Genomic DNA, 47,284 nt, shown 5'->3' on the forward strand with positions numbered 1-47,284 from the left:
TCGTCTTCTTCAGGCTCACGCTGGCGAGGCAACTGGTCGATGGCAAGCTCTCGCTCGACTTCTCTCATGGCGTCTGGGCTCGGGCAGAGAGCTCTGTGAGCGGGCGTGATCACTTCGTCTGGGGCCGGCTCGATGGCTCCGACCTTGACGGCGATGACGTCAGTGATGACGGTTGAAGACCTGGGGTGGACGCTCAGCAGGCGCCATCGGTAACGGCGCGGAACGTCCTTTGCTCTGACGTCGACGGTACTGAGATCAACCCAACGATCGTAGTTCGTAGGAGTACGCCGGACTTGCAGTCCGCATGCGCGACAGGTCGGCGGTTCGATCCACCGAGTGTCGTCCTGGTCCGGCTCTTCGAGAGGTGGAGCTGTAGCCCCCTCCGCTTCGGCGATCTCGTTCGCGTAGCGGTTCCAGCACGGCTCGCAGAGCACAGCCATCAGGTCAATACGCCCCCGCCTTAGCGCCAGATGGCTCGTGTCTCCGCATTGCTCACAGACATGCCGCTCAACGCCTGTAGACCCCATATGTCGGATTGTGAGCGAACTTGCTCATCCCGCAGTAGAGCGAGAACCCGCCTTTATAGACCCCCATTGAGCGAGTCGCGTGAGGCTGACGTGCCCGAAGCTACGCGCCGAACTCGTATTCGAGGATGTAGGCGGCAGAGTCCAGGGTCATCTCGTTGACCTCGACCGGGCGACCCCCGTCGGCGAAAGCCGTGCGGCAGATCAGGATGACGGGCATGCCCATCGACAGCCCGAGTCGGGCTGCCTCGTCTTGCGATGGCATCCGGGAGCGGATCTCCTCGCGGAAGTGCACGGGCTTGGAGCCGAGTTCGGCAAGGCGGGCGTAGGTTCCCCCGGGGCCGGTGTCTTCTTGGGTGATGGCTGACCCAGCCACGAGGTTCGCCGGCAGGTATGAGGTCGACAGGAGGACAGGCTTCCCGTCGAGTACGAAGCGGCGGCTGCGGACGCACACCGCATCCCCGGCGGGTACGTCGAGCACGCCGGCGATGTGTTCAGGGGCGGGTGCCTCGGTCACGGAGACCTGATCCACCACCAAGTTGCGGTCCGCGATGTCGGCCGACCAGATCGAGCGGCCTGATCCCCACTGCTCTTGCGCCAGTCGCTGAATGCCGCGGCGTCGCAGTGGCCGAAAGTCGCGTACGAAGACGCCTGCTCCCTTCCGGGACTCGGCGATGCCTTCGTTCTGCAGGACGCTCAGGGCCTGCCGTGCCGTCATGCGGGCTACGCCGTGGACGGTCATGAGCTCGTTTTCGCCTGGCAGGCGGTCACCAGGGCCGTACTCACCTGCCCGGATGGCGTCCTTCAGCGTGTCGGCGATCCGCTGGTACTTGGGGCGGCGGTCGGTGCCCTCGGTGGTCATGAGCGATCCCTCCTTCCTCTCTAGACAGCTTAGCGGCTAGGCGGTCAGGCGCCCCCTGCGAGATGAATCCAGCCAACATGTATAGAGAGGTTGACGTGTATAGAGATGTTGGCTTCACTGGAGACATCTCTAGACAGGTTGCTCGTCCGGAGCAGCCTCACGAGCAGGGAGACGCTTCATGCCGTCCTTCAAGATCGACGTTTCGACCGCGGTGACGTTCGTTGCGACCGCGCCTACCCCGAAGCTGGTGAACAAGCAGACCGGTGAGGTGGCGATCGACCGGGAGACCGGCGCGCAGATGATGACCATCGGTCTGCTGATCTCGGACGAGGGTGAGGGCAACCTGTACCAGGTGGCCGTGCCGGCGACCGGGGTGGACGAGACGCTGACGCCGGGCACGTTGGTGTCGGTGATCGGGCTGCGGGCCCGTGACTGGGAGAACACGTTCAACGGCCAGACCCGGCACGGGATCTCGTTCCGCGCAGTGGCTGTCACGGCGGTGGCCTGAGCCATGGTGGATCTGGCGACGCTGATCGAGATCGGCACCCCCCTGGCGGGTGCTGCTGGTGGCCTGGGCTACGCGAAGGTGAAGGCGCCGGGCGTGTACTGGTCGCTGGTGGGTCTGCCGGTCACGATGGGCCGGTTCCACTTCACCTATGCCTCCACGATGGACGTGTGCGGCCTGACGGTGGCCCCGTCCCGGCTGCGGGCGTTCATGGTCCGCAACGTCGCGCGCCGTGAGGTCCAGCCGGTCCCGCCGAAGATCCGCCGGGTCGCGGGGTCCGCCACCGGCTTACGCGTCCGCCTCCGGCTCCCCGCCGGCCTGGAACCCGATGACGTCGCCGCGGCCTCCAACAGGCTCAGGCACGCCTGGGGTGTCCACGCCGTGCACGTGGCGGAGATCAAGCCCGGCGTGGTGGAGCTGCGCATGACCGGCTACGACGTCCTGCGCACCGTGCGGATGCCGCGCCGCCTGCCGTCCGGCCCGATGGTGGTGCCCGTGGCGCTGCGGGAGGACGGGACCGCGTTCGTCCGCGACTACAGGGAGATCCCGCACGCCCTCACCTTGGGGGCGAATCAGTCGGGCAAGTCGATGTATCAGCGCAACCTGATCAAGCAACTCGCCAAACTGCCGGTGGCGCTGGTGGGGATCGACTGCAAGCGCGGGGTGGAACAGACCCCGTATGCGCCGCGCCTGTCGGCCCTGGCCACCGACCCGGACCAAGCCGCCGGCCTGCTGGACGCCTTGGTGGGGGAGATGGAGGCCCGCTTCGACCTGCTCAAGGAGTACCAGGGCACCGCGTTGTCCACACCGGATGAGGAGATCACGTCCGACATCTGGGGACTGCCGAAGAAGGTGCGGCCGGTCCCGATCGTCGTCCTCGTGGACGAGGTCGCTGAGCTGTTCTTGACGGCGACGAAGAAGGACGAGGAACGCCGGGACCGGATGGTGACCCAGTTGATCCGGCTCGCGCAGATGGCCCGCGCGGTCGGCATCTACCTGGAGATCTGCGGCCAGCGCTTCGGGGCCGAACTCGGCAAGGGCGCCACCATGCTCCGGGCCCAGCTCACCGGCCGTGTGGTCCACCGGGTCAACGACAAGCAGACCGCCGAAATGGGCCTCGGGGACATCTCACCCGAAGCCATGCACGCCGCAACCGCCATCGCCGCCGACCGCCCCGGGGTCGCGGTCGCGGGTGATGCCTCCGGTGGCTGGACCCACATCCGCACCCCGCTCACCTCGATCACCGACACCGCCGCGGTCTGCCGCGCGCACGCCGACCTGGTTCCCGACCTTCCCGCCCTGGCCCCGTTCCGGCCGCTGGTGCCGGTCGCCGACGAACCGTCCAAGGACACGGCTCCGCTGACCCGGCCCCGACCGGTCACCGAGTAACCCCGCACCCCCGCCCCACGGTCGGCGCGACCGCTTCGCGTCAGGTCCCTACTCCGCCCATCCCTGAAGGAGGTGATCCCCGTGGCCCGCTCCAACAGGTTCGACCCGGTGCTCATCCAGGCTGTGATCGCCGGTGCGCTGTCCTTCGCCCACCTGCACGACATCGCCGAAGCCGCCGGCCAGCACGACTGGAAAGCCTGGGCCTACCCCATCTCCGTCGACCTGCTGCTGGTCGCCGCCTGGCGCCGCATGCGCACCCTACGAGCCGCCGACCTCCCGGCCCGCGCCGCTTGGACCTGGTTCGTGATCGCCCTGGCCGCGTCCCTGGGCGCCAACGTCGCCACCGCCGGACTCCTCGACATGAACGCCGTCCCAACCTGGCTGCGCATCCTCGTCGCCGGATGGCCCGCCCTGGCCTTCCTCGGCGGCACCCTCCTCGCCCACACCCCCACCGCGGCACCCGAACCGGATGTTGAGCCGATTCCGGTACCCCAAGCGGCCCCGGTTTCCGAGCCGTCCGAGCACGTCACGGTCGAACGCGCCCCCGAGCACGCGCCCGAACTTCCCCCGTCTGCTGCGCCCGCTCCTGTATCGGCTCCGGTGTCGTCGCCGTCCGTGCCGCCTGCGCTCTTGGCACACGCCCGGAAGGTCGCCGACACCCACCACGCCACCACCGGCACGCCGATCGACGCCGCGACCCTACGCACCCGCCTCGGCGTCCCGCCGGCCCTGGCCGACGTCCTCGCCACCCAACTCACCTGAGAAGGAGGACACCGCAATGCGACCGCACATCCGCGCCGCCCTGGAACGCTCCGCCGAACTCACCCGGAACAACCGCCTCGTCGACGGCATGCGCATGGGCGAAGCCGCGATCAACCAGGCCACCGACGACGAACACCCCGAGATCCGGCAATGGCTCACCGACCACGCCGACGACTTCACCCGGCGGGAGGACTGACCATGCCGCGCCCGAACCGCTTCTTCAACGTGATCCGCATCGGCCCCGTCAAAGTCGGCACCTACCACGACGGCCGCGGACACACCCGCCACACCGCCGCCTGCACCGCCCCGGCTGCGGCTTCTCCACCGACTACCGCGACCGCTCCGGCGCCGAACTCGCCGCCCGCACCCACCGCTGCCAGCCCTAACCGGCGAAAGGAGACGACTCATCGTGCGCCACCCCGACGCGCAACTGAGGGCCAACCACCGCCCCTCCGAGCTGATCCCGCCCGGCGTCCACCCCGGACAGGCCGTGGTCATACAGGCCGCGCCACCCTCCTACGCCGGGAAGATCCTGCTCACCCTCGCGGCCAGTGCCGGCACCGCCCTGGTGATCGTGGTCCTGGCCCTCGCCTTCCAGACGATCGCCGCCGCAGCAGCCGCGGCCATCCCCACCGTGGGCGGGGCAAGCGTCACGCTCCGCCTCGCACGCAAGCGCTAACGGGCCCCCGGGGCGGCACTCAGCCACCAAGCATCGACCGCCCCGGACGCCCTGCTCCCTTCCAGACCCAACGGACCCGAAAGGACTGCCACATCATGCCCCAGCACGCCTCGAACCGGCCGGTCTGCCGCGACTGTGACGGCTTCCCCATCGTCGCCATCACCACCGGCACCCGCCTCCCGGACGGCACCCGCGCCACCCTCCGCGTCGCCTGCCCCGCCTGCCACGGCACCGGCCACACCACCCCCGCAGGCCTCCTGGCCCGGACCGGGAGGTGAGCGACTTGATCCACACCGCCGCCGCGGCGGGCCTGGACCCGGCCACCCTGCGCGATCTGCTGCGGGTGGCCGGGTCGGACGGCTTCGACCGCTGGCAAGACCAGATCCGCCGCACCGGCGGCTGCGCCGACCCCATCCACCTGACCGGCTACACCAAGACCCTCGACCGGGCCACCGGCACCGTCCTCCACACCTACTCCACCGACACCGAACCCGGCGGACGGCTCCGCGTCGCCTGCGGCAACCGCCGAGCTTCACGGTGCCCAGCCTGCGCCTGGACCTACGCCGGCGACACCTACCACCTCATCCGCGCCGGCCTCGTCGGCGACCCGGCCAAGGGCACCCCCGAGTCGGTTCGGGTGCACCCGAAGGTGTTCGCCACCCTCACCGCCCCGTCCTTCGGCTCCGTCCACAACCGCCCCGGCACCGCGGCCTGCCGCTGCGGCGTCCGCCACCTCGAGGACGACCAGGCGTTGGGCACGCCGCTCGATCCCGAGTCGTACGACTACGCGGGTGCGGTGCTGTGGAACAACCACGCCTCCGACCTGTGGCGCTACTTCACCATCTACCTCCGCCGCGAGATCGCCGCCCGCGCCGGCCTCACCCAGAAAGCCGCCCGCGGACAGTGCCGCGTCTCCTTCGGCAAGGTCGCCGAATACCAACGCCGCGGCGCCGTCCACTTCCACGCCGTCGTCCGCTTCGACGGCCCGGACGGACCCGACTCCCCGCCCCCACCGTGGGCGACCCTCGACCTGCTCACCGACGCCATTGGTGCCGCCGCCCACCGTGTGGCCGTGGCTGTCCCGGATGCCGGCGACTACCCGGCCCGCACGCTGGGTTGGGGCACTCAGCTCGACGTCCAGCCCATCCGGTCCGCCGACGCCACTACGGACGGGGAACTGACCGAACAGGCCGTCGCCTCCTACGTGGCCAAGTACGCCACCAAAGCCGCCGAAACGACCGGCACCGTCGACCGCCGCGTCGGCAACCGCGAAGCCCTCGAACTCCTCAGCGTCCCCCCGCACCCGCGCCGGCTCATCGAAGCCTGCTTCGACCTCCACAAGCTTTACCCCGACCGCAAGCTCCTCGACTGGGCCCACATGCTCGGCTTCCGCGGCCACTTCTCCACCAAATCCCGCCGCTACAGCACCACCCTCGGCGCCCTACGCCGGGTCCGCGCCGACTACCGCGCCACCCAACAACGCCACGCCCTCGGCCTACCCGACCCCGACGACTCCCCAGAGGCCACCACCCTCGTCCTCGCCCACTGGGCCTACGCCGGCCACGGCCACACCCCCGGCGAATCCGTCCTCGCCGCCACCATCCATCGCGACATCCAGACCAACCGCGAAACCGCCCGCGAAGCCCTGCAAGACCTCCGCGCCACGGAAGGAGACCTGTTGTGAGCGACGTTCTGCTGACCGTTGAGCAAGCCGCCGAACGCCTCGGTACGACCGCCCGCTTCCCTCGTCGGCTGATCGCCGAACGCCGCATTGCCTTCGTGAAAGTGGGCCGCCACGTGCGCATTCCGGCGGGTGCCCTGGCGGCCTACATCGAGAGCAACACTGTGCAGCCCCTTCGCCGGGTTCGCGCTCGTCAGGGGAGGGCCGCCTGATGGCCAACAGGAAGGGAAGGCGCCGTAGCTTCGGCGCGGTTCGAAAGCTGCCGTCGGGTCGCTATCAGGCGCGCTATCCGGGCCCGGACGGCGTCATGCGGCCTGCCCCTGACACCTTCGAGACGACGCGGGAAGCGGACGACTGGCTCGCGGAGAAGCAGACTGAGATCCGCCGTGGCGACTGGCGAGACCCGGACACGGGGGCGGTCAACTTCGGGGAGTACGCGTTCCGCTGGGTGAAGGAGCGTCGCCTCTCTCCGACCACCGATGAGCTGTACCGGCGTCTGCTCCGCCTGCACATCCTGCCCACCCTCGGGGACCTGGACCTCGATGAGATCACCGCCCCGCGCGTCCGGAGCTGGCGGTCCGAACGGCTCGACGTCACGGGGGCGGAAACCACGATCGCCAAGAGCTACCGGCTGCTCAAGGCCGTGATGGAGACCGCTGTAGAGGACGAACTGATCCGGCGGAACCCCTGCCGTATTCGGGGCGCCGGCAAGGAGTCCGCGGCTGAACGGCCCGTCGCCACCGTCGACCAGGTCGACGCGCTCGCTCAGGCACTCGGCCCGCGCTGGCGGTTGACGGTCTACCTCGCCGCCTACGGACCGCTCCGCCCGGAGGAGCAGGCGGAGCTCCGCCGCCGGGACGTCGACCTCGACACCCTGACGGTCCGGGTCCGGCAGGCCGCTCCCGAGCTGACGACCGGCAAGCGTGCCGCGGGACCCACCAAGTCCGAAGCGGGCAGGCGGCTTGTGGTCCTGCCGGCCTTCGTGCGTATCGAGCTGCGGCGGCATCTCGACTGGTACGCCGAGAAGGGCGCCGACGGGCTGCTGTTCGTAGGGGAGAAGGGCAAGCCGTTCCGCCGGTCCACGTTCGGGCGAAAGTGGCGGAAGGCCCGTACGACTGTCGGGCTGCCGGAGAGCTTTCGTTTCTACGATCTTCGTCACACCGGGCACACCCTGACGACACGCTCCGGCGCGACGCTCAAGGACACGATGGTGCGTGCGGGCCAGTCGACGGAGCGGGCCGCGCTGATCTATCAGCATTCGGATCTGGAGCGGTAGAGGGAGGTCGCGGCCGGCCTGGATCGCCTGGTCCGCGAGCGGCGTGCGGCGGCAGATGACATGGCATCTGGCACGGATCTGGCACGAGACGCTTGATCCGGTCTAGACAACAAAGAAGCCCCGGGCGGCTCGCCTGGGGCTTTCTGCTGGAGCGGGTGACGGGAATCGAACCCGCGCTCTGAGCTTGGGAATCAACGGCGCTCCGGAGTGTCGCAGCTCTCTGACCAGGGATTACTTGGGTCCATGAGTTGTACAGGAGCCGGTCTGGATTGACCGCTTCTGCCCCTGGTGTACCGCCCTGAAGGGCTGGCATGGGGCTGGCCGTCAGAGGGCGATAGCGGGGACAGCGGGTGGCGCGAGCCGGTACGACGGGGGACTTCCGTCCACAACCAGAGCGCTTGACGGCGACCGTCCACGAACCCCGGGGGTTGACAACCCGAACTGCAACCCTCTGGTGCACCCTCCTACCGCATGGGGCACGTGGGCGAGGGGCACTTGCTACCCGCAGCGAGCAGTCGGATCGCCAGCACCGAGCCGTCCCGGCGGATCGACACGGGGCCGCCCCAGGAATTGTCCCAGTCGACGCGGGCCAGATCTGACCTCCGGTTGTGCACGTCGGCTCGGTACTGCTCGACGTCGCCCTTCACCAGGTGTGCGAAAAGATCTTCCGCTACTCCCGAGAACGCCTCGACACGGGTTCTGTTCAGCCGGAAGACATGGTCGGTGCCGACGAACGGTCCACCCATGAGCTCGTGGTGAGCGTCGTGCACGCTGCCGACCGCCGCATCCGCGAACCCGCTGAAGCGCTCATTCCCCTGTCGTTTGGTGAGGTACTCAGCGGTGGTGTTGCCGTCGCCGGCGAAGGCGCTGAGTCCGGCGGCGGCAGTGCGGGCGACCACTTGCTGGAACCACCGGTAGTGCCCCTGTTGGACGTGGTAGCCCAGTTCAAGCTCCGAGGTCTTGGCGCCTTCGGCCGGAGGCTGGATACCCGGGAAGATGTTCTGTTCCTGAACCTGTTGGTTGAGGCCGGTGCCGGGAGCGGCCGTCGTGTTCCGGAGCCAACCCCCGGTCCCGGGTGCCTCCAGAGTATGGACCGTGAGCGGTCCGTCGACGGGGATCTCGGTGCTGAAGATCAGAGCGGGGGTCTCGTTCCACGCGCCGATGTGCACGGCTTCCACGTGAGCGGATGCTGATGCCAACTGCTCATGTGAGGTACTGGCGTTGCTGTGGTTGCCTTTGCAGGCGATCGGTATCACCCGGGACGTTTCCCCGGGCTTCCATACTTCGGCGAAGAATTGCGGGCGGTAGCGATAGCCAGAACGGTGGCCCTTGTCTCTGCTGGTGAGTGCCCAGCCCGCGCGCAGAGCGGTGTCCGCGGGAATGATGGAGACGGAGTGCTCCGGGTAGCGACGTCGGAGAAACCGCTCGGCGAGTATGAGACCGAAGCCGATGCCGAGCTCGTTCGACTGGAGGGCTTTGTAGTACTCCGCCGTCTCCTTGCCCTCGGTGGATAGGGCCAGGAACGAACCGACCTTGCCGGTCAGGGCTTGGTTGTACTTCAGGCAACCCCAGTGCTCGGCGAGGCCGCGTCCGGCGCCCTTGCGGGAAAGGGCCATGGAGCTACCGAGGACATGCAGCAGCTCCCAGGGTGTCAAATGGACCTGGCGTGCCAGATCGCTCTCCGGGATCGACGCGAGGACGGGTTTGCGACGGAGCTTCTCCGTCTCGCCCTTCTTCTGATTCTTGCCTTCTTGTTCCTTCTTCTGCTCTCGCGTCTCGTCGTCGGCTTTGGCGGCGGCATCTACGCGGCCCACCAGTGGGACGCCCGAATCGATTGAGATGTTGGATGGTTGGACCAGATCGCTCAGAACCTGCTCGGCCGACTTCAACCGGTTCCCCCTGACTGACACGAAATGGCAGACAGGGCTGAAGGTATGTGACGAACAGGCCGGGTCCGTAGGGCGCATCCGGGGCGCAGACGAGCATTCCGGTACTGGGGTTGCTCCGGGTGTGCATGGGGATCGGAGGAGGCCGCTGAGGCAACGGGCGGGAGAGGTTCGACTGAACCCTGACGAGGCACGCCCGAGGTCTCGTCCAAGAGAGGCCACGCAACTTGCCGCCGCTTCTTCAGCGCTCCTCGTCGTCCCCGCGCCGCCGGAGCGCTCGCTCGGCGATCCCGCTGGAGAGTTTGTCCGTTGCCGATTTGGCCCGGCCGAGAGTTCCGCTGCCGAGGCGCCGGGCAGCATCAACCCTTTCGGCACCCTTTTCGAGTACTTTATCCTTCACTTCCTCGGCCGCGTCCACCCATCGTCTCGCCTCCCATGACTGTCGCCCGCGCTCGATACCGAGCCGCCCGTGGAAGTCGACGACGCTGCTCTCGACGTGGTTGCTCGATGCCACCACATCCCTGGACGCGGTCGGGTGCAGTAGCACCTTCGCGTTGGCCGTGCCAGCAGCCGCGCTCAAGCGGGCCAGCAGACGCTCGGTACTCCGTGAGATGAGTTCCAACCGCCTCTTTCGGGCAACCCGAAGTCCAAGGCGATGCCTGTCGAGCTCGTCCGGAGCGGCGTCCAGCACCCGTTCGAGTTCGAGTACGGCGATCGCGTCCTGCAGTTGGAAGCAGCGAGCCAGAACGGCGAGCCACTCCTGGGTCGTGGACTCGGCTTCCTTGGACGCCTTGGCGAGATCACCGACCTTGGCCTTGCGCTCTATCTTCTCCGCAATGGCGTCAAGGCGGCGTAACGCGTAAGCCTGGGTACGCGTGATCGTCATCGATGTGGTCTGCACCTTGGACCAGGTGATCTCGGAGACGCGGCCCACCTGCTCTCGGATGGACATGGCCTCCTCGATCACGAGATCCACTCCGATCATGTCCGCCACCACGGCATCCGTCTGAGCCCTGAGCACGTCGTCGACCTTCTCGTCGATCCTCGCGAGATAGTCGGCGATTTCGTCCATCGTCTGCTGCATCGCGAGCTGTGCCATGATTCCCGCGGCGCCGGCGAGTAGTGCCGGGTTGGTCAGGATGGATCCGGGGGTCCTCGCGAATTCGACGAATCCCTTGATCTGCCCTTTGTTGCCCTTCAACACACCTGTGCTGAGACCCGACTTGGAGCTCTCCCTCAGCCCGTACTGGCTGACGCGCTGCGCGGACTCCTTGGTCAGCTTCACCCAGCGAGCGGAGTTGGCGGCCATTCCGGAACCTGCCTGTGCGACTTCAGCCGCGTTGCCGAGCGCGGGTCCGAGCCGTCGCAGTCCGAGGTCCTTCGAGGGCAGTCGCTCCGTCGCGAGGAAGCGATCGACCGCCGACTGGTTTCCCATTACGGTGAGGCCATCGCCGTCACTGATCAGCTGAACCTCGTCGTCCATGATCGGCTCCTTTATGTGTCGCAATCAACGTGAGGTTGGTCGGGGCGGGACGCAGATGGTGGCGCCGGTGCTTGGGCAGTTCGATGTCTGAAGATCGACGCTCGATGGAGTGCGAGTCCTACTGGGTCGGCCCGCGACGGCGCTGCTCCGAGGCCGGGCAATGCCACGTGACAGCGCCGAGCGGGCCAGTACTCATTCCCCGGTGGTGCCGTCCTGGGACCACTCGTTGGCGAAGTGCTCCATCTGCTTCAGGACCAGGTTGATGGCCTCGACTTCCTGGTCTGGCGGGTAGCCCCGGCGGGCGAGGAGTCGTTTGATGGCGCTGCGGAGGCGGGCGCGGACCGGTTCCCGGGCGATCCAGTCGGGTTTGAGCTTGCTGCGGACCTCGGCGACCAGTTCGCGTGCGATGCCTGCCAGCACCTCGTCGCCCATCAGCGAGCGTGCCGTGCCGTGGTCGGCCACCGCGTCGTAGAAGGCGAGCTCGCGCCAGTCCAGAGGTGGCTCGAACTTCTCGCCGCGGCGGGCGTCTTCCACGACCTCCTTGGCCATCTCGACGAGCTTGGCGATGAGCTCGGCGCTCGTGTACTGCTGCCGCATGTACCGCACCATGAGGTCCTGCAGCCGCTCGGAGAACGTGGTACGCCGAACGACGTTATGCCGCGTCACCTCCCGCATCTTCTTCTCGATGAGCCGACGCAGTGCCTCCGCCGCCAGGTGCGGTGTCTCGCTGTTCTGCAACTGGGCGACGAGGGCGTCGTTGAGGTGCGTGAGCTCGGCTGTCTCCAGGCCGGCCTCGGCGAACAGGTCCGTCACGCCGTCGGTCTCGACGATGGACGACGTCAGCTGCGCCAGATACAGCTCGATCTCGCGGCTCTGGCCCACGGGCAGCCCACGGGCTTCGCGGTCCATTGCGTCGAGCTTCGCCATATAGGCGCGAGCCTCGATGAAGAACTGGATGTCCCGTCGCCAGGCAGGATGGTCGGGGAACCTTTCGTGGATGGTCTGGGAGCTCGCGGACAGCGCGTAGAAGCGCTCCAGGCGGTTGGCGTGGTCGCGGAAGCGGCGGCCGAGCGTCTGGCGCGGGTCGTCGAGCTTCTCCGGGTCGTTGCCCGCTGTCTGCGGGTCACGGAGGTAGCTGGCTGTCTTCCTCGCCGCGTCGATGAACGCCGTCTTGGTCGGCTGAGCAAGCCTCGACTGCCAGTCGACGGGGCGCAGCATGTCGGTGAGGATGTCGTACTCGTTGCGCAGGTGGTCCAGTGCCCGGTCGAGGTCCTGGCCGAGAGTGCGGTCCTGCTGGTCGGCGTCGGTGTACTCGGCGATCGCTCGCTGGAGGTTCTCGGTGAGGGGCGCGTAGCCGACGAGGAGGCCGTCCTCTTTTTCGCGGAAGCGGCGGTTGACGCGGGCCAGGGCTTGCATCAGGTTGGCGCCCTTGAGCGGCCGGTCCAGGTACATCGTGTGGATCGGCGGGGCGTCAAAGCCGGTGAGGAGCATGTTGTTGACGATGAGCAGTTCCAGCGCGTCGTCGGGGTCCTTGGCGCGGTTGATCACCGCCTTGCGCCTGCTGTCGCTCAGTACGTGGGCGAGCAGGTGCGGCTCGTCCTTGCGGGAGTTAGTCGAGAAGACGATCTTCATGGCGCCCTTGTCGACCTCTTCGCTGTGCCACTCGGGCCGCAGCTCTCGAAGCGCGTTGTAGACACTGACGCAGATCTCGCGGGTCGCGCAGACGATCATCGCCTTGCCGGCCGAGCCGCCCGACTCGGAGACGCCGACGAAGCGCTTCATCCGTTCGCGCCGTGCCTCCCAATGCTCCACCAGGTCTTGGGCGAGGTCCCGTATGCGGGCGGGCGCACCATACATCGCGTTCATGGTGGTGACGGCCTGCTCGACGCGGCGGCGCTCGGTGTCGTCGAGGCCGTCGGTGATGCGGTCGGCCTCTTCGTCGATCTTCGTCGGGTCGACATCGTCGTCCAGGACGAGTTGGATGGTCCGGCCTTCGTGGTAGACCTTCACGGTCGCGCCGTCGTCAGCCGCCCGCTTGAGGTCGTACACGTCGATGTAGTCGCCGAAGACCTCGCGGGTGTTGCGGTCCGCCTCGGAGATCGGGGTGCCGGTGAAGGCGAGGAGCGTGGCGTGCGGCAGTGCGTCGCGCAGGTGGCGGGCGTAGCCGTCGAGGGAGTCGTAGTGGCTGCGGTGCGCCTCGTCCACGACGACCACGATGTTGCGGCGGTCCGAGAGCAGCGGATGGTCGGCGCCGGACTCCTTCTCCTCCTTGGTCTTACCGAACTTCTGGAGGGTGGTGAAGAGGATGCCCCCGACGCGCTTGGCGGCAAGCTCTTCGCGTAGTTCGGCGCGGGTGAGGATCTGCTTCGGCGCCTCCGGGAGGATCTCGCTCTCCTGGAACGTCGAGTAGAGCTGATCGTCGAGGTCGGTGCGGTCCGTGATCACGACGACAGTCGGGTTCAGCAGCGCCGGGTTACGCATCACCATCGTGGTGGTGAGGACCATCTCCTCCGACTTGCCGGAGCCCTGCGTGTGCCAGACGACGCCGGCCTTCCCGTCGCTCGCGGCGGCCTCCCGCACGGCTTCGGAGGCTCGGGTCACCGCGTGGTACTGGTGCGGTTTCGCGATGCGCTTCATCCGCTTCGACGGGACGAAGTTGATGAACGACTGGAGCAGGGAGAGGAACCGGGGCTGCGTGAACAGGCCATGCAGCGCCAGGTTCTGACCCGAGTCCCATATCCCGTCGGCGTCGAGCGGGTCGACCCTGGCCCCGAACTCGTCCGTGTTCCACGGCGCGAAGTGCTCGTACGGGGTGAAGGGGGTGCCGTATTTCGCCGCGATGCCGTCGGACAGTAAGACGACGGCGTTGTAGCGGAAGGCGGTCGGAAACTCCTCGACGTAGCGCGCCACCTGGGAGTGCGCGTCCTGCAGGGTGGCGTCCTCGTCCCCGGCGCGCTTCAGCTCCAGGACTGCGAGAGGCAGGCCGTTGACGTAGAGGACGATGTCGAAGCGGCGGTTCTTCTCGCCGTCGATGACGGTGACCTGGTTGAGGGCGCGGTACGTGTTCGCGTCCGGGTTCGCCAGGTCGACGAGGCGGACTGTGGGGTTGTGCTCGGCTCCGAAAGCGTCGGTGTAGGTGACGGAGCGGATGCCGGCCGTCAGGTACGCGTGCGCGGTGCGGTTCTCTTCGTACGTGTCCTGAGAGGCTGGGGACGCCGCGACGGCGACGGCGTCGCGGACGGCGTCCGGGGGCAGCTCGGGGTTCAGCCGCTCGACGGCCTCGCGGAGGTCGGGGTAGAGGATCAGGTCGTCCCACGACTTGCGGTGCCCGGAGCCGGGCGCGAACTTGTTGCCGGGTCCGTGCTGCCAGGCGAGCTCGGCAAGCTCGTCGAGGGCGAGCTGCTCCCAGTCGGACTCGAAGGGGCGGTGGTGCTCGTTGCCGTCGTCGGGGTGCGTCATACGTGGTCCTCGACAATCTTCTCGGCGTCTTTGACGCGGAGTCGGCCGGACATGAGCTGGGGGAGGAGGGTGTCGCGGAGGGCAGTGAGGTTCCGGGACTCACCCTGGAGCGACTTCATGTGGGCGAACGCCACCGCAGCTTCCTTGCCGAAGGCCACTACGGCATCGCTGTCCGGTTGATTCACGAAGTAATTCGCTGCATCAGCAGCGCTCACGCGCTGACGTCCGGACGTTCCGACCATGTTGCGAATTGCGTGCTCACGGAACCGACTATCACGTGCCAGGAAATAACTCAGTTCCAAGGGCATTCCGGCAATGGATCGAATGACAATAAACTCAGTGGATCCGAGGCCAATCTCACCCTCTTGCATGAAATCGACGTACCCGGTTTTTCCGTTCTCTAGGCACGGCGTGATACGTGCCAAGAGTGTGTCACCGTTCGTGAATCGGGGGCCGGACTTGGGTGCTCGGTGGGTCCAAGAGGGAATGCTGGCACGGTTGGTCTGCAGCGCCGCCATGTCGACATAGACGGGTTCGTCGGCGGTGGGCTTGGTGAGCTTGCGATTGAAGGAGACGAGGTCGGTGACAGGGACCGCGATGGCGTCATCTGGTTCGTCAGACAGGCCAAGTTGTGTGTACTTGCACTGAAGCAGCTCCTCATAGGTAGCCGCGATGCGCTCGTTGACGGCGATCTTGTCATCCAGCGCCCCGAGTACAGTCGCGATTGCACGCTGCTCGCCTGGATGGGGCAGGTGGATCGGAATCTGCGTGATGTAATTCCGATTGAGCATTGGTTGGGCAGCGCCGGAGTTATATCCAGAGAAATCGATCTGGTCGAGTAGATAATATGCGAAGCGTGGATCATTGCCCATGAAGTCGGTGACGTACAGAGACGTATTCAGAGGCCAGAAATCCACATCGCAATATGTGGCGTGGCCCATCGAAGCGCCAGCGCGCCCGACCACGACTCCCGGCGCTTTAGCTATGGCTGTGTCATGCACACCGCTTGGCCCTGCCGCTCCAACTACGGGTACCTTTCCCAAGCGGCGTTGTCCCGTGGGGAGATCGTGCCCTCGCTGCAACCTGACCAACTGATCCAGAGTAGTTGCGCGCCATTCAGACATCGATCCTCCCCAGCTGCTCCCGCACCGCCTTCTTCAGCCCCGCTGACTGCCTACTCACCGCTCCCCCTCCAGTTCCTCCGCCGCCGTCGAAAGCTCGTTCAACGCGTCCCATTTGCCCTCCGCTTGTGCCAGCTCTCGCATCTCCCGCTCTGCCTCCTCATCCGCCCGCAGCACCTCCAGAGCGCGCCGCTGGACGTCGAATGCCTCGTAGCGCTCGGCGGACGCCGCGGCGGCTGCCGCGTGGGTGGCCCTGCCCGGTCCGGGGAGGACCGGCAGGTCGTTCATCTCGATGAACCGGGCCGTCGCGGTGCCCCATTCCGCCATGGTGATCTGCTGCCGCCGTCGGGCGCGGAGTTCCGCAAAGTCGAGGAATTGTGTCGTCAGCAGGTTCAACGTGCCGATCTCCTCAGATGTGAGGTAGTTCTTCGCGACACTGACGTCCACCTTGCGGACCCGGCTGCCCTTCCAGGAGGTTAGGCCCATGTTGGGCTGTGCCGGGTCGCAGCGGGCGAGGATCAGCTCTGCGGCGGTCTGGCGCGTCGCCGCGTAGAGCAGCTTGTTCTGGATCGTGGCGTAGAATGTCCGGGCCGTTTCGCTGTCGGGTCGGTAGTCCGCGCTGGTCGCCGCGAAGACGTCCCGCACCTTCTGGTAGAACCGCTTCTCCGAGGCACGGATCTCGCGGATCCGTTCCAGTAGCTCGTCGAAGTAGTCGAAGCCCTCGGAACCGGGGTTCTTCAGGCGCTCGTCGTTGAGAGCGAACCCCTTGACCAAATACTCACGCAGCGTGGTTGTCGCCCACTGGCGGAACTGAATGCCGCGCGGGGACCGCACGCGGTACCCCACTGCGAGGATCATGTCGAGGTTGTAGACGAGTACGTCGCGCCGAACCTGACGCGAACCCTCCTGGCGAACCATTTCCGTAGAGGAAATAGTTGCCTCCGTGAGTTCTCCGTCTTCCAGGATCTGACCGATCCGCTTGTTGATGTTGGGGATGCCCGTGTCGAACAGCTCGGCCATCTCGGCCTGCGTCAGCCACACCGTGTCGCCGGCGGCACGCATCTGGATCTGGCTGCGGCCGTCCTCCGTGCGGTAAAGAACCAGTTCCCCGGCGTTCCCGGAAGAGTACTCAGACATCGACCCTCCCCAACTGCTTCCGCACCGTCTTCTCCAGCTCCGCCGACCGCTCGAACAACCTGTACAGCTCTTCCGTCAGCGAGGCGATCCGCGTCGCCACCGCCTCCGCGTCCTCTTCCTCCGCCTCGACGGCCCCGACATACCGTCCCGGCGTCAGCACGTACCCGTGCTCCCGGACTGTGGCCAGGTCGGCAGAGAAGCAGAACCCTGGCTCGTTCGCATACGTCACCCCAGCCTCACGCGCCGAAGCGGTGCCCCGCCATGCGTGATACGTGCCCGCGATCCTCGCGAGGTCAGCGTCCGTCAGCACGCGCTCCGTGCGGTCGACCATCTCGCCCATGTTCCGGGCGTCGATGAACAAAATCTCGCCACGCCGGTCGTCCAGCCGCCGGGCGCCCTGCGGGGTCTTGTCCTTGGCGAGGAACCACAAGCAGGCCGGGATCTGCGTCGTCCGGAACAGCTGCGACGGCATCGCGACCATGCACGCCACCAGGTCCGCCTCGACCAGTGCCTGCCGGATCTCGCCCTCACCGCTCGACTGGGAGCTCATGGAGCCATTAGCCAGGACGACGCCGGCCGTGCCCCGCTCGCCCAGCTTGGAGATCATGTGCTGGAGCCAGGCGTAGTTGGCGTTGTTCCTCGGCGGCACCCCGTACTTCCACCTCGGGTCGCCCTCGTCCCTCGCCCAGTCCTTGATGTTGAACGGGGGGTTTGCCATGACGAAGTCGGCCTTGAGGTCCGGGTGCTTGTCCTCGGCGAACGTGTCGCCCCAGCGCGGAGCGAGGTTGCCGTCGATGCCGTGGATCGCGAGGTTCATCTTGCCCAGGCGCCAGGTGCGTTCGTTGAGCTCTTGGCCGTAGACCGAGAGGTCGGCCTTGTGGCCGCGGCCCCGGTGGGCCTCGATGAACTTGGCGGCTTGGACGAACATGCCGCCCGAGCCGCATGCCGGGTCGTAGACGCGTCCCTCGTACGGTTCCAGGACTTCCACGATGAGCCGGACGACGCTAGCGGGCGTGTAGAACTCACCGCCCCGCTTGCCTTCCGCCCGTGCGAAGTTGCCGAGGAAGTACTCGTACACCTCGCCCAGCACGTCCTGCGCGGGCTTGTCCTCGCTGCCGCCGAAGCGGGCGTCGCTGATCAGGTCGACGAGTTCGCCGAGGCGCTTCTGGTCGACGTTGTCGCGGTTGAAGATCTTCGGGAGTACGCCGGTCAGCGCAGCGTTCTCGCGCATGATCGCGTCCATGGCGTCGTCCAGCAGCTTGCCGACGCCCTGACTCTTGCCGTTCGCGGCGATCCACGACCAGCGGGCGGTCTCCGGCACCCAGAAGACGTGCGCGCCGGTGTATTCGTCGCGGTCCTCCAGGAAGTCGTCGAGGCGGTCCTCGGCGATGCCGTCCTCGGTGAGCTCCTTCGCCAGCTCGGCGCGGCGCTCCTCGAAAGCGTCGGAGACGTACTTCAGGAAGATCAGGCCGAGGACGAACTCCTTGTACTGCGCGGCGTCGATGGAGCCGCGGAGCTTGTCCGCGGCCTTCCAGAGGATGGCCTGGATCTCCTTGGCGCTGGAGGCGCTGAACAGCTCCGCCTGGTCGGCGGGCTTCTTCTGGCCGGGAATCATGGGGTGGTGCGTCTCCTTCAGGCGCCGGTGCGGGCGTCAATCTCGGTGCTGGTGTCGGCTTCGGGAAGGTGTTGGAAGGTGAGGGTTCCGTCGGCGACGCCGGCGGCCGTGATCCGGGCCAGGTCGTCGAGGGCGGCGGTCTGTTCGCGCAGGAGTGCGGCGCGGGTTTCGATCTCGGCGAGCACGGCGTCGTACCGCTCGGCATCGGCGCGGCTCAGGTCGGGTATGGCGAGGTCCTCGATGCTGCGGGAGGCCCGGACCGCGCCGCTGGTGCGCCCTTGATCGGCGGATGCGGCATGCAGCAGCGCTGCCAGTACGCGGGGCAGGACCGGAGGATCGGCGTCGGGGCGGACGCGCAGGATCCGGGCGGGCGCGGCGACGACGGACATGCCCTCCGCATCGACGTGAACGCCGAAGCGCGGGCTGGCGGTGACGACGATGTCGCCGGGCTCGGTGAACTGGGCGTGTTCGTACGCCGTGAGCAGTACACCGCGGTCGATGCGACGGTCGCCGAAGCGTGTGGTGCCGAGGATTTCCTCCGGGGCGAGCACGGGGTAGTGGCCGTGGATGGTGAGGTGTTCGGGGGCGATCCGATGGCCGGGGCGGCGGCGTAGGCGGCGCTCGTCGAGGAGCCTGCGGACCGTGGTGTGCCGTACCGGCTGTTCCTCCGGGCGCAGTATGGCTTGGATGCGCAGGGCTGCCCGCAGGTCTGCCTGGTGGCGGGCATGTTCACGGAGGTCCGTCAGGCGTTGTTCCAGTTCGCTGATGCGGGCCGGGCGTTCGAGGACGGTTCGGGTGTAGCGGGCCTCGGGTGGGCGCTGGTGCGGGGTGAAGGCGGCGCCGGGCCGGTCGTCGAGTTCCTTCACGGGAACGATGACCGCGTGGCGGGGCTGGTGCCGGGAATCCCTGCGCCAGCCGGAGGCGCGCCAGATGGCGATGTCTTCGGTGAGCGTGTCGAGGACCGGTTCGGTGAGGGGCTGCGCCGAGAAGTCGGAGAGGTGTACGAGACCTGTGCGCTGTGCATCCGGCGTGCGGGCCAGCACCCAGACCGCCGTGCGGTAGCCGGGGCGGTAGGGATAGGCGCCTTCGGGGAGGCTGATCGCGGCCTTGAGTAAACCGCTGCGGAGGAAGGAACGGCGCAGGCGGTCGGCGTCACCGTGCCGGGGGAGCGGGCGGACCAAGACGTCGGCGGGACCGAGGACGATGGCGGACGAGCCGGAGTCGAGGTAGTCGGTGAGGCTTTGCACCCGCTCCAGGACGGATCGCGCGCTGCGGGTCTCCCCGGCCTCGTACGGTAGGGCGCAGACGAGGAGATTCGGATATCCCCAGTCGTCGGCCGTGAGGTCCTCGCCGTGCGTGACGTCGAGCTGAAACTCGTTCACTCCACGTACCAGCATCCGGCGCCGGATGAGTCGTACGCGGGTGGCGTCGTGGTCGGTGGCGAGGTAGGTGTGGCCGGAGTCCTCCCGCGCTCCAGTGTGCAGGGCGGCGAGGAGATCACCGGACTGGGCATACGGGGTGGCGACGACGGATTCCTCGCCGAGGACGTCGACGCCGGACAGGGCCGCGAGGGCGCGGATCACCGCGGGTGTGGGTTCGTCGGCGGCCAGGTCGTGGGAGCCGAGTCTGCGGCGGGCTTCCAGCGTCCAGTCGAACGCCTCGGCAGGGGTGTAGGCGGCCTCGGTGAGCTCGTCGGCCAGCGCGGCCAGCGCGCTCCCGTTCCGCTCAGGATCGGGTACGGTCCGAAGCTCGGACAGCAGGAATGTGTCGTCGGAGTCGAGGCGGGTGGCCTTGCCGAGAACTTCGTCCCAGCCGTGCCCCGAGACTTCGGTGTCGAGCTGTTGACGCAGGCAGATGAGCGCCGTCAGGGCACCCACCAGTGTTGATGCGGGAAGTTCGGGTGTCCGCCAGGCCGCCAGGGTGTGCAGGGCCAACTCCGCCCGCAGACGGCGTGGTTCAGCGTTGCCCCGGCCCGTTGCCGTGAGCCACTCCACGACATCCCGGGCGTCGAACACCGCGCGGCCGTCCTCAACAGTGAGCGGCGCGGGGAAGTCCGGGTGCCGGCGGCTCCACGTCGTGGGGACGGGCCGCCGCACCTGTGCGAGGGCCGCGATTTCGGCGTAGGTGATACGCCAGGCACGTGCCCCGGGCAGGATGGGACGAGTCACGCTCCGCTCTGTGCTCATCGGTGATCGGTCCCCCTTCCTCCACTGGCGAGCCGCTGCTCGTACCCGGCCGGAGCAGGCTGCTCCCGGACGGGTGGCAGAACTGTACAGCTGTGATGCCTCTCAGGATCCGCTCGGTGTGATAACCGGGGTTATCGCCTCCCGCTTCTCTCTGTGAGGGTGCCGTCGGGCACCTTTGGCACCCGCTTGCCGTACCGGCGTACCACGCGACGGTCCCGAGGCCAGCCCGTCGATGTGGGCCGCGTCGGAAGCAGGCGGTGCCGCGGATGCCGTGTCCGCGGCCCAAGGGGAGGGAACCTCGATGACCGCCAACAACCCTCAGCAGCCGCAGCAGCCCGGATGGGGTGGGCAGCAGCCCGGCTTTCCGCAGCAGCCCGTGCCTCCGCAGTTCACTCCGCAGTTCGCGGATCCGGGGAAGAAGAGGTCCAAGGCCAAACTGGGATGCCTCGGGTGCGGCGGTGTCCTGGCCGCCGTGATCGTCATCGGCGCCATCGCTGCTGTGGCGGGCTCCGGTTCCGGTGGCTCGGTCTCCGACAGCGCTTCCTCCAGCAGCGCTTCCTCCGGCAGCGCCCCGGCGACCACCTCGTCCTCTGCGTCGGCGAACCCCGGCAAAGCCGCCCCGCCCCGGCTGTCCACGGTTGACGCGTTCAAGGCGTACGCGAAGGCGCACGAGTCCGCGAAGACACGCGAAGCCGCCGCACACGTCACGAAGATCCAGGGTGCCGACGTGAACAACGACATTCTGGACTCGGCCGATATCTACACCAACTACACCGGTGGACTGACCAGCGCGGACACCGGCAGCGCCAAACTCCTCGCCTCCGCGTTCGCGGACTTCCAGTCCAGCCGGGGAAAGGCCAGCAAGAACGGCCTGGTCACCGTGTACGGCGCCGACGGAGACATCCTCGGCAACGGGAACTACTGACCCCCTGCCCGCCCCGTCCCGGTGCCGCGCCACCTAACGAACTGCATGGCGCCGGGACAGGGTGGGAAGGGCCTTCGGGCCGACGCTCAAGTGGGCGCCGCCCCCTACGTCGAGCGATGATCCGCTGCTGCTCCGGGCCGGCGCACCGCACGCTGCCCGACGCCATCCTGCGGGTCACGCAAAGAAGCAATCATTTCTCTTCTGATGGTTGATAACCAGGGTTATCAACTTGCGAGCAGGTCAAGGCACTTCACTCGCTCTACCTTCCGTGGTGTCGGCGAAACAGGCACGGGAGCCATCAACTCCCCGACCGAGCCGGTGTCCCATCCGTTCGCACCCAGCCGGAATCCCGGGAGGCACCTCATGACCGAATCCGAAAACGAACAGCCCCAGCAGGACGCCCAGCACGACCACCGTCCTGGTCGGCCGGTTGCCGACGGCCAGGCTCTGTCTCTCGCCGAGACGGTGGCGGCCCGCCTGGCTGAAGCAAAGCTCGGCGAATCCGTGAAGACGCTCCTCAAGGAGGCGCTGGGCGACGCCGAGCCGTCCGGGGCGCCTTCGGTCCGCCGTGTCTACCTCGACTCGGTCGCTGTCACCGGATTCCGCGGGATCGGGCCCAAGGCTTGGCTGACACTCAATCCTCGCCCTGGCGTGACGCTCGTGGTCGGCCGCAACGGTTCCGGCAAGTCCAGCATCGCCGAAGGTGTGGAGTCGGCGTTCACGGGCACGAACATGCGCTGGCAGGGACAGGACGCGACGCGGAGCAGCAACTGGCGCAACCTGCATGACGGCGCCAAGCCGGTGATCGAGGTCAAGCTCGCCGTCGAGGGGGACACGGGCAGAAGCACCCTGACCCGCGCCTGGAAGTCCGAGGGCTTCGCCGACTCCGAGGGGGAGTTCAGGCGGCCCGGCCACGGCTGCGTTCCCGCTGATCGTGCCCCTTGGCTGCAGGCCCTGACGGACTACCGGCCGTTCCTGTCGTACGCCGATCTCGACCGCATGCTCAGCGGAAAGCCGTCGCAGATGTACGACGCGATCGCTTCGATCCTGGGCCTGGGCCACTTGAGCGCCGCCGACAACCGCCTCCAGAAGGAGGAGAAGGAACTGGGCGACGCGGCCAAGGCCGTGAAGAGCCAGCTGCCTGAGATCAAGCAGGCGCTCTACGCCCTGGAGGACGACGACCGCGCCGTTCAGGCTCTGCTTGCCGTCGACGAGGCAACGTACGACTTCGAGACGCTCGACGGGCTGGTGGCCGGCCTGCCGACCACCGATGAGGGCCTCATCGCCGAACTGCGCGCTGCCGTAGACATGCGGGGACCCGACATGACGCAGGTCCATCCCGCGGTCGAACGGCTGCGCCTCGCGCTCGCCGAGAGCGAGGACGTCCGCGCCACCGGCGCCGAGGACGCCCTCCAGCGCGCCGACCTCCTGACCAAGGCGCTGGACCACGCCACCCGTCACCCCGACGAGGAGTTCTGCCCGGTGTGCGGATCCGGAGGGGTCCTCGACGACGCCTGGGCGGAGAGTGCCACCGCCCAGATCGCCGTACTGCGGGACGAGGCGCAGGCCGCTGAGGACGCTCGCCGAGAACTTCGGTCAGCGGTACGGGAGGTGCACAACCTGATCGAGAAGCCCCAGCGGATTCCCGCCGCCCTCGCCGACCCGTGGAGCGCGTGGCTCGCCTGCCGGACCGTCAGTGACCCGGCTGAGCTCGCCCGCCGGGCCGGTGAGACTGCCGCGACCCTGGCCGACGCGTGCGCCTCGGTGAAGGAGTACTCGGCGAAGGAACTGGAGCAGCGCGACGAGCGGTGGCGCCGGCTCGTCTCCGACCTCGCGAGCTGGACCAAGGCGGCGCGCGCCACGGAAGGGAGCAAGGAGCGTCTGGCCGACATCAAGAAGGCCCGTAGCTGGATCAAGAAGCTCTCCACCGAGCTGCGGGAACGGCGTATGGAAGGCTTCGCCGAGCAGTCACAGAGGATCTGGGAACGGCTCCGCCAGGAGAGCAGCATCGACCTGAAGTCCGTGAACCTGCAGGGCAGTGAGAAGGCCGTGGTCCGCAAGCTCGTCATGGACGTCTCCGTAGACGGCAAGGAGGCGTCGGCGCTCAGCGTCATGAGCCAGGGCGAGCAGCACTCCCTCGCGCTGTCGCTGTTCCTGCCCCGCGCCACCACGGCGGACAGTCCGTTCGGGTTCGTCGTTATCGACGACCCCGTCCAGTCCATGGACCCCGCGAAGGTGCACGGACTCGCTCAGGTCCTGCACGACCTGGGCGAGCACCGGCAGGTCGTCGTGTTCACCCACGACACCAGGCTCCAGAGGGCGTTCGCGAGCCAGGAGCTGCCGGTCACGGTGTTCGAGGTGGAGCGTGACAAGCACTCCAAGGTGAAGGTCAAGCCGGTGACCGACCCGGTCAAGCAGGCGCTCAAGGATGCACGTGCCCTCGCCAGTACCAAGGACTTGCCCGTGACGGCACAGAGTCATGTGCTGCCGAGCCTGTGCCGTATCGCGTTGGAGAACGCCTTCGTCGAGGCCGCCTGGATCCGGCACTACCGCTCCGGCGGCTCGGAACAGGAGCTGCAGGCAGCCATCACCGACTCGGACAGGCTCTTGAAGGTCGCGGCCGTGGCGCTGCTCGGGCACGCCACGGAAACCGAGGATGACGTTTTCCGGGCCCTCGCGGTGCTCTGCGGACCGCGCGCCGAGGGATTCCTCAAGCAGTGCCAGCGTGGGGCGCACCCCGCCGGCGCGCGGATCACCGACCCTCACCGGTTCGTGGACGAGATCGAAGCCATCGTGGCGAAGGTGCGCAAGCCGGAGGTGACCGCGTGATGTCCGCTCCCGCCCCTACTTCGGTCGAAGAGCTCCTCCTCACAGCCGACCAGCTGCTCGAAGGGCGCAGCGGGGCAACACCTGCCGGCCGCCACCGGGGCGCGGCCGTCGCGCTGCGCACCGCCCTGGAGATCGCCGTTGACCGCACCCTCGACTCGGCCATGGCGGGACTCGCCCGCACCAAGAGCACGCGGGCCAAGATGCTCTGCCTGCGCTACTGCACCACGGAGGAGACCGCACGCCGGGCCAAGGCCCTCTGGTCCCACCTCTGTCTGGCATGCCACTACCACCAGTACGAGATCGGCCCCACTCGCGACCAGGTTCGCACCTGGCGGGCGGAGGTCGGCGAGCTGGCCGAGGAATTGACTCCCTGACGGCTTGTCACCAACTCGTCTCTGATAGTTCTTTCGCCGGGGAACGGGCATCTGCCCGGCGCAGCACCTCTCGGGGCGCTGCAAGGGAGGGGAAATACATGGGCACCGAAACGCGCGACGACATCACGCGCGACGAGATCATCGCCATCGAGCAGAAGGCAGTCGACCGCGCCTACGACTGCTATGACGAACGGCTTGCCGAGATGACCGGGGGGTCGGTTGGCTCAGCCTCCGCCAGCGGCAAGGACAGTGTCGCCAACCGGCTCGCGGCCGAGGAGCGGGCCGCGGAGTATGGCGGTCTCGGCAACGAATCGCTGGTCATCAGCCGCATCGATGTCCGGGAGGAGCCTGGTGGAGAGCCCGGGCCCTGGTACATCGGTCGCCGCGCCGTCTCCGATATCCGCACCCGCGACACCGTCGTCGTGCTGTGGACCAGCCCGCTCGCCAAAAAGTGGTTAGAGGCGCAGCCTGACGCACCGGGCGAGGTGCTTCTGCATCGACGACTGCGTTGCGCCGAGCGGGTCGTCAAGGACTACTTCGACGAGATTGCCGTGTCTGCCCCCGACCCGCGACGTGCTGCACACGACGTTGAACCGGTGGCCGGGCGCGCGCACGAGGCCGCCGCCGCACAGCGGCAGCGCCAGATACACCCGCCCGTCCTCACCCCCAATGACGTCGCCCGTCTCCACCGTCAAAAGCCGCAGCAACTCGATGACTTTCTCCTGCGCGAGCTCCAGCGCTCGCGGAGCGGCAGCATGCGGGACATCGTCGAGACCATCCGCCGTGACCAGATGGCTCTGGTCACCGGTTCCCCATCCGACATCCTCGTCGTTCAGGGAGGGCCGGGCACCGGCAAGTCCGCGGTCGGCCTGCACCGCGTGACCTGGCTCGTCAACAACGGGCACTTCAAGGCTCAGGAGATCCTCGTCGTCGGCCCCCACCAGCGCTTTCTGGACTACGTCAGCCACGTCCTGCCCACTCTCGGCACCCGAAACGTCAACGCCGTGCAGCTGACCCGACTCTGGGACGGCGAGATCCACGGCGACGACACGTCGCAGGCGCGGACGGTGAAGTCCGACGAACGCATGGCGGCCGTCCTGCGGCGACGCGTCGAAATGGAGTGCCGGCCGGAGGCCCTTGACGACTTCACCACCACCCCCTCCTACGAGGACGCCAAGCCGGAGTTCACCGTTACAGCCGGGAGCACGACCCTGCGCATCCCGCGCTCCGAGGTCCTCGAGATTCTCGAGGACGTACGCGAAGCCGACGGCTCCTACCGTGAGCGCCGCGACCGGTTCCGCAGCCTGCTCGTCGACCGCCTGCTGCAGGAACTCGTTGCCGTCGCCCCGCGCCGCAGCCGAGATGACACGATCCGCCGTGACCTGGGACGCAACCGCCAGGTCGAGCGCCTCATCGAACGTATATGGCCGTCGCCGGGTGCCAGGGAGGCCCTCCGCAGCCTCTACGATTCGCCAGGCATCCTTCGCACCTGCGCCGAGGGCATCCTCGACGACGAGGAGCAGGCTGCCCTGCACCGCTCCCGGGCCGACAGGGCCGACGACGATCCCTGGACCCTCGACGACCACGTCTGCCTCGAAGAACTGCGGTATCTCATCACCGGGGAGACCCCGCAGCGCTACGGGCACATCGTCGTCGACGAGGCACAGGACCTGGCACCCATGCAGGCCCGCTCGCTGCGCCGACGCTCTGCGGCGAACGGCTCCATGACTGTTCTCGGCGACCTCGCCCAGGCCACCGGCCCCCACACCTACACCGATTGGGACCGTCTCGGGACCATCCTGTCCGACCACGGCGACTGGAGGGTCGCAGAGCTGAACACCAGCTACCGCGTGCCGGCGGAGATCATGGAGTTCGTCGCGCCCCTGGCGCGCACGGTCGCTCCCGCGCTGCCCTACCCCCAGGCCATACGCATGGCGGGCGAGGACGCCGTCCGGACGATGCCGATCGAGCCGTGGAAACTCCTGGACGAGACCGTCACTCACGTCACCCGCCTCGTCGGCACCAATGACGGGCACACGCTTCGGTCCGTCGCCGTCATCGTCCCGGACGATTCCGGCTGGCTCGACGAGATCAGCCGCCACCTGGATCAGGCCGACGGCATCACGGGCCAGGAGCGTGCGGCGGTGTCCGTCTTGGCCGCAGCCCAGGCCAAGGGCATGGAGTACGACCACGTCCTCGTTGTCGAACCGGCCACCATCGCCGACCGCGGCCCGGCCGGCCTGCGCCAGCTCTACGTCGCCCTCACCCGCAGCACCCAGAGTCTGACGGTCCTGCACACTTCGCCACTCCCGGAGGCCCTCACGAACACCGACGGCACCCCCGGAGAGGTGGCCGCCATAACCCATCGGAACGTGGCAGACGGCGACATCCCGGAGATCGGCACCGACATGCGGGTCCGGGTGACCGGCCCGGGGCCCGGTGGCCGCTACAGGGTCAAGGCGCTGTCACCCGCCTTCGACGGACCCTTGTTCCTGACAGTGCGGCACGGCTCGGTTGCCCCGCGGCCTGGCGATGAACTGGACTGCTGGGTGTTCGCCCACGAGACGAACCACTGTCTGCTCACAGCGGACCAGCGCGGCCGTCAGCCCATCTCGCCGAGGATGGCCGAACGCTACGTGGCGGCGCTCGACATTCTCGCTGAGCTGACCGGCGGCGGCACCGCTCCGGAGGACGCCCGCGATCGTCTGTCCGAGCTCAAGGGCATGGCCAACCGCGTTCTGCGTCGCGACCAGGCGGACTGGGTGGACGTGCGGCGTGTCCTCGGATCTCCGGACAGGCACCAGCTGAGCCTTCTGCGCGACCTCGCGACGAATACCAACCGCGCGCTCAAGGACAACGGCTTGGACGAGAGCCGAATCCAGGACGATCTGGCCCGTTCCGGCTGGTCCCAGTCTCTGGCCGCGGCCCGGGAGACCCTCCAGCGCCGCCTGGCTGCCGCGCTCGAACCGGGAACCGAGAATGCACCCGCCTCCGCTGTTCAGCAGCCCCATCAGAAGGAAGCCGAGCCCGTGACCTCCGTCGAAGACATGCCAGCCACGCAGGCAGCAACAGCGAAGGGTCTCATGGACGCGCTGGAGACCGCGGCGTCCACCGACCGCACGTGCAAGAAGCACGAGGCCGTGCGCCACGCACTGAAATCAACCCTGCTGTGGGCCGACCTGCAGCCGACAGACTCTCCGGTCATCGACGTCAGCCGCGTCGCGGAAGACGGCCACTTCCTCTACGAGGTCCTCGGGGCCGGCCGCTCCACCCACGCTGATCTGCGCGCGGGAGCCGCCCGGCTCCTGGAGATCAACCACACCCTGTCCACCCCTGCCGACCGCCTCCACCTGGTTCTCTGCGAACCGCCCGCCAAGGACTGGTCGGCCGACACCTTGCGTGACGCCTTCGGCGTTCACGTCCTGTGGCGTACCCGGGACAGCTGGGGCGGCCAGGACGTGGAAACCGCCTTGGGATCCGATCGGCCATAGTCCCGGCCAGACCGCTTGTCCCGTGGAACAGGTGGGTGCTCGGCGCGTTTTGGGGTCGTGGGTTTCCTGACCAGTGGCGGAGCGTTCAGGGCCACCGGGTGCGGACGGTGCTGAGAGCAGCACCGCTGGATGCCCCTGCGGCGTGAGATCGGCGAGCTGTTCCCGTTGGCTCGCTCTGCCTTCGTTTCTGAGGTGGAAGGCATCCCACTGTTCCACAGCCGCTGTGAGCTGCCTTGCTGTCAGGCTGGCTTCGGGTTGTCTTGAACACCTCTTGCCGCTATAGCAGATGGTGTTGACTGCCTGTCTGGCCTGATCAGGCCGCGTGAGAATGAGCGGGAGGAAGCAGTGGATCAAGCAGGGGGCAGAGAGGGTTCCTTCCCGAAGTCATCCCAGGTCAGAAACGAGCTCTCCGGGCAGGTGACTGGGCCGTCCATCCAGGCAGGAGCGATCCATGGCGACGTGAACATCACAATGGCGGGCCCGCCTTCGGAGGCCGAGGCTACCGACGAGGACCTCGCTGAGGAGCTGCGCAGGTCTTCACAGATCTGGCGAGCCCGGTTCTCCAGCGTCGACTTGGTCAACCTGCCGCGGGTGGCGATGCTCGCGCAGAGCAACGCGGTGGCAGCTGCCGCGAGGAGAGCCGGACTCGACGGCACGAGGCCATTTGGCGGGCAGGGGATGGCGCCCGGGGAGTTCGTCCGGATCGTTCGCCCCTTGTTCGAGACATGGGATGCGGAGGCGGTGACGCTCCGCGAGGACACCGCAGAGAAGGCGCATCGTGGCCTTCTGGTCTCCTTCGAAAGCGCTATGCGTTGCAACAATCCCCCCGAGGTGCCGTTGAAGGAACCGACCGGAATCTTGGCCCAGGATCCCCATCTGGTCTTTTCTATCGGGACAAAGAAGGTGGTCATCACCTTCGACCCGCGTTGGCTGACAACGTCGACGGCGACTACAACGCTCCATGATTCTGCTCGGGAGCCCCTGGTTTTCTCGGGTATCGGAACTGTGGCGTCGGTGTCGGAACGAGGGAAGATTCGAATCTCGGCACTTATTTTCGGGCAGCCGGAAACCCTGGCTCAGGCTCAGTTTGAGTATGCAAAGAAATCTTCCATTTCGGCTCCGCCCGGTTTGACGTGGGCGGACTTCCGTAACGAGCTGTCAAGTTCGGAGTTATCGCACTTTCGTGGGGATCAATCGCAGGAAAGGGGAACCGTGAGCCGCAAGAGTATCGCTCTGCTATTTGATGAGGATAAGGTGCTGCCCGAGCAGATCGACCGAGTCGTGCTGACCCAGCTCTCACGGGTTGTTCCCGAATATCGACGGGATCTGGGTGTGGCCATCGCGAGTCTGTTCTTCAATGGTGGCGGTGTTTCGGCTGCTGACCTCGCTGCTCATTTCCTTGCTCGGGAACCCGCGCTCTGGAAGTCCCTCACGGTGCCTGGGCTTACTACCCTGATCGAGGACTGCAATCTCGCCGTCTCTACCGTTTCTGGGCTTAGTGAGGAGCAGGCGGTGGACCTGCATGAGACGATGCGAGAAGAAGCTCCCAGTTACCTCGGATGCGTTGAGGTAGACAGGAACTTGCCCTTGCATAAGCGGCTTCTTCCGGCACGCGGTGACTATCATGTCGTCGGCGCCGAATTGCGCCTGGTCTACAGCGCGGCAAGGCGTGCTCTCGACGAGGCTAATGGTGAGAACCTGGAAGTGCCGTTGGATAAATGGCGGGAGAGAGGGTTGTTTCGCAGCGTTGAATGGGAAGAAGACCTGGAACAGTCTGCGGCCGAGGAAAGAGAGGCGTCGATGTTTATCGAGGCCTGGCTGAATGCGCAGTCTGAATGATTCCCCTGGGCCTCCGCCGTTATCTGTCCGGGAAGTCGAGCGTGTAATCGCTGCCGCCGTGGCAGCCCCGCGGCGGGCATCAGCCGACTCGACCCGAGCCTGCGATGCGCCGCTTTCGAGCTTGGGCGAGCCCCCTATCGATCAGTCCCTGTCGCAGGAGACCATGGTGTGTTTATGTTGAAGGTGAGGCTTGAGAAGTCCCGGCCTTGGAGCACTGGGCCATTCTGCGTGCCGCCGCTGATGCAGTTGTGCACGTCGCCGACCGAGGAGTTGGCCTGTGCCCGCTGCCACCACTCATCGAGCATGATGCGGAACTCTCCATCCAGCGCGGCTCGCACGCCGAGGGCGCTGGCCAGTGCCTGCGCGCGCATCGGGTCGGCAGGGTCTCCCTCGAGCGCGGCGACTTCCAGTTCGCCGGAGCTGACCTGCGGCGTCCCGTCGTCTTGTGTCCCCTGGGTCGCGGCTCGCCCGAATGGGCGCCGCACCAGCGTGGTAAGTCCTTGCCACGCCTGCCGTCCGGCTTCGCCGCCAAGACCGCCGGCCAGCGCGGCGAGGGCCGCTGCGGTGATCGGATCCATACCGCAGACGTATATCACCAGCCACTGACAATAGGTGAGCTTTCTCAAGTCCCGCTTGCACGGCCGCAACAAGCGGAGCAGGCCGGTCGCACGACATCAGTGATCACCTGATGTCGGGACAACGCGGACGGACCGGAGAGGGGTGAATAGGCGACGCTCGGCGAACTGCCAAGGGGTTCTTGCCGCGGTGGCGAAGGCGGCGGGGCCTTCTGGGAGGTGCGTGAGGACGCCGAGGAGCAGGGTGTGGGAGACGGCCAGGAGGAGGCCGTGGCGCCCGGCGGTGTGGTGGAGGAAGGCGGCGCAGTGGCGGGCGCGGGTGTGGAGCTCGGTGAGGCTCTCGCCGTCCTCGCAGCGTAGGGAGGGGTTGGCGAGGCGCCGGGCGCGCCAGGCGCGGTAGGCCGGCGGATAGGTCTCGGCCGTGCGGCCGAGGACGATGCTCGGGGCGCGCCATTCGGCAAGGAGGCCGGAAGTGGCCACGATCGGCAAGCCCGTGAGGTGCGAGACGAGGGTGGCTGTCTGACGGGCACGGGGGACCGGACTGGTGACGATCGCGGTGATCCCCTCGGGGAGGGGGAGGGAGCGGCGTACCTGATCGCGGCCCTCCTCCGTGAGAGTGGCCTCGTGTGGGGCGTGGTAACCGGGGCGGTGGCCTTCGTAGGCACCGTGACGCATGAGCCAGATGTCAGCCAAGGATCCAGCCTCCGTCGACGCGCAGGGTCTGTCCGGTGATGAAGCCGGCGTCGTCGGTGGCGAGGAAGGCGACGGCCGCGGCGACGTCGTCCGGGCGGCCCCGGCGTTGGACGCACTGGCGGGCGAGCTGCCGGGCGGTCATGGCCTCGGGGTCGTCGACGACGGTGTCCTCGGCGGGGACGCGGATGGAGCCGGGGGCGACGCAGTTCGAGGTGACGCCTGCGTGGCCGAGTTCGCGGGCGAGGGCGCGAGTGAGTCCTTCGAGGCCGGCCTTGGCGCTGACGTAGCCGGCGAGGTCATGGCGTCCCGCCGTGGCGAGGACGGAGCCGATCGTGATGATCCGGCCCCAGCCGGCGGCCGTAATGGAGGGGGTGAGCTCGTGGGCGAGGAGGTAGTGGCTGGTCAGGTTGGTGGCCAGTGCGTCGTCCCAGTGGGCCTGTGTCGTCTCCATCCACGGCTGGCGGGGGTAGGCGCCGGCGTTGCTGACCAGGATGTCGATCGGGCCGAGCCGGTCGTGGGCAAGGTGGGAGAGGGTACGTACGGCCTCGGCCTCGCGGACGTCGGCTGCCAGGGGGATGGCGGTGCCGCCGCTGTCGGTGATGCGGGTGGCGAGGTCGGCTGCGGCCTGGTCGTCGTGGAGGTGAGCGAGGGCGACGGTGGCGCCGTCGGCAGCGAGACGGCGGGCGATGGCCGAGCCGAGGCCGCCAGTGGCTCCGGTGACCAAGGCGGTGCGGCCGTTCAGGGGGCCGGGCATGGCGACTCCAGCGGGCAGAAGTAGGTGGCGGGGTCGAAGGCTGGGCTCATGGCCTCGGCGAGACGGGCGAGGAGGACAAGCCGGTCCTCGGGTGCCAGGTCGCACAGGTTGTAGACGCCGAGGATGCGCATGGCCAGGTACGGGCGGAGCAGGTTCGCCAGATCCCCGCGGGGCCAGAGGCGGTCGGCGACCGGTCGTACGAGCTGATTCCAGTACGCGGCCACGGCGGCTCGCCGGGGAGCCGAGAGGCGCGGGGTGTAGTCGATGTGGACGGTGCCGGTGGTGTGGTCGACGGCCGCTTGTCCGATCTCGGGGGTGTTGGCCGGGACGTGGTCGAAGGCGGCGGGGTGGTCGGAGAACGCGGCCGGGTTGTACGTGGGCACGAGCCAGCCACCGAGGGCGGAGGCGTACCAGAGGAAGTTCGCGAACTCGCCGGGGATGCTGTTCATCCCGGCGGTGTCGTAGTCGAACCAGGCGAGCGGGTGGGCGAGATTGACGTCGGTGGGGTCGCCCTGGGTGAGGGCCGCCCAGACCGGCTCGCTCGTGGCGAAGTGGGCGCGCAGCCAGCGGAGGGTGGCAGCCCAGTCGAGGCTGTGTCTGCGGCCGTTGATGTTCAGGGTGTAGGTGTTGAGGCGGGAGACCGGAATGTTGACGATGCCGTCGGCGATCAGGAAGTCCCTGCCGGCGTAGTACGTGTTGAGTCGGCCGCCGGGTGCTGCGCGGTTCCAGTACAGCTTGCGGACGACGTGCGCCGGATCGGTCGGCCATGCCGTCGCGAGGATGACCTCTCGGTACGCGGCCGTGAGTTGGTCCATGTAGGTGTGGAGGTCGCCGCTCGGCTCGTCCGCGTTGAGAAGGTCGAGCAGGAGGCCCTGGTCGGTGCCGCCGGGGAGACGTTCGTACGCCAGGAGGTGCCCGCCCGGCACGCGCAGGTGGGCATGGAGGGAGGGGACGCGGTAGTGCCGGGCCAGGCGGGCGTGGCCGCGGATTTCCTCGCGGGCCTCGGCCGGGTCGCGGGTGTACTTCAGGAGCAGCGGGCGGCCGAGGAGGTCGACGGGGCAGAGCAGGTTGCGGGTGAAGCGCCGTACCGGACCGAACCGAAGGAGAGGCCGGATGCTCATGGCCTTCCCCCGTCGAGGAGTTCCAGGCCGATCTGGGCCAGCGCTGTGGGCGGGAAGGCGTCCATGTGCACGTCCGTGTCCGGGGCGATGGAGTCGCGGACGGGGCAGAGGTCGCCCTGGTGCATGCGGTCGGACAGGTCGGTGGCGACGGCGTGGTGGTGCGGCAGGCCGGTGCGCCACTTGCTGTGGCTGTGGCGCGCGTACAGACCGATGACCGGCGGGCCGCTGTACTCCCCGCCTCGCGCCATCGCGGCGAGGTGGGTGAGACCGGTGTCGTTGCCCACGATGAGGTGGCAGTGCGGGAAGAGGTCGGCGAGGTGGTCGGCCGGCATCCCGTCAAGGCGGAGGATCTGCACATGGCGTCGAGGGGCCTCTGCGGTGATGCGGAGGCCGTCGCCTGGGTTGCCGCCGATGAGCAGCAGCCGGGCCTGGGTCTGCTGGCTCTCGGCGATGTGCTCGGCGAGCTCGACGTAGCGCTGGGTCGTGTAGTCCTTGCGCTCCGGCCAACTGGTGGCGGTAATGGCCCCGATGGTCAGGCCGCCCAGCCAGCCCACCGAGCGCAGTTCCTCCACGAGGTTGTTCGGGCTGGTCGCGAGGATCGGAGCGAAGGGTGCGGTGCCGGGCAGACGGATGCCCAGGCGGCGCTCCAGGGCCAGGTAGTGGCGGGCCGGCAGGTCCGAGTGGGCGCGGCCGTCGGTCGACCAGCACGGTGGGGCAGCCGGGTCCAGCACCAGGCGCACCGCCGCTTCCGAGCCGTAGGACTCGATTCCCGTCCGGTCTCCGATCACTGCACGCCATCCGCTGGGGGTGGCGGCCTCGGGCGTCGTGATGAGCCCGGCACGGGCGATCAGTCCCGCGTACGGACCTACCGCCCGAACGGTCACGCGAACCGACCGCAGCCGTAGCCAGTCGAGGACCGCGCGGACCCCGGACAGCGCGAGGAGGGAGTCGCCGAGCTTCCCGTCGAAGGCCACCACGATCTCGCCACACCCGCTCAGGCGGTGGACGAGCTCGGTGGAAGGGGTAAGCGGGAGTGGCGCGCCGATGGGAGCGCTGCCCCGGTCGTACCCGAGCGGGGTGGTGTGGACGGCCCCGGCGGGGATGACCGGGGAACCGTGGTGAAACCGGATCCCCGCCGGGGCGACCGCGGTCATGCCGTGCCTTCGATCGTGGTGAGCGAGACCAGGGGCAGACCGAGGTCGGTGAGCAGGTCGCGGGCTCCTCGGGTGGTGTCCTCCACCAGGCAGGCCGCCGCCAGCGGGACGGCGCCGGCCTCGCGGAGGCGCCGGGTGAGGTTGGCCAAGGTCCGGCCTGTGGTGATCTCGTCGTCCACGATGACGATCCGCTGGCCGGAAGCGATGCCGTACGCGAAGACGTCGGTGCGCATCGCGTGGGGCTCGCTGAAGCGGACCGCTCCGTCGAGCGGGAGGTGCAGTTTCCAGGCGATCTTGTACGGGAGGTGGGCGGCGCCGGCGAGGGAGACGGTCGGCAGGATGCCGCCGGCGTCCAGGCCGAGGAGGAAGTCCACGGAGGCGATTTCGCCCGTCACCTGCTCTTGGAGCAGACGCCACAGGTCAGCTCCGGTGTTGGCGAGGGTGTCGGGGTGGACCGGGTCCTCCAGGCCGTCGAGGGAGTGGATGACGCGTTCGCGGCGGCTTGTGGCTCCGACGCTGAGGCGCTCGACGATCCGGGCGGAGAAGGACGGCATGGTGATGGTTTCAGGCATGGCGAAGCTCCTGTCGGATGGAGAAGGAGGGGGACGCCGTTCAGGCGGCGAGCTGGGCGGCGTACCAGGTGAGGAACTGGTCGACAGCCGTGGTGACGGGCTTGAGGCCGCGGTCGGTGTCGCCGTTGCGCCAGGCGCTGGAGATCTCGGCCAGGGAGGGCGCCGAGAGGTTGGGCAGGCCCGGCATGCGGGAGGCTGCGGTGAGGATCCGGTCGGGGCCGGACTCCCACTGGTTGTGCTCGCGGAGGAGGAGGCGGCAGGCGAGTACGAGGTGTTTGTAGAGCTGCCGCAGGGTGGCCGGCCTGGCGTCGGCGCGTAGGCGGCGCATGGTCAGGATGACCTGGGGGAGTTCGCGGACGGCGGCGAGCGCGAGCTCTTCTCTGCTGATCGACGGTAGTTCGAGGTCGGGTGCGGCGTGCAGGACGGGGCTGCCCTGCTGGAGCTGGTGGAGGGCGAACGCCAGGCGTGGGGTGAGGCGCCGGGCGGTCAGTTCGCCGGGGGTGACGAGGGTGGGGCCGAGGGATGCCGCACCGCCCAGGGCGGTCCGGTACTGCTCCAGGGCCTCGTGGACCCGGCTGATGGCCTCGTGTTCGGCGATCACCAGAAGGTCCAGGTCGGACCATCCGGCGATCCAACTGCCCTCGCCGGGGCTGCCGGTCAGGGCGGCGAGCTGTACGCCGGGGCCGTATGCCCGTACTGCGTCGGTGAAGTCGGCCGTCGCCGAGGCGATGGCGGCCGGCAGGCCGAGCCCGTAGGGGGTGGCCACGCGCAGTGCCGTGGCGGCGGGTGGGGCTGCGATGCGGCGGAGGCGGGCGCGGAGGGCGGCGATGCTGCCGGTGTTGTCGATGACGTGGTCGGCGAGCGCGGCGACCTTGTGGGCGCCGCGGCTCATCTTGATCTCGTCCTTCGCGGCGACGGTCTGGGCCGGTGTCCCGGATCGCTCGACGCGTACGGCGAAGGAGGCGTCCAGATAGACGATCTGGAGCGTGTCGCCCATGAGTTGCTTGAGTTCGGCGATCGAGGCGTTGTCGTGGACGGACTCGATGGTGAACAGCCAGGTGTCGACGTGGGCATCCGCGAAACGGTTCAACTCGCCGAGCAGTAGCTCGGCCTGGCGCCGGGCCGACAACGAGTACGGGTCCGCGAGGCCCTCCCGGTGGGCGGCCTGCCGCAGGAGGAAGCCGATCTTGAGGCGCTGGGCACCGCACGTGCGCTGGACGAATCCGGCGCTGGTGCTCTTGCCGCACTCGCTTAGCCCGCCGAAGGCGAGGACTCGGCGTAGGTGCCGACTCGGCTTGATCTCCGCGGGGGCGGCGTTGTCCCTGCCGTACAACTTGAAGCGGGCCGGTACGGGAAGCCGGCGGCGGCCGGCGACGACGTCGGATACCAGCGCGTCGAGGGCGGCGCGCAGTTCCTCTCGCTGGCCGTGGAGGGCGGGGACGCGTCGGCGGGCCAGCTCGTCCCGGGCTGCCGCCCGTTCGCTGTGCCAGATTCGCAGCGTCAGCACCGAAAGACGGTCGATGACGGAGGCGAGCGTCTCTGTGTGCAGCGGCGCATCGGCGCGACCTGCGTCCGTCAGCGAGCCGAGGACCTCGTCGGCCCGCTCGGCGAGGGCGTTGCGTTCGGCGTTGAGTTGGTCGATCTCGCGTTTGCAGTCGGCGACCTGGGCGGCGGAGAGTAAGGCGCCGCGCACCCGGTCCTCGGTGTCCCACAGACGTCCGTTGACGGTGTGGAGCCGGGTGACGGCGTCGTCCAGGCGGTGCCGGTCCTTGTCCTGAAGAGCGGCGATGGCGCGGGACAGGCCGGGCGGCAGAACCAGGGGTGGGGAGTTCTGGGTCATCGGGGACTCCCGTCGGTGGGTTGGCTGAGGTCGAGGTGAGCGATTACGTCGGCATGGACGTCGTCCAGAGAGCGGTTCTCGCAGTCGACGATCGCGGTGTACGAGCCGTGGTCGGCCTGGTGGAGGAGGACCGCGTGCAGCGTCTTCTGGTAGGCCGGGTAGATCCCGGTCCAGGGGCGGCCCTCGCGGACGCTGGTGATGGCGTAGCTGCGCTCGGCGTCGAGGGACGGGAGTAGGAGGATCGAGTTCTCTGGTGCGGTGGCTCGCGCACCGGCGATGCCCGTCACGGTCTTGAACGCCTCGCCGACCGTCAGTCCGTCCTTGACCACGCAGGTCGCGGCGGCCACGGCGAGGAGCATGGGCAGCCCCCGGTCGAGCAGGCCCGTGCGTCCGGCGTCGCGGGCGGCGGCGCGCTTGGCGTGGCCGACGAGCAGCATCTCGGTCAGTTCGACGGTCGTGGACGTCTCGAACCACCACTGGGCGTAGTTGCCGGCGGCCACCCGCGTCCACGGCTCGGGGTCGTGCTCGTGGACCGCGCCCAGCGGCTGGAAGTCGTCCCAGCGCTCGGCCAGCCGCACGAGGTGGGTCGTCTTCCCCACGTTGTCAGGGCCGTTGAGGCTGACGAAGTCCGGTGCCCGCACCATCGCTCACGCCTCGCGGATAGGGGTGTCGAGGACGGAGATGATCGCGTCCGTGTTCGCGGCGATGAACTCGGCGAGATCCGGCGGCATCAGGTTCAGTTCGCGGACCGCCTCGCCGGTGAACGGGATGCGTACCACCTCGTACCTGCCCCGCTCCGGCTTGGAAAACTCCGAACCCGTGCGCGCGGCCAGGTCCATCGACTCCAGGCGCGCGGCGAAGATGTGCTGGACACCGACGCCGCCATCCAGCTCGTCAGTGATCAGGTGGACGAGCTCGGCGCGCTCCAGCTTGCCGCCCAGCTCCTCGAACACCTCCCGGTGCAGGGCCGCCTCGATGGTGGCGTCGGCCTCCTCGATCCCGCCGCCGACGGTCACCCAGTACGGCTCCCTGCCCGGCTTGGTGCGCTTGATGAGGACGAGCTCGTCGCCGTCGAGGAGGATTGCGCGGGCGTTGCGCTTGACGATGTCCGTCATGCTGTCTGCTCCTTCTGATGGTGGTACAGGGGAGAACAAGCGGAGGGCTGCCTCGTCGCGGTAGACGCCTCCCGGCTCGGTTGAACTCAGCATGGTGCAGATTGGTGACGGGGTGTGACGTACACGTGCTGCAGCAATGCCGCACCACTGCTGAAGGAGGCTGACTACGCTGGCCGTTTCGGCGTTCCACCGGGTGACGAACAGGGGGTAGGACGGTGGTCACGGTGCAGCGATGGTCCGGCCGGGAAGCCCGGCTGTTACGCGACGCCCTGCGCATGAGCCTGCGGGACTTCGCCGCCTACCTGGGCGTGAGCGATCGGACTGTGTCGAACTGGGAGGGCGGCGGGGCGAGTTACCAGCCCCGCGGTGAGTCCCAGGCCGTCCTCGATACGGCGCTGGGCCGCGCGTCGGACGATGTGAAAGCCCGCTTCACGGCAGCCCTGGGAACGAGCGGCACTGCTCCACCCGTCACAGGCCGGATCGGCGTCGACTCCCACAAGTTCCTGCCGGTCTTCATCGGCGCCGAGCGCGCCGACCGGCTGCGCGCCCACATGACGGTGAGCGTGGGCGACCAATGGCTGGAGTCCTCCTCGGCCCGCGTGAACCACCCCGAAGCGCGGGACTGTGTCCTGCACGTCTTCGCGTGCGGAGCCGCTGTCTTCCACCTCGTCCAACCTCGCGAGCCTCCCGCGCTCACCGACCTCGCCGTCTGGCGCTACCGTTCGTACGCCTCCGACCTGCCCTGGGCACGGAACAAGCTCCGCGACCTCCTGGATGAAGACCACGACCGCGTCCCCAACCCCGAGTACGTCCTCTCCCTGTACTGGCTCACCTCTGCACCTTGGGCCGGAGACGCTTACGACACCGCCCTGCGCCTGCTGTCCACGCCCTCGGTCCTGGTCGACCGCGGTGCTCCGGGCGGGCCCACGCCGCTGGACGGCACGGTCGAGGCATCGCTCCTCGCCACCGGCTTCGACCACCCGGACATCGTGTCCTTCGGCGTACGGGGAGTTTCCACCGGTTACGCCGGCTGGTCCGGCGTCGCCTACGCCTCCCACTCCCGAGAGCGCGGCCTCACCGTCGACGAGTTGGTCGCCTGCGAGTTGACCGTCCAGGCCCTGTGGTGCTTCACCCGCCAGGTCCAGCAGATGATCGAGGATGGCCAGGACCCCTCCATGCCCGAGCAGTATGGCTGGCGCTTCCTGCGTGCCGCCTCCTCCCGGCTCACCACCGCCCGCGCCCAGGAGACCGCGCAGCACGTCCTGATGCGGGAGGCCATCATGAAGACCAGTGGACTGGCCGAAAGGCTGCGCGCCGCACAGGACGCTCTGCGCGAGAGCGTCGGCTGAAGCACACGGGGCAGGGGAGACAGCGGATGGACATCGGCAGTGCCGCGCTGGTCGTGATCGACATGCAGAACGGCTTCGTGAACCACCACAGCCGCCACGCGGTGCTCGCGGTCTCCGACCTGGTCGCCCAGTGGTCCGCCGCCGGGCGCCCTGTGCTCTTCACCCGGTACTTCAACTATCCGGACAGCCCCTACGAGCGCTTCTTCCAGTGGAGCCGAGTTCAGGAACCGCCCGAGACGGACATCGTTCCTGAGCTCGCGGAAGCAGCCCTCCGCGCACACGCGGTCGTCGACAAGACCGGCTATACGCTCCTCACCCCGGAGGCTGGCGAACTGATCCGCCGAGCAGGCTGGACCGACCTCGTCTTCTGCGGGATCGCCACCGAGAGCTGCGTCCTGAAGTCCGCTGCCGACGCCTTTGAGCACGGCTACGCTCCGTGGATCGTCGCCGACGCCTGCGCCAGCGACGCAGGCCCCGACGTCCACGACGCCGGCCTCCTCGTCGCCCGCCGCTTGATCGGGACCGGCCAACTCGTCACCAGCAACCACGTGATGAGTCAACTCACTGCGTACGCAGGGACTCCGGTGCTGGAATAGCCCCATGGCCGACACGCTGTACGACACCGACCTGATCATCATCGGTGGCGGCCCGGCAGGCTGCGCCGCCGCTCGCATGGCCGCCAGCGTCGGCATGCGCTCGATCCTGATCGAGCCGGATCGGCTGTGCCGCAACCTCTACCGGATCCCGGCCCTGAACAACGTCCTCGGCGGCTACACCACCGGCCCCGAGCTCGCCGACTCCATCGTCGCGGAACTGAAGAGCACGGAGCTGTGCCGCCTCGAACTCGGGCGGCACGTCACCGAACTCCGCGCCGACGAGGCTCGCGTGACCGTCACAGTCGACACCGGCGCCCGTCTCACCGCTCCGTACGCCATCGTCGCCACCGGTGTCGGCCCCCTCCAGCCCCGCGACGTCACCTGGATCACCGCTCCCAGCGGCCTGACGCTGCCCCCGCTCTGGCAGGCCGAGGCCGATGACACTGAGGGCCGCGCCCTCCTCGTCCTTGGCGGCGACCGCCCGATCGGCACGTTCCTGCGGGCCAACCCGACCACCGACACCCGCCTGCTCGTGGCGTATCCGGCGGCCGACGAGTACAAGATCGACGAGATCCGTGAGGACTCACGCGTCACACTTCTCCCCGTCGAGCACCTGACGCTGGGGCCCGCAGCGGGCACCGCGGTGGCAGCGGAAGCGATGGGCCAGGGCGGCACCGGGCAGACGATCACGGCGGATGCTGCCTACCTCAGCATCGGCAACGCCCCGACCGCCCCATCCGGCGACCTGACCCGCGGCGCGGACGGATACTGCCCGCCCACCGACCAGCACCCCCGCGTCATCGTGGCCGGCGACCTCCGCTCCGCCCGCTTCCAACGGATCATGACTGCCCTGGGTTCTGGCAGCGAGGCCGCGCTGCAGGCTTACTACGCGGCCAGGGAGCTGCTCGCTGACGGCTGAGGCATAGGGGGAGGCGACAGTGCTCGGAAGGGAACCTCTTTGACCACCAGTCGGGGCAAGGCGGCGGTCGCTGCAGCCGTTGTCGTTCAGGAGGGGCGGGTTCTTCTTGTACGGCGGCGTGTGGCGGAAGGCGCACTCTCGTGGCAGTTCCCGGCCGGGAAGATCGAATCGGAGGAGACCCCGGGAGAAGCCGCAGCACGTGAGACCGAGGAAGAGACCGGACTCCTCGTGACCCCGCAGAGAGCGCTGGGACAACGGGTGCACCCCATGACAGGTAGGGAGATCCACTACGTCGCATGCCGTCCCGTCGGTGGCGAGGCGATCATCGCGAGTGAGGGCGAAGTAGCCAGCCTGACCTGGGCCGCGTACAGCGAGATTCCGCAGTACGTGCCGTACGGGCTGTTTGGTCCGGTGCAGGATTACCTCGACGAGACTCTGCTTGGCTGAACCCTGCAGGGCCGACGTTTCTTGAGGTTTAAGGGGCGTGCTGCTGGTGCATCAGGTTTCACCGCTGCCGTCACACTCACCGCAGTAGACGTCTGGCTTCCGTCGCTGGGGGGCGCGAGAGAAGCGGGGGACGTAAACCGGTCGGGCGGAGAGGAGAACTCGCACAGGCGGTGTCGTACCGAGATGGCAGAGTGCCAGCCATGGACATCGACCGGTTCTGGCAGTTCATCGAATCCGCGCGTTCTTCCGCGACCATCGTCGGCAGGCCCCTCGACGAGGTGCTGGTGGGGCTGCTCGCCGAACGCTCACCTCAGGAAGTCCTGGAGTATGCGGAGCGGTTCGACGAGGTACATGACGGGCTGTACCGGTGGGACGTCTGGGCTGCTGCGTACCTCATCGGCGGGGGGTGCTCCGACGACAGCTTCATCGACTTCCGGGCCGGGGTGATCGCCCTGGGCCGCGAGTGGTACGAGCGGGTCGCCGCCGAGCCGGACAGCATTGCCGAGCACCCTGCCGTGGTGGAAGCGATACAGGATCACCGCGACGAGACCTTGTTTTACGAGGAGATGAACTACGTGGGCGGCGGCGCCTTCGAGCTCCTCACCGGAGACTCGGACGCTTTCTACAAAGCCTGGGCCGAGTACAAGCCCGCCGATGAACACGTCGGCACGGAAGCCGACATGGGCGAGGACTTCGACTTCGACGACGCCGGGGAGATGCACCGACGGCTTCCCCGCCTCGCACGGCTGTCTCTCGGGCCGAATGCCTAGTGCCGCATCAGGCAACGTTGGCCCGGCTGTGACGTCTCAATCGGTGCTGTGCCACCGATGGGCTATGCCTTCCACGGTCAGACGTCAGTCGGGTACGTCTTCGCTGTCGAAGTCGCTGGTGGAGGTGAGACCTTCGACGAAGGAGCGGAAGTCCGGTGCGAGGGCCAGCTCTTCATTGCGGTCGGCGTCGAACCAGGTTACCGATGGTTCCCCGTGTCGGCCGGATGCCCGGTAGTCGAGTGCAATCCAGTAGTGCCCGCCGCCTGAGATAAGCACGGCAGGCGCGGGCAGTCCCCATTCCTTGATCAGGTACGGACTGTCCAGCAGAGAGAGTGTGCGTTCGTCTTTGCCGATGCCCATCAAGTGGTCGAACGGGATGTGATCGGCACTCCAGGAAGTCGGCTGGTTTGTCGGGAAAGCGTCCCGGTCGGCTGCGGACTCGCCCCCGTTCTGACCGCGCAGCAGGGCAAGGAGCGAGCTGGGGAGCGTGACACCGAGCAATCGCTCGGCTTTGTGCACGGTCTCACCAGTCAGCGGCTGGTGCACTACGTAGCTGCTGCCGGGCTTCCAGAAGGCGCCCTGCACATCCTCAAAGCGTGCCATGGCCGAAATCGTAGGAGCCCCGCATCGCGCTGCGCCGCCCGGCCCGAGCTCGGTCGCAGGTAGAGGGGCGGGCCGACCGGAGGACGGGGTACGGCCGGTGGTCGGGAGCGCTCTCGACCACCGGCCGTCAGATTCCCCCTCTGGTTGGTGCCTTTTGTGCGATCAATCCTTCGTGTCGAGACCCGCGACGGCGATGCTCTCCAACCGGCCGTACTCCAGCATGTCCTCGTGGGTCATGAAGGGGATGAGGACCTTGCGGTTCGGAATGACGTACTTGAACAGCAGTTCGGCCAGCTTCACTATGGCTTCGTGTGCCTCGGCTTCGGCGTTGGGGTTGTTGATGTGGGCGCCGGCGGCCTGGAGTTCTTCGATGGTTGCGCCACGGGCCATGGCCTGCTCTTCCTCGGTGAAGAGGCGCCCATCGAGATGTCGGAAGACCAGGGAATCCTTCGGGCCCTTGAAGTCCATGTCGAAAAGCAGGGCCATGACGTGGGGGCGGGGGGTGGCATCGGGCATGGAGGTTCTCCTTGAGAGGGACGAGACGAATACCGATGCGTCTATGGTCTGGAGAACCGCCGGTTGGGCTAACCGGCGATTGTCGGCTATGTTCCCGCCTCGTTTCGCGGCTCAGCGTCGGCGCGGGGACATGTTCGCGGGGTTGGTTCCGATGTGGGCGGAGTGCCCTGGTGCGGGGACGGCGTGGGCGCTGCCGGCTCGCCGGCCCTGGGAGTTCCGGGGTTCGGCGGGGAGGTCGGCCATCCGCCGCAGCCGCCACACGAGTACGTCGCTCGCCCGTTCCGCTGTGTCCAGTTCCTGTCGGGCGGCTGCCCGGGCGAGCAGGGCGGTGGGATCGTGTCCGGTGATTCGGGCTTCATGGAGAGTGGCTGCGAGGGCGGGCCAGCCGGGTTCGGTGAGGATGCGGTCGGCCAGTTTGGGCAGGACTTGGCGGACAGTGGTGGCGTGGTGGTGTCGCCAGGAGGGGGCCAGGAAGCTGCTCTGCTGGTGGAGCAGGGCCATGGGGCGGCTGGCGGCGGCCGGGTAGGCGGCACGGAGGTGCGCGGCGGCCCGGTGCGCGGCTTCAGCCTGCTGGGCGTGTTGTTTCTTGGCGTGCCAGTGGGCGGCGGCGGTGATCAGGAAGAACAGCATGTCGATGGCCATCGCTGCGGTGGCGCCGTCCTCGCCTCGGCCAAGGGCCGGGCCGCTGTGGATGAGGTCGCGGGCGGCTTGGCGCAGGGCGTGGTCGTGACCCCGTGAGGCATGTACGTGAGAGCGGGAGGCTCGTTCGAACGCGGTGGCTGCGGCCTGGAGTTCGTTGCGGGTGTGGGCGGCGGAGGTCTGGGCGAGGGCGTCGAGGACCTCTCCGGTGGCGGCGATCTGCGCGGCGATGACGCCCTCGTCGCCCTGGTCGATCATGAGCAGCGCCTGCCAGGCGGCTCCGGCGGCTCGTCGGCGTGCGGACGCGGGCCCGGTCGATGGCAGGGCCGGCTGCTGGGTGGCGTCGTCCGCGTTCTGGGCCCAGCGTTCACGGATGCGCGGCAGGGAGAGGTCCGGGGCGAGTTTGGAGCCGGAGTAGAAGACCGGCTCGCCCTTGCCGTTGCGGTCTCCAGGCAGGGCGACGGTGTAGCCGAGAGTGTCGCCCGACGGTGCGATACGGCGCCGAACAAGCAGGCCGGCTGCGGCGAGGCGGTCGAAGAACTCCTCCTCGCCCGCCGTGCCTGCCGCTGAGCGACGGACCTCTTCCCGTAGTTCCTCGCGCGAGGTGCGCTGCCGGCCGAAGCGCTCGGCCTTGTGACGCTCGGCGCTGGTGGGCCGCTTGGCGGCGGTACCGTCCCCGGGGGTGATTTGGCGCAGGCCGTAGTCCGCTTCGATGAGGCGGGCCTCAGCCTGGGCGCGGCGGGCCTCGTTGTGCAGGCGGGGCCGTCGGCCGTCGTCGCGGACGAGGGTGGCGATGATGTGGATGTGGTCGTCGGCGTGGCGTACGGCAGCCCAGCGGCAGGCGGTGTCGTCGCCGTCGGGGGCGATGCCGGTGGCGGCGACCATGCGGCGGGCGATGGCTGCCCAGTCGTCGTCGGACAGGATCGGGTCATCGGGGCTGGCGCGTATGGACAGGTGCCACACGTGTTTCTCGGGGCGTCGGCCGGCGGGCAGGGCGTTGACGGGCTGGTCGAGTAGCCGCTGCAACTGCCCGTAGGTGGCTCGCGGATCGCGGCCGGGGTCGGGGGTGAGCGGGTCGAAGGCGGCGACCAGGTGCGGGTCGGTGTGCTCCTCGTGGGTGCCGGGGCCGTACAGGTAGCGGATCAGGCCGACGGTTCCGCTGCCGCGCTTGTGGATGCGGGGGATCACGCCGGGGCACCGCCGTTCCGGTGGGCGAGCAGGGCATCGGTGGCGTCTTCCATCCGGCGGGCCGCGCTCAGGACGGCTCCTGCGGTGGCGTCGAGGTGGGGGGCGTCGGCGCCGGAGTTGAGGGCTTTGGCGACCTGGTTGAACAGGCCGTGGATTCGGCCCAGGTGCCGACGGGCGGCGAACAGCTCGCCGATGACCTCCCGTTCGGTGGCGATCTCGGCGGCGGTGCGGGTCAGGTCGCGGGCGGCCTTGTCGACGGCGTAGGCGAGGAACGCGGCGTTGGTCATCTGACACTGAGCTGCTGCGTCGGTGAAGCGCTTGTACTCGGCGTCGTTCATGCGGCAGCTGGGCTGGTGCAGGCGCTTGCGGGGCTTCGGCTGACGGGCGCGCTGACGCCGCTGCGCAAAGGTCCCGTCCTGCCGTCCCCCTCCAGGCTGCGGTCCGCCCTCGGTCGCAGTCTGCCGGTCCGACGCCTCCTGGCGCCGGGACGCTCCCGCCACCCCCGGGGCGGGAACTCCGGGAGCATTGCTCCCGGGACAACTTGCTCCGCCGTTGTCGTGCCTGCTCTCAACCTCTCCTCCGCGCTGGGAGGTTACCGGGGCGGTGACGGTGTGCTTACTGTCCTGCTGCTGCGTGTCGAGTGCTCCGGTGGCGTGGTCGCGTTCTGTGCGGAAGTGGTTGCGCATAGGGGGCTCCGTTCGCGGTCGGTGGTGGTGGGGATGGTCGTCGGGATCGGCGGTTTGGCGTGACCCCGCTTCTGGGATAGGCGGCGGCGCGGCTGCTGGGCTGTCGGCAGCCGCGCCGACCGCTGGAGAGAAGGGGCCGTGCTGTCCGGATGGGTTAGGTCCGGTCGGTGGGAGAGCAGTGTTTGAGGTGTTCGCCGGTCTGGGCGGCGCGGCGGACGAGTGTGATGGCGTCGGTCAGGCGAGTGGTTGCGGCGCCGAGTCCGGATTCGGTCACGGCATTGCGGGCGGAGTCACGGGTGATCGCTTGGGGGTCCGGGTGGGCGGCGGCGATCACTTCGGCCAGCTCTTCCAGCGTTGCCATGGGCGGGCGTCCACCCTGCCCCCCGCCCCGCGGTACGGAACCCTTGCCCGGTCCCTGAGCTGCGTCGTCAGGCTCGCCCACGGGCTCGTTCCGTACGGATGCGGTGGGCGTCAGGACTCGCAGACCGCTGTCCGGATCGGTACTTGAGGACTCCTGGGCGTCCGGTGCGGGTGCGGGTGCGCTTGGTATGGCCTCGGCCTTGCGGGGCTGGGGGAGATCGTTCCGGTCAAGCTGCCCGATCTCCTGGTACGGAACGTCTGTCGGGGTTCCGTCGGGCGACTGCTGCCGGTACGGAACCGGTCCGGTGGCTGGGTGTGCAGGGATTCGGGCGGGTGTGGTCCTTGCGGACCGGGTGACCAGGATGTGGAGGTGGGTGGCTCCGGCCAGGGCGAGTGGGGCGATGGCGGACAGGACGGCGACGGTGGTGTCGCCGAGGTGGAGTCCCGTGCCGGTCGTCTGCTGGTTGAGGCGGATGGCGTGTAGCGCATTGGCCCAGACGCTGGTGGCGGTGGCGGCGCCTACCAGTGCCCATACGTACAGGCGTGCAGGCAACGGGGCGGTCCGCAGGAGGACGAGGGCGCCGACGCCGATGGCTATGAACCCGTCGATGACGAGGGGGAACGTGTAGGTCAAGAGGTTACGGACATGGATCGCGGCGGCCATCTGGCGCAGCGCGTCGTAGGAGAGAGCGAAGCCGACGGTGCCGAGCAGCGCGATACCGATGCGGATCGCGGCGCTTGCCCGTGCGGGAGTGCGGTGGGCGGTGTCGGTGGTGGTTGAAGGCATGTTGGTGCTCCAGGGAGGGGGCGCGGGTGACGCGGCCCCGGGTCGGGGAGACTCGTCGCGACCCGTCGCATACCTGGTCAGTACAGGTACGGGTGCGGCGGTGATGTCGAGTCGACTCGTTGCCGGTCTTCGACCCGTCCCCTTGCTGACCTGCGCGGAGACGAGTCGCGACGAGTTGTGTCGGGTCAGGCGCCGGTCGGGGGTTCCGGCGTGGGCTCGGGGCAGTAGCGCGCCCAGGAGTCGGTGAACTGCAGGCGGGTGAAGCCCTTGGCCTGGATGTCGCCGTGGAAGCGGCGGTTGGCTGAGCTGATGCCGTACTCCCTGAGCAGGAGTTGCAGTCCGCGAGGGGTGAGGCCGTTTTTGGTGTACTCCGGCCAGGGCGTCTCGTCGTCCTTGTTGAGGATGTCGAGGAGGCGACCGGTGCGGATCACCGGCGGGTTGCCTTCGGTCGCGAAGGCGCGCCGGATGTCGACCAGGAGGCGAATGCCCAGGCCGCTGCTGTCCTGGTCCTGCTGGGCCTCGTGGCTCGTCATGGCCAGGCACGCGGCCCGTGCGAGCTCGGGCCATCGGCCGTCTG

42 protein-coding genes and 2 pseudogenes are annotated in these 47,284 nt (G+C 68.3%); 20 read left to right on the forward strand and 24 right to left on the reverse strand.

Annotation, left to right across the window (positions count from 1 at the left end):
- Positions 1-527: DUF6083 domain-containing protein (locus AC3ET4_RS19785; protein ID WP_431951165.1), on the reverse strand; the 527-nt coding region annotated here is incomplete at its 3' end.
- A gap of 100 nt (positions 528-627) precedes the next feature.
- On the reverse strand, positions 628-1,386 hold the full coding sequence (locus AC3ET4_RS19790) for a GntR family transcriptional regulator (protein WP_431951167.1): 759 nt from the start codon (positions 1,384-1,386) through the stop codon (positions 628-630).
- Positions 1,387-1,564: 178 nt separating this feature from the next.
- On the opposite strand from AC3ET4_RS19790, the gene AC3ET4_RS19795 reads away from it, so the two are divergent.
- The 10 genes and pseudogenes from AC3ET4_RS19795 to AC3ET4_RS19840 all read left to right on the forward strand — a co-directional run bounded on the left by AC3ET4_RS19795 (position 1,565) and on the right by AC3ET4_RS19840 (position 7,774).
- Positions 1,565-1,894, forward strand: coding sequence for an SCO3933 family regulatory protein (locus AC3ET4_RS19795; protein WP_431951169.1), 330 nt, complete (start codon positions 1,565-1,567; stop codon positions 1,892-1,894).
- 3 nt (positions 1,895-1,897) lie between these two features.
- Entirely contained in the window at positions 1,898-3,280 is a 1,383-nt protein-coding gene (locus tag AC3ET4_RS19800) for an FtsK/SpoIIIE domain-containing protein (protein WP_431951171.1), read from the forward strand.
- A gap of 81 nt (positions 3,281-3,361) precedes the next feature.
- On the forward strand, positions 3,362-4,042 hold the full coding sequence (locus AC3ET4_RS19805; protein ID WP_431951173.1) for a DUF2637 domain-containing protein: 681 nt from the start codon (positions 3,362-3,364) through the stop codon (positions 4,040-4,042).
- A gap of 16 nt (positions 4,043-4,058) precedes the next feature.
- Positions 4,059-4,238, forward strand: coding sequence for a hypothetical protein (locus AC3ET4_RS19810; RefSeq protein WP_431951175.1), 180 nt, complete (start codon positions 4,059-4,061; stop codon positions 4,236-4,238).
- A 2-nt stretch (positions 4,239-4,240) separates the two neighbouring features.
- Positions 4,241-4,428: pseudogene (locus AC3ET4_RS19815) on the forward strand (mobile element transfer protein).
- A gap of 23 nt (positions 4,429-4,451) precedes the next feature.
- Positions 4,452-4,721 (forward strand): hypothetical protein, encoded by a 270-nt coding sequence (locus AC3ET4_RS19820; protein WP_431951177.1) that lies wholly within the window; start codon positions 4,452-4,454, stop codon positions 4,719-4,721.
- 95 nt (positions 4,722-4,816) lie between these two features.
- A complete protein-coding gene (locus AC3ET4_RS19825) occupies positions 4,817-4,999 on the forward strand; it encodes a hypothetical protein (protein ID WP_431951179.1) in 183 nt (60 codons plus the stop codon).
- Positions 5,000-5,004: 5 nt separating this feature from the next.
- Complete coding sequence (repSA, locus tag AC3ET4_RS19830) at positions 5,005-6,405, forward strand: replication initiator protein RepSA (RefSeq protein WP_431951181.1); 1,401 nt, start codon at positions 5,005-5,007, stop codon at positions 6,403-6,405.
- The gene (locus AC3ET4_RS19835) at positions 6,402-6,614 is read left to right on the forward strand and encodes an excisionase family DNA-binding protein (RefSeq protein WP_431951183.1); all 213 of its coding nucleotides are present in this window, start codon (positions 6,402-6,404) and stop codon (positions 6,612-6,614) included. Before repSA ends, AC3ET4_RS19835 begins: the two co-directional genes overlap by 4 nt.
- Positions 6,614-7,774 (forward strand): annotated as a pseudogene (locus AC3ET4_RS19840) (tyrosine-type recombinase/integrase). The gene AC3ET4_RS19835 and the pseudogene AC3ET4_RS19840 overlap by 1 nt, the downstream one beginning before the upstream one ends.
- 368 nt (positions 7,775-8,142) lie before the next feature.
- Here AC3ET4_RS19840 and AC3ET4_RS19845 read toward each other — a convergent pair.
- From AC3ET4_RS19845 to AC3ET4_RS19875, 7 genes are all read right to left on the reverse strand, one after another.
- Complete coding sequence (locus AC3ET4_RS19845) at positions 8,143-9,567, reverse strand: hypothetical protein (RefSeq protein ID WP_431951185.1); 1,425 nt, start codon at positions 9,565-9,567, stop codon at positions 8,143-8,145.
- A 238-nt stretch (positions 9,568-9,805) separates the two neighbouring features.
- On the reverse strand, positions 9,806-11,047 hold the full coding sequence (locus AC3ET4_RS19850; protein ID WP_431951187.1) for a hypothetical protein: 1,242 nt from the start codon (positions 11,045-11,047) through the stop codon (positions 9,806-9,808).
- Between the two features lie 192 nt (positions 11,048-11,239).
- A complete protein-coding gene (locus AC3ET4_RS19855; RefSeq protein WP_431951189.1) occupies positions 11,240-14,506 on the reverse strand; it encodes a type I restriction endonuclease subunit R in 3,267 nt (1,088 codons plus the stop codon).
- Positions 14,503-15,630, reverse strand: a complete 1,128-nt coding sequence (locus AC3ET4_RS19860) for a restriction endonuclease subunit S (RefSeq protein WP_431951191.1) — start codon at positions 15,628-15,630, stop codon at positions 14,503-14,505. The genes AC3ET4_RS19855 and AC3ET4_RS19860 overlap by 4 nt, the downstream gene beginning before the upstream one ends.
- A 54-nt stretch (positions 15,631-15,684) precedes the next feature.
- Positions 15,685-16,764: a virulence RhuM family protein gene (locus AC3ET4_RS19865; RefSeq protein WP_431951193.1), complete on the reverse strand. Its 1,080-nt coding sequence runs from the start codon at positions 16,762-16,764 to the stop codon at positions 15,685-15,687.
- Positions 16,757-18,379, reverse strand: a complete 1,623-nt coding sequence (locus AC3ET4_RS19870; RefSeq protein WP_431951195.1) for a class I SAM-dependent DNA methyltransferase — start codon at positions 18,377-18,379, stop codon at positions 16,757-16,759. Before AC3ET4_RS19870 ends, AC3ET4_RS19865 begins: the two co-directional genes overlap by 8 nt.
- Before the next feature lie 17 nt (positions 18,380-18,396).
- Complete coding sequence (locus AC3ET4_RS19875; RefSeq protein ID WP_431951197.1) at positions 18,397-20,547, reverse strand: hypothetical protein; 2,151 nt, start codon at positions 20,545-20,547, stop codon at positions 18,397-18,399.
- A 319-nt stretch (positions 20,548-20,866) separates the two neighbouring features.
- Here AC3ET4_RS19875 and AC3ET4_RS19880 point away from each other — a divergent pair, with 319 nt between their 5' ends.
- The 5 genes from AC3ET4_RS19880 to AC3ET4_RS19900 all read left to right on the forward strand — a co-directional run bounded on the left by AC3ET4_RS19880 (position 20,867) and on the right by AC3ET4_RS19900 (position 30,023).
- The gene (locus AC3ET4_RS19880; protein WP_431951199.1) at positions 20,867-21,490 is read left to right on the forward strand and encodes a hypothetical protein; all 624 of its coding nucleotides are present in this window, start codon (positions 20,867-20,869) and stop codon (positions 21,488-21,490) included.
- A 363-nt stretch (positions 21,491-21,853) separates the two neighbouring features.
- On the forward strand, positions 21,854-24,319 hold the full coding sequence (locus AC3ET4_RS19885) for an AAA family ATPase (RefSeq protein ID WP_431951201.1): 2,466 nt from the start codon (positions 21,854-21,856) through the stop codon (positions 24,317-24,319).
- Positions 24,319-24,693: a hypothetical protein gene (locus tag AC3ET4_RS19890; RefSeq protein ID WP_431951203.1), complete on the forward strand. Its 375-nt coding sequence runs from the start codon at positions 24,319-24,321 to the stop codon at positions 24,691-24,693. Before AC3ET4_RS19885 ends, AC3ET4_RS19890 begins: the two co-directional genes overlap by 1 nt.
- A 98-nt stretch (positions 24,694-24,791) precedes the next feature.
- Complete coding sequence (locus AC3ET4_RS19895; RefSeq protein ID WP_431951205.1) at positions 24,792-28,184, forward strand: HelD family protein; 3,393 nt, start codon at positions 24,792-24,794, stop codon at positions 28,182-28,184.
- A 459-nt stretch (positions 28,185-28,643) separates the two neighbouring features.
- On the forward strand, positions 28,644-30,023 hold the full coding sequence (locus AC3ET4_RS19900) for a hypothetical protein (protein WP_431951207.1): 1,380 nt from the start codon (positions 28,644-28,646) through the stop codon (positions 30,021-30,023).
- Positions 30,024-30,157: 134 nt separating this feature from the next.
- Here the strand turns inward: AC3ET4_RS19900 and AC3ET4_RS19905 are convergent, their stop codons facing one another.
- From AC3ET4_RS19905 to AC3ET4_RS19945, 9 genes are all read right to left on the reverse strand, one after another.
- Complete coding sequence (locus AC3ET4_RS19905; RefSeq protein ID WP_431951209.1) at positions 30,158-30,601, reverse strand: hypothetical protein; 444 nt, start codon at positions 30,599-30,601, stop codon at positions 30,158-30,160.
- Positions 30,602-30,697: 96 nt separating this feature from the next.
- Entirely contained in the window at positions 30,698-31,291 is a 594-nt protein-coding gene (locus AC3ET4_RS19910) for a histidine phosphatase family protein (RefSeq protein WP_431951211.1), read from the reverse strand.
- Positions 31,284-32,045 (reverse strand): SDR family NAD(P)-dependent oxidoreductase, encoded by a 762-nt coding sequence (locus AC3ET4_RS19915; RefSeq protein ID WP_431951213.1) that lies wholly within the window; start codon positions 32,043-32,045, stop codon positions 31,284-31,286. The genes AC3ET4_RS19910 and AC3ET4_RS19915 overlap by 8 nt, the downstream gene beginning before the upstream one ends.
- A complete protein-coding gene (locus AC3ET4_RS19920; protein ID WP_431951215.1) occupies positions 32,030-33,166 on the reverse strand; it encodes a hypothetical protein in 1,137 nt (378 codons plus the stop codon). Before AC3ET4_RS19920 ends, AC3ET4_RS19915 begins: the two co-directional genes overlap by 16 nt.
- Positions 33,163-34,320: a glycosyltransferase family 9 protein gene (locus tag AC3ET4_RS19925; protein WP_431951217.1), complete on the reverse strand. Its 1,158-nt coding sequence runs from the start codon at positions 34,318-34,320 to the stop codon at positions 33,163-33,165. The genes AC3ET4_RS19920 and AC3ET4_RS19925 overlap by 4 nt, the downstream gene beginning before the upstream one ends.
- Positions 34,317-34,892, reverse strand: a complete 576-nt coding sequence (locus AC3ET4_RS19930) for a phosphoribosyltransferase (RefSeq protein WP_431951219.1) — start codon at positions 34,890-34,892, stop codon at positions 34,317-34,319. Before AC3ET4_RS19930 ends, AC3ET4_RS19925 begins: the two co-directional genes overlap by 4 nt.
- 40 nt (positions 34,893-34,932) lie before the next feature.
- A complete protein-coding gene (locus tag AC3ET4_RS19935) occupies positions 34,933-36,732 on the reverse strand; it encodes a DUF4254 domain-containing protein (RefSeq protein WP_431951221.1) in 1,800 nt (599 codons plus the stop codon).
- Positions 36,729-37,376: a hypothetical protein gene (locus AC3ET4_RS19940; protein WP_431951222.1), complete on the reverse strand. Its 648-nt coding sequence runs from the start codon at positions 37,374-37,376 to the stop codon at positions 36,729-36,731. Before AC3ET4_RS19940 ends, AC3ET4_RS19935 begins: the two co-directional genes overlap by 4 nt.
- A 3-nt stretch (positions 37,377-37,379) precedes the next feature.
- Positions 37,380-37,847, reverse strand: coding sequence for an NUDIX hydrolase (locus tag AC3ET4_RS19945; RefSeq protein ID WP_431951224.1), 468 nt, complete (start codon positions 37,845-37,847; stop codon positions 37,380-37,382).
- Between the two features lie 275 nt (positions 37,848-38,122).
- On the opposite strand from AC3ET4_RS19945, the gene AC3ET4_RS19950 reads away from it, so the two are divergent.
- From AC3ET4_RS19950 to AC3ET4_RS19970, 5 genes are all read left to right on the forward strand, one after another.
- The gene (locus tag AC3ET4_RS19950) at positions 38,123-39,196 is read left to right on the forward strand and encodes a helix-turn-helix domain-containing protein (RefSeq protein ID WP_431951246.1); all 1,074 of its coding nucleotides are present in this window, start codon (positions 38,123-38,125) and stop codon (positions 39,194-39,196) included.
- A gap of 26 nt (positions 39,197-39,222) precedes the next feature.
- Complete coding sequence (locus tag AC3ET4_RS19955; protein ID WP_431951226.1) at positions 39,223-39,792, forward strand: cysteine hydrolase family protein; 570 nt, start codon at positions 39,223-39,225, stop codon at positions 39,790-39,792.
- A gap of 4 nt (positions 39,793-39,796) precedes the next feature.
- Positions 39,797-40,711, forward strand: a complete 915-nt coding sequence (locus AC3ET4_RS19960; RefSeq protein ID WP_431951228.1) for an FAD-dependent oxidoreductase — start codon at positions 39,797-39,799, stop codon at positions 40,709-40,711.
- 39 nt (positions 40,712-40,750) lie between these two features.
- Positions 40,751-41,158 carry an NUDIX domain-containing protein gene (locus tag AC3ET4_RS19965; RefSeq protein WP_431951230.1) on the forward strand — a complete coding sequence of 136 codons (408 nt, stop codon included), beginning with the start codon at positions 40,751-40,753 and terminating at the stop codon, positions 41,156-41,158.
- Between the two features lie 200 nt (positions 41,159-41,358).
- A complete protein-coding gene (locus tag AC3ET4_RS19970; protein ID WP_431951232.1) occupies positions 41,359-41,928 on the forward strand; it encodes a DUF4240 domain-containing protein in 570 nt (189 codons plus the stop codon).
- Between the two features lie 84 nt (positions 41,929-42,012).
- Here the strand turns inward: AC3ET4_RS19970 and AC3ET4_RS19975 are convergent, their stop codons facing one another.
- The 6 genes from AC3ET4_RS19975 to AC3ET4_RS20000 form a co-directional block, all read right to left on the reverse strand.
- Positions 42,013-42,531, reverse strand: coding sequence for an SMI1/KNR4 family protein (locus AC3ET4_RS19975; RefSeq protein ID WP_431951234.1), 519 nt, complete (start codon positions 42,529-42,531; stop codon positions 42,013-42,015).
- A gap of 162 nt (positions 42,532-42,693) precedes the next feature.
- On the reverse strand, positions 42,694-43,047 hold the full coding sequence (locus tag AC3ET4_RS19980) for a hypothetical protein (protein WP_431951236.1): 354 nt from the start codon (positions 43,045-43,047) through the stop codon (positions 42,694-42,696).
- A 111-nt stretch (positions 43,048-43,158) separates the two neighbouring features.
- A complete protein-coding gene (locus AC3ET4_RS19985; protein WP_431951238.1) occupies positions 43,159-44,874 on the reverse strand; it encodes a relaxase/mobilization nuclease domain-containing protein in 1,716 nt (571 codons plus the stop codon).
- Positions 44,871-45,212 (reverse strand): plasmid mobilization relaxosome protein MobC, encoded by a 342-nt coding sequence (locus AC3ET4_RS19990; protein WP_431951240.1) that lies wholly within the window; start codon positions 45,210-45,212, stop codon positions 44,871-44,873. Before AC3ET4_RS19990 ends, AC3ET4_RS19985 begins: the two co-directional genes overlap by 4 nt.
- 502 nt (positions 45,213-45,714) lie before the next feature.
- A complete protein-coding gene (locus AC3ET4_RS19995) occupies positions 45,715-46,707 on the reverse strand; it encodes a DUF2637 domain-containing protein (protein ID WP_431951242.1) in 993 nt (330 codons plus the stop codon).
- A 185-nt stretch (positions 46,708-46,892) separates the two neighbouring features.
- Positions 46,893-47,284 (reverse strand): DUF3631 domain-containing protein (locus tag AC3ET4_RS20000; RefSeq protein ID WP_431951244.1); only part of this gene is annotated, 392 nt, incomplete at its 5' end.

This window comes from Actinacidiphila sp. bgisy167, from assembly GCF_057707665.1.

Coding starts and splice junctions, on each gene's coding strand:
- AC3ET4_RS19955 (WP_431951226.1), top strand. CDS start 39,223: ATGGACATCGGCAGTGCCGCGCTGGTCGTGATCGACATGCAGAACGGC.
- AC3ET4_RS19935 (WP_431951221.1), bottom strand. CDS start 36,732: ATGACCCAGAACTCCCCACCCCTGGTTCTGCCGCCCGGCCTGTCCCGC.
- AC3ET4_RS19895 (WP_431951205.1), top strand. CDS start 24,792: ATGGGCACCGAAACGCGCGACGACATCACGCGCGACGAGATCATCGCC.
- AC3ET4_RS19990 (WP_431951240.1), bottom strand. CDS start 45,212: ATGAACGACGCCGAGTACAAGCGCTTCACCGACGCAGCAGCTCAGTGT.
- AC3ET4_RS19790 (WP_431951167.1), bottom strand. CDS start 1,386: ATGACCACCGAGGGCACCGACCGCCGCCCCAAGTACCAGCGGATCGCC.
- AC3ET4_RS19925 (WP_431951217.1), bottom strand. CDS start 34,320: ATGACCGCGGTCGCCCCGGCGGGGATCCGGTTTCACCACGGTTCCCCG.
- AC3ET4_RS19960 (WP_431951228.1), top strand. CDS start 39,797: ATGGCCGACACGCTGTACGACACCGACCTGATCATCATCGGTGGCGGC.
- AC3ET4_RS19800 (WP_431951171.1), top strand. CDS start 1,898: ATGGTGGATCTGGCGACGCTGATCGAGATCGGCACCCCCCTGGCGGGT.
- AC3ET4_RS19945 (WP_431951224.1), bottom strand. CDS start 37,847: ATGACGGACATCGTCAAGCGCAACGCCCGCGCAATCCTCCTCGACGGC.
- AC3ET4_RS19940 (WP_431951222.1), bottom strand. CDS start 37,376: ATGGTGCGGGCACCGGACTTCGTCAGCCTCAACGGCCCTGACAACGTG.
- AC3ET4_RS19950 (WP_431951246.1), top strand. CDS start 38,123: ATGAGCCTGCGGGACTTCGCCGCCTACCTGGGCGTGAGCGATCGGACT.
- AC3ET4_RS19810 (WP_431951175.1), top strand. CDS start 4,059: ATGCGACCGCACATCCGCGCCGCCCTGGAACGCTCCGCCGAACTCACC.
- AC3ET4_RS19870 (WP_431951195.1), bottom strand. CDS start 18,379: ATGATTCCCGGCCAGAAGAAGCCCGCCGACCAGGCGGAGCTGTTCAGC.
- AC3ET4_RS19865 (WP_431951193.1), bottom strand. CDS start 16,764: ATGTCTGAGTACTCTTCCGGGAACGCCGGGGAACTGGTTCTTTACCGC.
- AC3ET4_RS19850 (WP_431951187.1), bottom strand. CDS start 11,047: ATGGACGACGAGGTTCAGCTGATCAGTGACGGCGATGGCCTCACCGTA.
- AC3ET4_RS19915 (WP_431951213.1), bottom strand. CDS start 32,045: ATGCCCGGCCCCCTGAACGGCCGCACCGCCTTGGTCACCGGAGCCACT.
- AC3ET4_RS19885 (WP_431951201.1), top strand. CDS start 21,854: ATGACCGAATCCGAAAACGAACAGCCCCAGCAGGACGCCCAGCACGAC.
- AC3ET4_RS19930 (WP_431951219.1), bottom strand. CDS start 34,892: ATGCCTGAAACCATCACCATGCCGTCCTTCTCCGCCCGGATCGTCGAG.
- AC3ET4_RS19855 (WP_431951189.1), bottom strand. CDS start 14,506: ATGACGCACCCCGACGACGGCAACGAGCACCACCGCCCCTTCGAGTCC.
- AC3ET4_RS19905 (WP_431951209.1), bottom strand. CDS start 30,601: ATGGATCCGATCACCGCAGCGGCCCTCGCCGCGCTGGCCGGCGGTCTT.
- AC3ET4_RS19920 (WP_431951215.1), bottom strand. CDS start 33,166: ATGAGCATCCGGCCTCTCCTTCGGTTCGGTCCGGTACGGCGCTTCACC.
- AC3ET4_RS19975 (WP_431951234.1), bottom strand. CDS start 42,531: ATGGCACGCTTTGAGGATGTGCAGGGCGCCTTCTGGAAGCCCGGCAGC.
- AC3ET4_RS19890 (WP_431951203.1), top strand. CDS start 24,319: ATGTCCGCTCCCGCCCCTACTTCGGTCGAAGAGCTCCTCCTCACAGCC.
- AC3ET4_RS19860 (WP_431951191.1), bottom strand. CDS start 15,630: ATGTCTGAATGGCGCGCAACTACTCTGGATCAGTTGGTCAGGTTGCAG.
- AC3ET4_RS19980 (WP_431951236.1), bottom strand. CDS start 43,047: ATGCCCGATGCCACCCCCCGCCCCCACGTCATGGCCCTGCTTTTCGAC.
- AC3ET4_RS19825 (WP_431951179.1), top strand. CDS start 4,817: ATGCCCCAGCACGCCTCGAACCGGCCGGTCTGCCGCGACTGTGACGGC.
- AC3ET4_RS19795 (WP_431951169.1), top strand. CDS start 1,565: ATGCCGTCCTTCAAGATCGACGTTTCGACCGCGGTGACGTTCGTTGCG.
- AC3ET4_RS19970 (WP_431951232.1), top strand. CDS start 41,359: ATGGACATCGACCGGTTCTGGCAGTTCATCGAATCCGCGCGTTCTTCC.
- AC3ET4_RS19995 (WP_431951242.1), bottom strand. CDS start 46,707: ATGCCTTCAACCACCACCGACACCGCCCACCGCACTCCCGCACGGGCA.
- AC3ET4_RS19880 (WP_431951199.1), top strand. CDS start 20,867: ATGACCGCCAACAACCCTCAGCAGCCGCAGCAGCCCGGATGGGGTGGG.